Origin of the sequence: Rhizobium sp. Leaf453 (genome assembly GCF_001425605.1) — a bacterium.
In the GTDB taxonomy this organism is placed as follows: Bacteria; Pseudomonadota; Alphaproteobacteria; order Rhizobiales; family Rhizobiaceae; genus Pararhizobium.
On sequence record NZ_LMRG01000012.1, the window covers coordinates 395,506 to 453,176 of the forward strand.

The window sequence follows — 57,671 nt, forward strand, 5'->3', positions numbered from 1 at the left end:
ATCCATCCTCAKTCCGCGCTCAAGATGGCTTCCCCTCGGCAGTTCATCAGGGCTAAATCAAACTAGCCGACATGTCCGGTGAAACGGGGTGCACTTCAATACGACCATGTTTGCAAACTGCCAAAAAGGGCCGACGCTTTGGATATCCGTCAATTGGTTCATGCCGAAGCGGAGGTTTCCATAGGCAATTGGTTCACTCGGCCGGGGGACATCAATCGGCGCTGAACCTTTGGCAGAAGCGGTAACTGGATGGGCCATGTCTTGCCTGTTTTTCGGCGCAGGGCACGTCCGTTCGATGCGCAAGCAGGTCTAGAGATTTTCGCGCGTATAGATCTCGAAAGGGACGATCCGGGTGTGGCTGGTCTTGTCCCCCTTGGAGGCGGTAGTCCGCACCATTCCTGTGACCGTCTCCTCGGCAAGCTTCGCCAGCGGATGGGCGATAGACAGAGTTATCGTACCTTCGAGCAGAGCCGTCTTGACGTTGTCCATCAGTTCGTAGCCTACGACAACAAGGGTGCCGGCCCGGCCGGTGGTACGGAGAGCAGCGAGCACGCCGCTGATGCCGCCGCCGGCGACATAGAGGCCGGCAAGATCGGCATGTTCGGCAAGAAGCCGCTCCGTCATCTCCTGGGCGACAGCGGACGATTCGAAGGTCGATAGCGGCTCAAGCAGGACGAAGTCGCGGGCATGTTCCCGGAAATAGGAGCGGAAGCCGGTCTCGTTCATTTCTTGATTGCGATAACGCGGATTGCCCATCAACAGCCCGATCTTGCCGGGGGTCTTGCAGATATTGTCGAAGGCCCAGGCCGCCGTTCGCCCGACTTTCCAGTTGTCGAGGCCGATATAATGAATCTGGCCGGTTGCGGCGAGTTGCGAGATCAGCGCGAAGACGGGAATGCCGCGCGCCTGAATCTCCTCGAGAGCCTGGTTGACGACAGGATGCACCGCCGTGGTGATGCAGAGCGCATCGCATTCGTCGGCAAGGGCCAGCGCCCGTTCCGCTGTGTTCTGCGGCGACAGGTCCTCCAGGTGTTCGATTCTCAATGCCACCTCAAAGGCCGAGGAGTCTTCAGCAGCTTCTCTCAGGGCGCGCGCGACAAGCTGATAGAAGGGGCGGTGCGGCTGGAGGAGCAGGATGCCGAACCGGTATTTCGGCCGGGCCGCCGCATTGCGTGCCTCGATCGCGCCGAGGCCATAGAAGCAAATGTTTTCCGCCGCTGCCCGGACTTTCTCCCGCGTCTCGCCCCGCACATTCTCCGCTCCGGAGAGGACCCGGTTCGCGGTGGCGATCGATATTCCCGCCGATTTGGCAAGGTCTCGAATGGTCGGCCTCTTCATCACTACCTTCGTGATACGAAATGTATCATTTCATCGGTTCTGTGAGACGAATGATACGATAATCTCTTAAGTCAGAGATGCGCCTTGATTTGCTCGGCGTCAAGGCGGAATATTCGTTCCATAAGATTATGCGGTGGAACGGAAACGCTGTTCGACCGCTTCGGGAGGAATGCAATCGACATAGCTGGCTGTTGTACTTTGGGCGCTTGCCCGAAGACGGCCGAGCTTTGTCTGCATCCGAGCCTCGCTCTCCTCCTGACAAGATGAACAGCAGGACACGCGGTGTCCGGGAGGCACGACGATGGATGATCTCAAACATGGAACCCGCAACAAGCGCGGTGACTGGGCTCCGAACGGACGGATCGAGATTGCGCCCTTCTGGGCCTGGCCGCCGCGCCTGCCGGCGGTGTTGAAATGGTTGCCGGAATATATCTGGCCGTGGAATGCCTTTCACATGGCGACGGCGCTTCTCTACTGGTTCTATGTCGTGCCGGATGTCGAGGTGATGAAGACGCTGAGCTGGGGCTGGGCGCTCTGGCTCTACGCAGTGAACGCGTCGGCGATCTTCGTCTTCTACGGCTCGGTCGAGTTGTTCTTCTATGTCCGGCGCCGGCAGGGCAACCGCTTCAAGTACAACGCGAAATTCCCCGGCGAGCAGCCGTCGGATGTCTTCTGGTTCAAGAGCCAGAACATCGACAATTTTCTGCGCTCCTTCTTCCTGTCCATCCCGCTCTGGACGGTCGTTGAAGTCGGTTTCCTCTGGGTCTTCGCCAATGGCTGGGTGCCGTGGCTGAACTGGGCCGACAATGGCTGGTATCTGGCCTTCCTTGTTGCCGTCGCGCCCATGATCCACGAGATGCATTTCTTCATCATTCACCGGCTGATCCATTGGGGACCGCTCTATCGCTGGATCCATTCGGTCCACCACAATTCGGTCAATCCGTCGCCTTGGTCGTCGCTCTCCATGCATCCGGTCGAAGGCTTTCTCTATCATGCCGTAGCGCTCTGGCATCTGGTCATTCCGTCGAACCCGATAGTTGCAATGTTCCAGCTCCACATTGCCGGCTTCGGCGCGGTCAATGGCCATGTCGGTTTCGACAAGCTGGAGATCACCGAGGACACACCGCTCGATACCCACGCCTACGCCCATTACCTGCACCACAAGTATTTCGAGGTGAACTATGGCGGCGATGGCCTGATCCCGCTCGATAAGTGGTGCGGCACCTGGCACGACGGCACCAAGGACGGCGACGTCCAGATGCAGGCCCGCTTCACCCGCAAGAAGGAACGGATGAACGCCCGGGCAGCGCGCGCAAATACTTGAATTCACGGCATTCCAGCGGCGCTCACGAGGAGGGTGCGCCGTTGGGCAATGGGTCACGGCGACCCGCAATATCATGCTTTTTTGGACCCCGCCAACCGGCGGAAACTGGGGGAGGAAACCCGATGAAAATGCTGACCACCATGACCACGATCCTCGCGACGTCGGTCGCCGTCTGTCTGACTGCGAGCTTGGCGCTGGCCGCCGATATCGCCGTCGTTGGCGGCAAGACCGATGACGCCTTCTGGAGCAAGATCAAGAAGGGTGTCGATGACAGCCGCTTCGTCGTCGAGGCGAACGGCGGCAAGGTGACCTATCTCCAGCTTCAGACCTATGACAATCTCGGCCCTGATGCCGCTGGCCTGGTGCGTACCGCCATCAGCCAGGGCGTAACCGGCATCGTCGTTCCGGATTGGGTGCCGGAAGCCGAGGATGAGGCAATCAAGGCCGCCGTCAGCGCCGGCATCAAGGTCATGCTGATGAATGCCGGTTCGCTTGAAAAGGCGAAGGAACTCGGCGCGATCAACTATGTCGGTTCGGATGAGTATCTGGCCGGTGTCGCGGGCGGTGAATATTTCGGCAAGAGCGGCCAGAAGAACGTGCTCTGCGTCAACACCCTGCCGGGCAGCGCCAACCAGGAAGCCCGCTGCAAGGGCGTGATCGATGGCATCGGCAAGGCTGGTGGTGCCGGCAAGCAGCTACCGCTTCCGGCAACGAGTTTCGGAGATCCGACAGCGATTGCCGAAGCCGTCAAGGCGACGCTGACGCAGGATGGTACGATCGATGGCGTCATCACCATCGGTGCTGGCGATGCGGACGCTGCCGCAAGCGGTATCCAGCAGGCCGGCAAGGTCGAGACCGTCAAGCTCGGTTCCTTCGACTTCAACGAGGCGAGCCTCGATCGCATCAAGGGTGGAGCACAGCTCTTCGCCGTCGATCAGCAGCCCTATCTCCAGTCGCTGCTGTCCGTTTCCCTGCTCGCATCGCATATCGACTTCGGAACGGACCTGCCCGTGGCACCGGTCCTGACGGGACCGGGCATTGTCGATGCTTCCAACATCGACTCGACACTCTCCGGTGTCTCGAAGGGCGCTCGCTAAACCGCGCGCTCGCCGGCCGCTCTCCAACCCTCCAGGAGAGCGGCCATCGCCACAAACGGCACAGCCCGGGAAGGGGAACCATCATGAACTCGAAAACCGCAAGCCAACCGCTCACCATAGCCAAGACGCCGTCCGCACCGGATGCATCCGGCTTTTCCATCGGTGGATTGTTCCGCAGACCCGAAGCCGGGGCCTTTCTCGGCCTGTTCGGCGTCTTCGTCTTTTTCCTGGTCTTCGGAAGCATCGATTTCCTGAAGCCGGCGGGGGCTGCGAGCTGGCTGAATGTCGCGGCCAATCTCGGCATCATCGCCTTTCCGATCGGCCTCTTGATGATCGCTGGCGAACTCGACATCTCCATCGGCTCGATGATACCCGCCGGTTCGATGACGGTTGCTATCATCTCGGGTTACTATGGCTTGCCCATCTGGATCGGTATCGCGGCTTCACTCGGGCTCGGTGTGTTTGTCGGGCTGGTAAACGGGTTTCTCGTGGTTCGCACCAATGTGCCCTCGCTGATCGTCACGCTCGGCACGCTTTTCGCCGTTGCCGGCCTCGTGCTTGGCCTTTCGGTGCTATTGACCGGAACCACAAGCGTCGCGCTGAAAGCGCCGGAACTGGCCAAGTTCCTGTTCGGCCAGTTCGTCGGCAATACGTTTCAGGTCATCATCTTCTGGTGGCTGGCGCTGACGGCGCTCTACATCTTCGTCATCCATTATTCGCCCTATGGCAACTGGATCTTCGCCATGGGCGGTGACAAGGTCAGTGCCCGCAATGCCGGCATCCCGACAGCCCGGCTGACCATCTGTCTGTTCGTGCTTTCCTCGACCAGCGCCGCCTTCGTCGGCATGTGCCAGGCGATCCTGTTCAATTCCGCGCAGGTCTCGGCAGGCATGTCCTTCATCTTCAACTCGATCATCTCGGTGGTCGTGGGCGGCGTGCTGCTGACCGGTGGTTTCGGTTCGATCATCGGTATCTTCTTCGGCACGATCACCTTCGCCGTCGTCAATCAGGGCATCTACTTCACTACCTTCGACCGCAACTGGTCGAGCCTGATCATCGGCGTGATGCTGCTGCTTGCTGTCTTGATGAACAACACCTTCCGCACCATGGCGCTGTCCTATTCGCCGAAGAAGAAGTGAGGCCGATCATGTCGACACCCATTCTCAAGCTCAGAAACATCTGCAAGTCCTTCGGCCCGATCGATGTGCTGAATGACATCTCGCTCGATATTCGCCCCGGCGAAGTGCTCTGCCTGCTGGGCGATAACGGCGCCGGCAAGTCGACGCTGATCAAGACGCTGTCCGGCGTCTACACGCCAACCTCGGGCACGATGGAGATGGACGGCGCGCCTGTCGCCTTCACCGGCCCGCGTGACGCCAGCAATCGCGGCATCGCCACAGTCCACCAGTTCGGTGGCACGTTTCCACTGATGACGATCGGCCGCAGCTTCTTCGTCGGAGTCGAGCCGACCAAGGGTTGGGGGCCATTCAAGGTGTTCGACCGCAAGCGCGCGAACGAGATTGCCGTCAAGGCGATCCGCGACTTCGGCATTACCCGCATCGATGACGGCGACCGGCTGGTCGGCGGGCTCTCAGGCGGCGAGCGGCAGTCGCTTGCCATTGCTCGCGCAGTGCATTTCGGCGCCAAGGTGCTGATCCTCGACGAGCCGACGGCTGCGCTCGGCGTCAAGCAGGCGACGCATGTTCTCAGGATCGTCAACGAGGCCAAGCGCCGGGGGTTGGCAGTCGTCTTCATTACCCATCAGGTGATGCATGCCATGGCCGTCGGCGATCATTTCGCCGTGCTGATCCGGGGCGCGATCGCCGCAGATTTCCGCAAGGGCGAGAAGACCCGTGAGGAGATCACCGACCTGATGGCAGGCGGCGAGACCATGGCCGATCTCGAAGCCCAGATCGATGGCTATAGGCAGACGCATGACGGCCATCCGCCACAGCTTGCAAACGCGGCGGTTTAGGCCGGCGTTTCACACCGACAGAATGACAGAAGGAAGAGAGAATGGGTAACTGGACCCGCGCCTGTGCCACCGAGGATGTCGAACTCGACGAACTGATCCGTTTCGATCAGGGTGGCCGTACCTTTCTGGTGGTCAGAAGTCCCGAGGACGAATTTTTCTGCATCGATGGCATCTGCACCCATGAGCACGTGCATCTGGCAGACGGGCTCGTCATGGACGGCATGATTGAATGCCCGAAGCACAGTGCCCAGTTCGATTACAAGACCGGCGAAGCGACCCGCGCCCCGGCCTGCATCAATTTGAGGACCTTCCCTGTGAAGGTCGAGAACGGCAACGTATTCATAGAGATCTGATGACATGACCCAATTTGCACTGGCGGCCTGTGCCGAAATGATCTGGCGCGACAAGCCTATCGAATGGCGCGCTTCCCGCCTCAAGGAGATGGGCTTCGGCGTCGGCCTCTGGAACTGGCCGGAACATGATCTGGCCAAGCTGGAGGCAACGGGCGCAACCTTCACCATCATGAACGGCTATCTGACTGGCCGCCTGACCGATGACGAAGGTGCGGACGAACTGCTGCGCACGGCGCGTGAGACGGCGCAGGTGGGAAAACGCCTCGGCGTTCAGCGGCTCAACCTGCACGGCACGGGGCTGGGCGAGGGCGGGCTTCCGGTCCAGCCGATCGAAGTGGTCACCGGTGCGATGTGGCTGAAGGCGCGTGACACGCTTGCCCGCATCGCCGATATGGCCGACGAAGAAAACGTCATCTTCACGCTGGAAAACCTCAACCTGCCGGTCGATCACCCCGGCGTTCCCTTCGGCCGGGCCGAGGATACGCTGGCGCTGGTTTCCAGCATCGACCATCCACGGCTGCGGCTCAATCTCGACCTCTACCATGCGCAGATCGGTGAGGGAAACCTGATCGAACTGTGCCGGAAGTGCCTGCCGTGGATCGGCGAGATACAGGTGGCGGATGTACCCGGCCGTTTCGAGCCCGGAACCGGAGAAGTCAACTGGCACGGCATCGCCAAAGCACTGAAGGCGATGGGTTATACCGGCCCGGTCGGCATGGAGGCTTTTGCGTCCGGTGATCCGGAAACGGCACTCGAAGCCTTCCGCAACGCATTCACGGTGTAATCAGATGGTTCACAGGAACACCCGCCCGACCGTTGCCGATATCCGCGCCATGAAGGCGCGCGGCGAGAAGATTTCCATGCTCTACGTCACGACGCCGGAGGAAGCCGCCGCCGCCGATGCCGCCGGTATCCATATGCTGTCGATCGAGGGACGCTTCTTTTCGCCGGAAATGCGGGCGGCGGCCGGACGCTGCTTCGTCCAGGTGGGCCTCCCTTATGGCGGCTGGGGCAAATTCGAGGGCCGGCCGCTGGCGACGGCCGAGGATTATCTGCGTGCCGCCTATCATTTTTCCGCCATGGGAGGTGATTGCTTCTATTGCGCCGCTTCGCTCGATATCCAGAAGGTGCTCTGCGACAACCATGTTCCGATCGTGGCCCATGTCGGTCTCATTCCGTCCTATATCACCTGGACCGGGTTCCGCGCAGTGGGCAAGACAGCCGTCGAGGCAGCCGAGGTCTTCCGGCAGGTGAAGCAACTGGAGGCGATCGGCTGCTTCGGTGCCGAACTTGAGGTCGTGCCGGATCGCGTCGGCGAACTGATTTCGAAGAACACTTCGATGATCATGCTCGGCATGGGTGCCGGGCCGGGGGCGGATGCGCAATATCTGTTTGCCGAGGACGTTCTCGGCCATACCGACGGTCATCGGCCGCGCCATGCCAAGACCTACCGCAATTTTGCCGCCGAGTTCGACCGGCTGCAGAAGGAACGCATCGAGGCCTTCCGCGAATTCATCGCCGACGTGAACTCCGGCGCCTATCCGCAGCCCCAGCACAATGTCGCGATCGGCGACCAGGAATTCAACGCTCTCAAGGCCGAACTCGGTCTCTGACACAAAGGAAAATCCCATGCTCAAAGTTGGCCTTCTCGGCGCCGGCCGCATTGCCGGCGTCCACGCGACCGCCATTTCCAGTCATCCCGGCAGCACGCTTGTCGCGGTCTCCGATATCAACAGCGCAGCCGCCGAAAAGATCGCAGCCCAATATGGTGCCGAAGCGCGCGCGACCGATGCCATCCTCAATGACGGGTCGATCGATGCCGTCCTGATCGCCACCTCTACCGACACCCATTCCGACCTGATCGAGCGCGCGACGGCGGCCGGCAAGGCGGTGCTCTGCGAAAAGCCGGTTGATCTCAGCCTTGCCCGGGCGCAGGCCTGCCAGACGGCGGTTGCCGCGACCGGTCGCCCGGTCATGATCGGCTTCAACCGGCGCTTCGATCCGAATTTCTCGACGCTGAAGAAGGCGGTGGATGCCGGCGAGATCGGCAAGACGGAGTTACTGTCGATCACCTCCTTCGATCCGGCTCCGCCGCCGGTCGCCTATATCAAGGTGTCAGGCGGCCTGTTCCGGGACATGATGATCCACGATTTCGATATGGCGAATTTCATCATGGGCGCTGCGCCGGCAAACGTTACGGCCGTCGGTTCATCGATCGTCGATCCGGAGATCGGCGGGGCCGGCGATGTCGATACCGCCGTGGTAACACTCACCTATGCCGATGGCCGCATCGCCGTCATCAAGAACAGCCGTCGTGCCGTCTATGGCTATGATCAGCGGGTGGAATTGCTGGGCTCGGAAGGGCTTCTACAAGCGCAAAACATGCTGGAAAACACTGTGGTGAAGTCGACCACGCAGGGCGTCACCGGCGCCAAGCCGACCTATTTCTTCCTCGAACGCTACATGCCTGCCTATGTCGCCGAATGGGCTGCCTTTGTCGATGCGGTGAACGGTGACAAAGCGCTGCCGGTGACGTTGGATGACGGCGTCGCCGCCCTTGCCATGGCTGAAGCCGCCACACTTTCGGTCAAGACGGGCTCACCGGTTTCGCTCGCCTCCGTGCTGAGTTGAAACGAGGGAAGGCATAACTCAAAAGGGCGCGTCTCCATCATTGGGGACGCCAATGACGAATCACAGGCACCATCGGCGCTGACTGGTGGAAAGGTATCCCATGTCCAATTTCGCCCTGCGCGTTCACTGCGCATCCACCCGTGGCATCGTCGCCGCCATATCCTCGTTTCTGGCTGACGAGGACTGCAATATTACGGACAGTGCGCAGTTCGACGATACCCAGACCGGCCGTTTCTTCACGCGGATCAGCTTTCGATCGGAAGGCGAGCGAAGTCTTGAAGCACTAAGGGCAGGCTTTGCCTCTGTCGCGGCGCCTTTCGACATGGACTTCGAGTTCTTCGACGAGCGGGTGAAACGCAAGGTCGTGATCATGGTCTCCCGCTTTGGCCATTGTCTGAACGATCTGCTCTACCGCTGGAAGATCGGCGCGCTGCCGATCGATATCGTCGGGGTGATCTCCAACCATCTCGATTACCAGAAGGTCGTCGTCAACCACGATATCCCGTTTCACTGCATCCGCGTGACGAAGGAAAACAAGGCCGAGGCCGAGGCCGAGCAAATGCGCATCGTCGAGGAGACAGGGGCAGAACTGATCGTGCTTGCGCGCTATATGCAGGTGCTCTCGGATCGCATGTGTGCGGAAATGTCGGGCCGGATCATCAACATCCATCACTCTTTCCTGCCCTCCTTCAAGGGCGCAAATCCCTATAAGCAGGCGCTCGAGCGCGGCGTAAAACTCATCGGCGCCACCTCGCACTACGTTACGGCCGATCTCGACGAAGGCCCGATCATCGAGCAGGGCATCATTCGCGTTACGCATGCCCAGTCCAACGACGATTATGTCAGCCTCGGCCGCGACGTGGAAACCCAGGTGCTGGCCCGTGCCATCCACGCCCACATTCACGGCCGCGTCTTCCTGAACGGAAACAGGACGGTCGTCTTTCCACCGTCGCCGGGCAGCTTTGCATCGGAGCGAATGGGGTGAAGATATTCGTCGGCTAATGATCCAGGAGGTTCGGGACAATGGAATCGAGGCAGGAGGGGGAGCGGTCAATGTGGCGAGAGGGCGCTGCGGCACCCAGTATCGAGGCCTTGAAGGAAAAAATCCTCAGGCGGGAGCTTACCTTTCCCGGCGTGTTCGAGCACATCATGCGCATGCTCCTTCATCACCCTGACATCGTCGCCTTCGGAACGGCGAAATCCGTCGCGGCCTCATGCGACGTGTCGAACTCGACATTCCTCCGCCTCGTCCGCTATTGCGGATATGAGAATTTTCCGGAGATGCGCGTGGCGTTCAGGTGCTACATGCGCAGGATCGCCAAGCGAAGCACGGGCTGAACCTTGGCTGCGGCTGCGTTCACGCGAGCAACAGAACCAGGACCATGCCCCAGAGGGTCATCAATGTGCTACCGACAGCATAGGGTACGGTGTAACCGAGGGCGGGAATCTGGCTTTTCGCCTGTCCGTTGAGCATGCCGAGGGCTGCAGTCGTGGTTCTGGCGCCGGCGCAGCAACCGAGCAGAATGGCCGGATGGAAGCGGAAGATGTATCTGCCGACATACATGGCAAGGATCAACGGCACCGTTGTCACGACGATGCCCCACAGGAAGAGGCTTAAACCGAGCTGCTCCAGACCGGTGACGAAGCTTGGGCCGGACGATATCCCGACGACGGCTATGAAGACGTTGAGCCCAATGGAATTGATGAACCAGAGCGTTGGAGACGGAATATGGCCGAATGTTGGTCGTACCGACCGCAGCCAGCCAAAGAACAGTCCGGCAATTAGCGTTCCTCCTGACGTCGAGACCGTGAGCGGGACGTTTCCGACCTGGATTGCAAGGGAGCCGGCCAGCGCCCCGATCGCAATCGCTCCGCCGAGGAACGCCACATCGGCGACATCTGTCTTCGTATCGGCGCGGCCAAGGTCCTTGGCGACCATGGCCATTCCTTGCGTGCGTCCGACGATCGTCAGGATATCACCACGGTACAACTTCGTTTTCGGCAGGATCGGTATTTCGGTTGCGGTAGCGCCACGGACGATCTTGCGCAGGAAAACGCCACGGGCCGATGGGCGTGTGGCAATCTCTGCCAGCGTCTTGCCGTCGATTTCCTTGTTGGTGACGAAGACATCGATGCCATCTGTCGGTACGGCAAGCAGTTCCCGGTCATCAATTTCTTCCGTCAGACTTCCAAGGAGATCGACGAGGACTTCGCGACGCCCTGCAACGGCGACGACATCGCCAGCCGCGATCACGGTTTCGAATGTCACATCATTGACAACACCGGCCTGGCGAATGCGCTCGAGGAAAACCCGCTCGGTGGGCAACAGGCTTTCGGCCTGAAGCGCGGTCAGGCCGACAATCCTTGCGCCCTCCCTTACCCGATAGGCGCGCAGTTCAAAGTTGTGCCAGGCGGTTCCGTGGCCGCCCGGTGCCGTCTTGCCGCCCTGTTCCTCTTCATATCGCCTGCACTCTGCTTCCAGATCGATCCCGAGCATGGCGGGCCCAAGCAGGGCAAGGATGATGGCTGCGCCGATCGTTCCAAAGATGTATGTGACGGCATAGGCGACGGGCATTGCGTCCAGTATGGCCTGGCTCTCCTGTGGCGGCAGGCCGAGGCGGTTGATGGCGTCCGTTGCAAGCCCGAGAGAGGCGGAGATGGTTTGTGAGCCGGCATAGAGGCCCAAGGCGGAGCCGAGATCGAATCCCGAGATCCTTGCGCCTACATAGGCGGATACGAGGCAAAAGATGCACATCACAACGGCAAAAACCGCCTGCGGGATTCCGTCCTTTGCAATGCCCCGGACAAATTGCGGACCGACCCCATAACCAATGGAAAACAGGAACAGTAGGAAGAAAAACGGTTTGATCGGGGGAGAAATCGTGATGTCCAATTGCCCGATCAACACCGCGGTAATCAGGGTGGCGGTGACCGGACCGAGCCCGATGCCCCGGTAGCTGAACGAACCGAAATAATAGCCGAAACCCAGTGACATGAAGATCGCGATTTCCGGATAGGTGCGGAGCCGGTCGATGAACCAGTCGATCATGGAATGCCTCATCTCGTTCAAAGGAGGACTGGCCTCCATTCTGCGTACCGGCTGCATCGTACGACAAACATATCGCTTTGGTTGAGAAAAGCCGCAAGATCACGACAGAATAAAGCTCCGGAAGCATCTTTCAAGGTCGTCGCCATCGGACCGCGCCGAAGCCGGCCAAACAAGGCAGTGGACCATCCTGTTGATTCGTCCCCGGGGCCACGCTAGCGTCGACGCTCGAGGTGTTATCAAGCGATGCGCCGGCTGCGCACCGCTCTGCCGCCGGTATTTAGCTTCACGTTGGAAATGATCGCATGCGAAAACTACCGGCACTGTCGGCAATGAAGGTGTTCGAGGTTGTCGGCCAGACCCGGAGTTTTACGCGGGCAGCCGAAGTGCTGAACCTGACGCAGAGCGCTGTCAGCCGGCAGGTGCGGAATCTCGAAAAACAGCTGGGCGAAGATCTCCTGATCCGCCGCCATCACGATTTGGAACTGACACGCGCCGGCACGGAATTGATGGCGACCCTGCAGCAGGCTTTTCACACGATCGAGCAGACCGTGCGCTCCATCGCCGAAGCCAGCAATCGCAATCGGCTGCGCATCAACGTGCCGCCGACCTTCGCCAGGCGCTGGCTGATGCCGCGGCTGTCGCGGCTGCGCCAGGCATTGCCGGATATCGAAATCAGCTTGAGCACTGATCTCAAGGACAGTCTGGCCGAGCGCGGTCTGCTGGATTGCGCCATCCGGTTCGGCGATGGCGAATGGCCGATGCTGCAATCGCGCATCCTGATGACCGAGCGCCATATCGCCGTTTGCGCGCCGGAATTGCTTGAGGGCGCGACGCGCGGCGGCCGGATCGACTTTTCCGCCTTCACCTTCCTGCATGTTCTGGCTTCCGCCGATCAGCGCTACCTGACCTGGCAGCATTGGCTGGATGCTGCCGGACTTGGCGATATCGATTTCCGTGGCGGCATGGAATTCGACCTGCTCGACCTAGTCATCGAGGCCGCCCGCAACGGGCTTGGCGTGGCGGTGGTGGATCGCTTCATGGTCGGGCCGCAGCTGGAAAGCGGCGAACTTGTGCCCGTTCTCGACGTCAGCGTCGAGGGCCATGAATCCTACTGGCTGGTAACCCGGTCGGGTCAGCGGGAGCCTGCGAATGTGCGCGAATTTCATGCATGGCTGCTGAGTGAACTTGCGCTCGATCGCGCCACGGCGATCTGACAATCCTGTATTCGTTTTGACCAGCATTCGATTTCGGAATGCTTTGACCGAGAATAAGTCGCTTGCGAAAATGGCATGATCACCCCTCTACTCGCTGAACCAGCAGGTGGTTCGGGTGGATATCATGGCGCAGCATCGCAATTTCATCGGTGGCGGATTCGTCTATCCGTCGATCTCGACCGGGATCGACGTCCGCAATCCGGCAACGGGTGAGATATTTGCCACCGTTCCGGCCGCCAGCGATGCGGATGTGATCCTGGCCGTAGCGGCAGCGAAGAAAGCGCAAAAGAGCTGGGGGCGGCTGCCTGCGATAGAGCGCGGCGACGCGCTGCGGCGTCTGGCCAACGCACTGGAGCGGCATGCGCCCGCGATCGGCGAAGCACTCGCACAGGAATCCGGCAAAAGTCTTGCGGATGCGACGGCGGAAGCGATCTACGGTGTCGAACTGATGCGCTACCACGCCGAATGGGCGCGCCGGATCGACGGCGAGGTCATCGAAAGCGATACGCCGAACGAAACGCTGATGCTGAAGCGCGAGCCGATCGGCGTCGTCGCCTGCCTGATTCCCTTCAATTTCCCGATCTACACGCTGGTGCGCAAGATCGCGCCGGCCCTGATAACCGGCAATGCCGTGGTCGTGCGGCCAAGCAACACGACGCCGACCTCCGCCTTCGCCTTCGCGCAAGCCGTGCTGGAGGCGGATCTGCCGGCCGGGCTGATCAACATCATGACCATGTCGCATGAGACGGCGCGGACCATGTGCACGCAGCCTTCCGTCGGCATGATCACGCTGACCGGCAGCCTCAGTGCGGGGCAGACGGTTCTGGACTATTGCAAGGTCAATATCGCCAAGCCCTCGCTGGAACTGGGCGGCAAGACGCCCGTCATCGTCGAGCCGGATGCCGATCTCGATCTGGTGGCGCGCTCGATCATCGCGGCCAAGACGGCGCACTGCGGACAGGTCTGTACCTCGGCGGAGCGGCTCTATGTGCATGCCTCGGTGCATGATGCGCTTGTCGAGAAATTGCGCGCCGGCTTTGCCGCCCGCCGCTTCGGCGACCGTTCCGGCGATCCTGACCTGATGGGGCCGCTTGCCAATGCGGCGGCGCGCGATCGCATCCATGCCATGGTCGAACGCGCAAAGACCGAAGGCGCCACGGTCGAAGCAGGTGGCGTGGTTCCGGACGGAGCCGGCTACTTTTATCCGCCGACCCTGCTGTCCGGTTGCCGGCAGGACATGGAGATCGTCCGCGAGGAAGTATTCGGCCCGGTTCTCGCTGTCATTTCCTACGACACGTTCGAACAGGCGCTTTCGCTTGCCAGCGACCACCAGTTCGGCCTCGCCTCGGTGCTGTTCTCGGAAAACTATCGCAAGGTCATGCAGGCCGCGAGTGAGATCGAGGCGGGCGAACTCTACATCAATCGTTTTCCGGCCGATCCCTACCAGGGCTATCACGCCGGTTGGAAGAAATCCGGCCTCGGCGGCGATGACGGCAAGCATGGCATGCTGGAATTCACCCAGACCCGGCTGGTGATTCTGAAACATTGAGTTGGGCGTTTGTGATTGCCCCTCACCCTAGCCTTCTCCCCCGCTTGCGGGGAAAGGGGACGACAGGGCGGATGAGGGCCTTTAGAACAACAGCGTGCTCGGAAATCATAAAGTCAGTCAGAAATACCGGAGGAACAGCCCATGAAGATCGCCGCACTGAAAACCCATGTGGTTGCCGTTCCCCCGCCGCATGTCGGCGGCATGTATTGGATTTTCGTCGAGCTTGAGACGGCCTGCGGTATTTCCGGCGTCGGCGAGATCTATGCGACTTCCTTCCATCCCTCGGCCATGGTTCCGCTGATCGAGGATGTCTTTCAGCGTTATCTGCTTGATTATGACCCGCACCAGATCGAGCGCTTCTGGCGCGCGGCCTATTCGAGCGGCTTCACCCAGCGTCCGGATACGACGATGATGGGTATTGTCTCGGGTCTCGAAATCGCCTGCTGGGACATTATCGGCAAGGCGGCGGGCCGGCCGGTCTCCGATCTGCTCGGTGGCACGGTGAACGAAAAGCTGCGCGCCTACACCTATCTCTATCCGAAGAACGCTGCTGGCGAGTACGACTACAACGATCCAGATCTCGCGGCGGAAGAAGCCATCCGCGTGGTCGAGATGGGCTTTACCGCCGTCAAGTTCGATCCCGCCGGCCCCTACACCAATTATTCCGGACACCAGCTGTCTCTCGGTGTGCTTGATCGCTGTGAACTGTTCTGCGCCAGGATTCGCGAGGCGATCGGTAGCCGGGCCGATATCCTGTTCGGGACGCATGGCCAGATGGTGCCGTCCTCCGCGATCCGGCTGGCGAAGCGGCTGGAAAAATACGATCCGCTCTGGTTCGAGGAGCCGGTGCCGCCGGGACAGGAAGCGGCCATGGCCGAGGTGGCGCGTGGCACATCGATTCCCGTCTCGACCGGCGAACGGCTGACGACCAAATACGAGTTCCAGCGCGTACTGCAGCTCGGCGCCGCTTCGATCCTGCAGATGAATGTTGCCCGTGTCGGCGGTTTGCTGGAAGCCAAGAAGATCGCCGGCATGGCGGAAGCCTTCTACGCCCAGATCGCGCCGCATCTCTACAATGGTCCGGTCGGTGCCGCCGCGAGCATCCAGCTATCGGCCGCCACGCCGAATTTCCTCATCCACGAAGCGATCATGGATTTCGGAGGCTTCCATGCCGAGGTGCTGAAAACCAAGTTGCAGGTCGACGACGGCTATCTCATCCCCTCGCGCGAACCTGGTCTCGGCATCGAGCTGAACCACGACGTCATCGCGAGACATTCGCCCTATACCGGCGAGCGCCTGCATCTGCAGATGGCCGCCAGCCCCGCTGACGTCAAGGAGTTCATGCCCGCCAAGGGCTGAGTAGGGACCCTTCATGATCCACGATTTCGTCATCGTCGGCGCAGGTTCGGCCGGCTGCATCCTGGCAAGCCGGCTCAGCGAGAACGGCCGCTACAGCGTCCTGCTCCTCGAAGCGGGCGGGCGGGACAGTTCGGTCTGGTTCAAGATCCCGATCGGTTACGCCAAGAGCTATTACAATCCCAAGGTCAACTGGATGTACTCGACCGAGCCCGAGATGGAACTCGACGGCCGCCGCATCTATGTGCCGCGCGGCAAGGTCCAGGGCGGCTCCGGATCGATCAACGCCATGGTCTTCGTGCGCGGCGCCGCCGATGATTTCGATGACTGGGCCGCCGCCGGCAATCCGGGATGGGGAGCCGCCGACGTGCTGCCCTATTTCCGCAAGCTGGAAACCCATGAGAAAGGCGCATCGCACTGGCATGGCGACAAGGGCCCGATCCATGTGACGCCGATGCGCGGCATGACCCATCCGGTCACCGATGCCTACTTGAAGGGCTGCGAAGAACTGCAACTGCCCTCGACGCCGGATTTCAACGGCGCATCGATCGAAGGAGCAGGGGTCTATGACATCAACACCCGCAACGGCCGCCGCTCCCATTCCAGCGCCGAATATCTCCGCCCGGCGCTGAAGCGGGCAAACCTCGCCATCGAACGCCGCGCGGTGGCGGAAAAGCTGGTGTTTGCGGAAGATGGTCGTGTTACCGGTGTCGAGGCAGTGCAGGATGGGCAGCGCCGGACCTTCCTGGCGCGGCGCGAAGTAATCGTCGCCGCCGGTGCCGTCGATACGCCCAAACTGCTGCAGTTGTCCGGTCTTGGCGATGGCGAAGCCTTGGCCGCAAAGGGCATTGAAACCATGGTCAACTTGCCGGCCGTCGGCGAGAACCTGCAGGACCATCTGGCCGCCAGCTTCTATTATCGCGCCAACCAGCCGACCCTGAACGGCACGTTCGGCAGTCTTTTCGGCCAGGCGCGGCTGGGGCTGCAATATATGCTCACCCGCAAGGGACCGTTCGCCATGAGCGTCAATCAAGCCGGAGGCTTCTTCCGGGGCAGGCCGGATGAGGCGCGGCCTAACATCCAGCTCTATTTTAATCCGCTGTCCTATCGTATTCCGGTGAACAAGAGTGCGTCCATGGTGCCAGAACCTTATGCCGGCTTCCTGATCGCCTTCAATTCCTGCCGGCCAACCAGCCGTGGCCATATCCGGCTCGCCTCGCCCAATCCGTCCGATACCGCGCTGATCCAGCCGAACTATCTGTCCACGGATCGGGATATCGACGAGGTGATCCAGGGTAGCCGGCTGGTGCGCCGCATCTCCTCGGCGCCGTCGCTGGCATCCATCATTGAGGCCGAGGTTTCGCCTTCACCTGAGGCGGATAGCGACGAGGCCCTGCTCGCTTATTTCCGTGCCAATGCCGGCTCGATCTATCATCTCTGTGGCAGTTGCACGATGGGGCAGGATGCGCGAACTTCCGTGGTAGATAACCGGCTCAGGGTCCATGGTGTCGAGGGCCTGCGCATCGTCGATGCCTCGGTCTTTCCGAATGTCACGGCCGGCAATATCAATGCTCCGACGATGATGGTCGCGGAAAAGGGGGCGGCAATGATCCTTGAGGATGCGAATTGAAAGCCAGATGATCTTGGCCGGATAGACAACGGTTCTGACCGGCTGTCCGGCCTAACCGCAATAGGGGTTTGGACATGCGATACGGTTTTATCGGACTTGGGCATCTCGGCCAGCATCTGGCGGGCAGCCTCGTGCGCGAGGGATTTACCGTCATGGTCCATGATCGGGATCGTGGGCGCGCAGAACCTCTCATGGAACATGGCGCGACATTGGCGGACAGTGCGCGGGCGCTGGCAAGCGAGGTCGACGCCGTCATCACCTGCCTGCCGTCACCGGCGATTTCCGAGGCCGTTCTGACGGGGACGGACGGCATTCTGTCCGGGCTGAAGACCGGCGGCACATGGATCGAAATGAGCACGCTCGACCAGACCGATATCGAGCGTCTGGCCGCAATTGCCGCGCAAAAGGGTGTCCGCATGCTGGAAGCGCCGGTGACCGGTGGCGTTCACCGGGCGGCGGCGGGCGATATCACGGTGATCGCCGGTGGAGACCGCGACCTCTTCGAAACGCATCTGCCGGCGCTGCAGGCGATGGGCGGCCAGATCTTTCACGCCGGGCCGCTCGGCAAGGCGGCGGTGATCAAGGTCATCACCAACATGCTGGCCTTCATCCACCTGCTCGCCACCGGCGAAGCGCTGATGCTGGCGAAGAAGGGCGGCATCGACCTCACCGACGCCTTCAACATCATCAAGGCAAGCTCGGGAAACAGCTTCGTCCACGAGACCGAGGGCCAGGTGATCCTGAACGGCAGCTACAATATCAACTTCACCATGGATCTGGCCTGCAAGGATCTCGGTTTCGCACTCGGCTTCGGCAAGGCCTTCGGCGTGCCGCTCGATCTCGCCTCCCATACGCTGCAAACCTTCATTCGCGCCCGCTCCACCTATGGCGGCGACGCCTGGTCATCCAAGGTGGTGAAACTTCTGGAGGACGCCGTCGGCACGGATCTGCGCGCACCGGGATTTCCGGCGGAGCTTTGACCCGCCGGAAGCGTGCATGCGCTGAAACGAGGAATCCTATTCCGCAGCGATGATGTGGAATTCCTGCCGTTCGTCTGGTTTTCGGGCACTGCCCATCAGATAGATCAGACAGCTCGTGCGCAGTAGCGAGGCGAAATTGGAGACCGAGCCGTTGATATTAAGTGCTTCGTCATAGAGCGTCGACAGGAAGCGCGGCGTCGACATGCTCTGGCCGTGGGCGATCTCGTCGATCAGGTCCCAGAAGGCGGCCTCGATCTGGATACTGGTGGAATGGCCACCGATCCGCACGGACCTGTTCAGGGGGCGGTAGCGATCGGGGTCCTGGCCTGCGAAAACTTCACACATGGTATTCCTCCGACTTTTTTTATGTCCGCATTATGCGGCGCTGAAAAAGCGCGGTCAATTTCTCCTTTCGTTTGAAAATTCAAAGCGGAATTCCCGGATTCCGCCGTTCGCGGCAATAAATTTCCGATGCGGTAATGGGCTGCTACCCATTGCGTTCGGCTCGGGCTCACAGTCTCGGCACGATAGTTGTGATGTGTGAGACAGGGGTCGCCGTTGGCAAAGGCAATTCATTCGATGATCCGGGTTCTGGATGAGGCCCGTTCCGTGGAGTTCTACCGGCAGGCATTCGGGCTCGATATCGCCGAGCGGCTGGATTTCGAAACCTTCACGCTGGTCTATCTCAGCAATGCCGAAAGCGAGTTCGAGCTGGAGTTGACGATCAACAAGGGTCGTGAAGAGGCCTATGCACTCGGTGACGGTTACGGCCATCTCGCGCTGTCCGTCGGTGACCTCGAAAGTGAGCATGCGCGGCTGACAGGGGCTGGGCTCAACCCGGGCAAGATCGTCGATTTCAACCGCGACGGCGCGCTGCTCGCCCGGTTTTTCTTCATCACGGATCCGGACGGATACAAGATCGAGGTTCTGCAGCGGCACGGTCGATACAAGTGAACAAAGGCCGGTCGTCCGCCAGGGAGGGTGGGACGGCAGGCATCGAGTGACAACGGGAGGAGACGGAGATGGTAACAGTTTACGACAGGAAACCCGCAGGCACGGAGGCCGGGCTTTCCCGCCGCGATCTCCTGAAGCGTGGCGGTATCGGCGCCATGCTGGTGATCAGCGGGACGGCGGTGCTCAGCCCCAAACATGCCTGGGGGCTGGAGACGACCAATCTCAAGCCGGAAACCATGGCAACGCTGATCCAGCTCGCCCGCGATATCTATCCGCATGATCAGCTGGCCGACAAATATTACGCCATCGCCGTCAAGGGTCACGACGAGCAGGCCGGCAAGGATGCGGCCCACAAGACGCTGATCGAGGACGGTATCGCCGATCTCGACAAGCGCGCCGGTGCCGGCGGTTACCGTGGCCTCGGCTGGGAAGACGATCGCGTCGCCATCCTGCATGCCATCGAGACGACGCCTTTCTTTCAGGCGGTGCGCGGCGGTCTCGTCGTCAGCCTCTATAACCAGAAGGAGATCTGGCCGGTCTTCGGCTACGAGGGCGAGTCCTATTCCAAGGGCGGCTATATCGAGCGCGGTTTCAACGACATCGAATGGCTTTGAGGAGAAGCCGCCGGGCGTGCTGAACGCCTGACGTCGAGGGCATGGCGCCTCGGGCGCCTATCGGGAATTTCTGGGAGGGAATCATGGCAGCTCCATACGATCTCAACGACGACAGCGTGGTCGTCATCATCGGTTCCGGTGCGGGCGGCGGGACGCTCGGCAACGAACTGGCACAGAAGGGTGTCGATGTCGTCATTCTGGAAGCGGGTGCGCGCATCGAGCACGAAGACTTCATCAACGACGAATGGGACAGCTTCGCGCAACTGGCCTGGCTGGACAATCGCACCACCGGCGGTGGCTGGCGTGTTCACAAGGACTTTCCCAACCTGCCGGCCTGGATCGTCAAGGCTGTCGGCGGCACGACCACCCACTGGGCAGGCGCATCGCTCCGGTTCCAGGAACATGAATTCAAGGACCTGACCCATTACGGCAAGATCGAAGGCGCCAATCTGCTCGACTGGCCGATTACGCTCGTCGACCTCGAGCCCTATTACGCCAAGGCCGAGGACAAAATGGGCGTCACCCGCACCAATGGCATTGAAGGTCTGCCCGGCAACAACAATTTCAAGATCCTGAAAGCCGGCGCCGACAAGCTGGGCTACAAGGACTGTCACACCGGCAATATGGCGATCAATTCCGCCGACCGCGACGACCGGATGAGCTGTCAGCAGACAGGGTTCTGTTTCCAAGGCTGCAAATGGGGTGCGAAATGGTCGACGCTCTATACCGAAATCCCGAAGGGTGAGGCGACCGGCAAGCTGGAAGTGCGGCCGAACTCCCACGTCGTCAAGATCGAGCATGACAAGACCGGCAAGGTGACGGCTGTTGTGTATGCCGACAAGGACGGCAAGCTGCACAGTCAGAAAGCCCGTATCGTCGCCGTTGCTGGCAATTCGATCGAAAGCCCCCGCCTCCTGCTCAATTCCGCCTCGTCGATGTTCCCCGACGGGCTTGCCAATTCGTCCGGTCAGGTCGGCAAGAACTACATGCGCCACACCACGGGCTCGGTCTATGCGGTGTTCGAAAAGCCGGTGCATTTCTACCGCGGCACGACCATGGCCGGTATCATTCGGGATGAGGCGAAACACGATCCGTCGCGCGGCTTTGTCGGCGGCTATGAACTGGAAACGCTGGCGCTCGGGGTGCCGTTCATGGCGGCCTTCCTCGATCCCGGCGGCTGGGGCCGGTCCTTCACCTCGGCGATGGACCAATATGCCAATATGGCCGGCCTCTGGATCGTCGGGGAGGACATGCCGCAGGAGCAGAACCGTGTCGCCCTTCATGGGGAGCTGAAGGACAAGTACGGCATGCCGATTCCCGACGTCTCGTTCACCGACCATCCGAACGACATCGCCATGCGCAACCATGCCTACAAGCAGGGCATGGCGCTCTATGCGGCTGTCGGTGCCACCCGGTCCTTCCCGACGCCACCCTATCCCTCGACCCATAATCTCGGCACCAATCGCATGAGCGAGAAGGCGCAGGACGGCGTCGTCAACAAATGGGGCCAGACGCACGACATCAAGAACCTTTTCGTCTCCGACGGCAGCCAGTTCACCACGGGAGCGGCGGAAAATCCGACGCTGACAATCGTGACGCTGGCGATCCGGCAGGCCGAACACATTGCCGGCGAAATGGCCTCCGGCACGATCTGATCTTCCCACCGGCCGCCGCATCCGGCCGGCGACCGCCACGCGGGTTCCTCCCGCGCACCTTGATGGCCGGCCGGTCCGCCGGCCATCCCCTTTCATGACGATCCGGAGTGCCCATGCGATTTGCCATCACGTTTTCTGCCATGACCGTTCTGCTTGCATCGCCGGCCCTGGCGGATGGGGATGCGGTTGCCGGCAAGGCAGTGTTCGGCAAATGCATGGCCTGCCACACCGCAGATCAACCGAAGAACCGTGTCGGTCCCACCCTCATGGGCGTCGTCGGCAGGCCTGCGGCAGCGGTTGGCGATTACACGAAATACTCTCCCGGCATGAAGAAGGCCGGCATGGATGGCATGGTCTGGGATGAGAAAACGCTGGCCCATTATCTTGCTACCCCGAAGACGGCGGTGCCCGGCACGAAGATGATGTTTGCCGGGCTGAAATCCGAGACCGATATCGCTAATGTCATCGCCTATCTCAAGGCGCATCCGGCCCCATGACGGCAACAGGGCGCTTAGCCGCATCTCCTTCTGCACTTTGCATATTACAAGACAGGTGACAGGGAAGGATTGCAACAATATACAGTCAATATCCGCGATACGATATTGGCAAGGTATCATGAAAGACTGGCGTCCCGATCTCAGCCGCAGCAGCAGCCCGCGCTATATGGCGATTGCCGATCTGATCGAAATGGATTTACGCAACGGCGTGCTGGCTGTCGGTGACCGGCTGCCGCCGCAGCGCGAACTGGCCGGGCATCTGGGGGTGGATTTCACCACCGTCGCCCGTGGCTATGTCGAAGCGCAGAAGCGCGGGCTGGTGGAGTCCCATGTCGGGCGTGGGACCTTCGTCACGGGCGGACCCACGGGAGGCGTTGCGACAACATCCGATATTGCTGCTGATCCACGCCGGGAAGCAGCCATAGACCTGTCGATGAACCTGCCGCCAGAACCGCCCGACCCTGTCCTGATCGCGCGGATGCGAGACGGCATGGCGGCCGTTTCATCCAATCTTCTTTCGCTTCTGCGCTATCAGGGGTTCGGTGGCTCGCCGATGGATAAAGAGGCTGCCGCGATCTGGCTCGCCCGTCGAGGGATGGAGACACCGCACGAACGAATTTTTGTGACGCCCGGCGCTCATCCGGCACTTCTGGCCATATGCGGACTGCTGGTTAAGCCGGGCGAAACCATCCTCTCGGAAATCATCACCTATCCCGGCATTCGCTCGATCGCGGCGCAACTGGGCCTCACTCTGTCAGGCTTACCGATGGATGATGAAGGCATTCTGCCGGATGCTTTCGCCGATGCCTGCGAACGGCTGAAACCCAAGGCGCTCTATCTCAATCCCACCCTGCAGAACCCGCTGACTCTGACCATCTCCAAACAACGCCGCGAAGACATCTGTGCCGTGGCCCGGAAATACCGCGTGCCGATCATCGAGGATGATGCCTATGGCTTTATTCCGTTACAGGCGCCACCGCCATTTTCGGCCCTGGCTCCCGACCTGACCTGGCACATTGGCGGGCTGGCGAAATGCCTCGGTGCTGGCCTGCGTCTTGCCTATGTGGTTGCACCCGACAGCAAGTCGATCTGGCCGTTCGCCGGCGCGATGCGGGCCGCCAATGTGATGGCCTCCCCAGTGACCATGGCGCTCTCAACCCGCTGGATCGAGGATGGCACGGCCGATGCGATCCTGCGCTTCCTGCGCGATGAGGCATCGGCGCGGCAGGACATGGTCGCTGCTATCCTGCCTGCCGGCAGTTATCGCAGTGACCCGATCAGCTTCAACATCTGGCTGCCGCTGACCAACGGATGGACCCGATCGATCTTTGCCGCCCACATGCGCTCGGCCGGTATTGGTGTGGTCGCCAGTGACGCCTTTACGGTCGAAGGCGCTGCACCGGAAGCGGTGCGTGTTTGCCTTGGCGGCCCCATCGACCGGGAAAAGCTCCAAAGCGCGCTGGAGTTTATGGGGCATGCGCTCGAAGGCTCGCCGGAACGTTCTGCGTCCTTCTTCTAAAATAGATCAATTACTGATTTATCGTGTGTCGCTCTCGGGGACGAGGGACGCTCTGCGTCACAATGACATATAGGGTCAATTGAAGTAATGATGCTATATTGAATGCAGTCAATAATGAGATTGATTGTAGATCATAGGAGCATTCGTCATGCAAACGGAATGGCCGCCGATCCCGCCGACCACGACAGGCCTCAAGGGCCGCTGCCCACGTTGCGGCCAGGGCCATATTTTCAACGGCTTCCTGAAGCTCAGGCCCGAATGCGAAGTCTGTGGTCTGGATTATGGTTTTGCCGATCCCGCCGATGGCCCGGCCTTTTTCGTCATCTGCTTCGCTTGCGTTCCGAGCGTTCTGCTCGGTGTCTGGCTCGAGGTCCAGTTCAGCGCGCCCCTCTGGGTGCATTTGCTGGTGACCGGCCCCTTCATGCTGGCGACGTGTATTCCGCCGCTCCGGCCGCTGAAGGGCTGGCTGGTTGCCAGCCAGTATTTCTACAAGGCCGAAGAGGGCAAGCTGGCACGCCGGCCTGTAGCGGGCGACGGCGGCTAAGAGGGCTGGATGTGCTCCGACAGCTTGCCGTGAACATGGGATTTCGCGGCAAGAACAGCGATGGATAGTTCGTCGCCATAAGCCAGCCGCGCCGCAATGGCGCTGGCCAGCATGCAGCCGGTGCCGCGCATCGTGGCGGCGAGGCGGGGCGATGCAAAAGGATGATCCGGAAGATCAGGGCGGGCGAGGAGATCGATCGATTGCTCCCCCGCACCGTGACCGCCCTTGACCAGCACGGCTTGCGCTCCGGACTTGATCAGAATGCCGGCTTGAACAGTCACCTCGTCAGACGGACGTGATGCCAACCAGGAAAGCTCCGGCAGGTTCGGCGTTGCCAGCGTGCACCGGCGGAAAAGATCCAGCAGCCGGGGCTTGGCTTCAGCCGGCAGCAGGGCGGTGCCGGAGGTCGATACCAGAACGGGATCGAGCACGACGGGGATCTCCGGGTAATCCGCAAGTACACCGGCAACGGCTGCCACGGTATCCGCTGTTCCCAGCATGCCGATCTTGACGGCCGCGACCGTGTTTGCCGCAAGCGATGCCCGCATCTGTGCTGCAACGATATCCGGGCTGACGACCTCGACATGCTGAACGCTGCCGTGGGTCTGGACGGTGACGGCGGTGATCGCTACCGACGCCTTGACCCCGAAAGCAGCAAGCGTCTCGATATCGCGAACGATCCCGGCGCCGCCGGACGAATCCGAGCCGGCGACGACAAGGACATGCGGTTTCATCGCCATTGCGCCGTCTTCTCGATCCATTTCCGGGTGTGGGTTTCCGGATCGGCGTTCAGCGTAATGTCGGTAACGACAGCGGCGGAATTTGCCCTATGGGCGAAAACGCCGTCGATCCGGTCGATATTGATACCGCCAATGCCCACGAGCGGCAGATCGCCGATCCGGGCCTTCCAGTCGCGAAGCCGGTCGAGCCCCTGCGGCGCCCATTTCATCTTTTTCAATATTGTCGGCCAAACCGGCCCCAGGGCCACATAGTCCGGCGAAGCGGCAAGCGCGGTTTCGAGTTCCGTCTCGTCATGGGTCGAGAGTCCGAGTTTCAGCCCGGCGGCGCGGATGGCCGGGAGATCGGCAATGGCCAGATTCTCTTGGCCGAGATGGATAAAATCGCATCCCTCGTCGATCGCCAGCCGCCAGTGATCGTTGACGATCAACTGGCAGGCATGATCCGCGCAGATTGCCTTGGCGCGGCGGATTTCCGCACGCAGTTCCGCCTGCGTGCCGTCCTTCTTGCGCAACTGCACCAGCTTGACGCCCAGCGGCACCAGCCGCTCGATCCAGTCGGCGCTATCAACGATCAGGTAGAAGGGGTCGAGCTTCATGCGAACACCGCCTTGCCAATCACCGGCGTCGAGGGTACGGCCATGTCGCGCGGTTCCAGCATGCCTGCTTCATAAGCCATGTGGCCGGCATCGATGGCCTTTGCAAAGGCTTCGGCCATGGCTGCGGGGTCACTTGCGCCCGCCACCGCCGTGTTGAGCAGGACGGCATCGAAGCCGAGTTCCATCACCGTCGCTGCATGGGACGGCCGGCCAATGCCTGCGTCGACGATCAGTGGAATATCGGGAAAATGCCCACGCATGCTGCGCAAAGCTTGCAGGTTGACCGGCCCCATGGCCGAGCCGATCGGCGCGCACCAGGGCATCAGCACCTTGCAGCCCGCATCCAGAAGCCGCTCCGCGACGACGAGATCATCGGTCGTGTAGGGAAAGACCTCGAACCCGTCCTCGCTCAGGATTTTGGCCGCTTCGACCAAGGCAAAGACATCCGGCTGCAGCGTGTCTTGATTGCCGATGACCTCGAGCTTGATCCAGTTGGTAGCGAAAACCTCGCGTGCCATTTTCGCGGTCAGCACAGCCTCCTTCGCGGTGTGGCAGCCGGCGGTGTTGGGCAGGACCCTTACGTCGAGCGAGCGGATCAGCTCGAAGAAGGCGCCACCGGTCTTGCCGCCCGCCGTTTCGCGGCGGAGCGAGACCGTGACGATCTCGGTCTTCGACCGGCGGATGGCGTCGCCGAGGATAGAAGGCGAGGGATAACGCGACGTGCCGAGCAGAAGGCGGGATGTGACGGGTGTTCCATAGAGCGTCAGCACGGTCAGCCTCCCTGCATCGGCGAGAGGATTTCGATCCGGTCGCGGTCGGACAGGGTGAAGCCGGGACGCTCCTCGCGATGCACCAGTTCGCCATTCACGGCCGTCGCCAGCCAGTCGCCTTCGTAGTCAAGCGAGACCAGAAGGTCGGAAAGGACGGAAATGTCCGTCTGGTGGTCTTCGCCATTGATCGTCAGTTTCATTGGCTTGCTCCAATGTAGGAAGAATCGGGCTGTCTATGAACCGGTGGGGCAAAGGTGGTATGCCCTTCGGATTTTCCGGCGCGGGATGAGAGAAGGCGTTCCGCCGCCATTCGCGCGATTGCGGGCGCGAGCAGGAAGCCGTGGCGGTAGAAGCCATTCACACGCAACATGCCGTCTTGCTCGGAAAAGGCCGGAAGATTGTCCGGATAGGCGGGCCGCACGCCGGAGCCGGTCTCGATCACGCGCGCTTCGCCGAAGGCCGGATGCAGCGCATATGCGGCATTCAGCAGTTCCATCAGCGAGCGGGCGCTGACGGGGCCACTGTCATCGCTCTCGATCATTGTCGCACCGACCATGAAGCGGTTGTTCGTTCGCGGCACGATGTAGAGCGGGATGCGCGGATGCAGCAGCCGGACGGGACGGGAGAACTGCACATCCAGCGTTTCCAGCACCAGCATTTCGCCGCGCACGCCCCGCAGCCGGGGATCGTTGCCGATGGCTCGCGCCCCGGTACAATCGATGACGCGATCGAACCCCTTTTCGGGAAAATCGGGTGCGTCGAAACGAAAGCACACCCCCATGCCGACAAGCTTTTCATGCAGGGCATTGATGGCGCGACGCGGATCGAGATGCGCCTCGTGTGCGAAATACAGTGCCTTGCCGAAACGCCCGGCAAGCGAAGGCTCCAGGGCGTCGATTTCCTCTGCTTTCAGCCAGTCGAAACCGGAAGTTCGGCTGGCAAAGCGGACGAGGTCCGCCGTGTCGCGCGGCGGCGCCACGACCAGTGTTCCCTTGCGTTTCACATGGCCGGGGAGGACGGCGTCCCACCAGTCGGCGGCTGTCTGACCGAGTTGCAAAACCGCTCCCGGCGCATTTTCCCGTTCGCACCAGGGCGCCAGCATACCCCCGGCAAACCAGGAAGCGCCGCCGCCGGCCCGATTGGCTTTCTCCGTGACGACGACGTTGATGCTGCTCGAGGCCAGTTCGTGAGCGAGGGTGAGGCCGGCAACGCCGGCCCCCCGGATCAGCACGCGCATGGTCATTCTCCCGCAGGAATAACGGTCCCGTCCGGACCGAGCGGCATGTATAGATCACCACCCGCCTGAAATTTTGCGGCCATCGCCTCAAGCCCCTCTTTCTGCGCCTCCGCCCGGATATCGTGGGAAATCCGCATCGAGCAGAATTTCGGCCCGCACATCGAGCAGAAATGCGCGACCTTGTGGGCTTCCTTCGGCAGGGTTTCGTCGTGGAAGGACCGCGCCGTTTCCGGGTCGAGCGACAGGTTGAACTGATCCTCCCAGCGGAACTCGAAACGGGCGCGCGACAGGGCGTCGTCGCGCACCTGCGCCGCCGGATGGCCCTTGGCGAGGTCGGCGGCATGGGCGGCGATCTTATAGGTGATGACGCCGACCTTGACGTCGTTGCGATCGGGCAGGCCGAGATGTTCCTTCGGCGTGACATAGCAAAGCATGGCCGTGCCGAACCAGCCGATCATCGCGGCGCCGATGCCGGAGGTGATGTGATCGTAACCCGGGGCGATATCGGTGGTAAGCGGCCCGAGCGTGTAGAATGGAGCCTCGCCGCAGACTTCGAGCTGCTTGTCCATGTTTTCCTTGATCTTGTGCATCGGCACATGGCCGGGGCCTTCGATCATGACCTGGCAGTCCTTCGCCCAGGCGATCTGGGTCAGTTCGCCCAGCGTTTCCAGTTCGGCGAACTGCGCGGCATCATTGGCGTCAGCGATCGAGCCCGGACGCAGACCGTCACCCAGCGAGAAGGTGACGTCATAGGCCCGGGCGATATCGCAGATCTCGTCGAAATGCTCGTAGAGGAAACTCTCCTTGTGGTGATGCAGACACCACTTGGCCATGATCGAGCCGCCGCGCGAAACGATGCCGGTGACGCGGTTGACGGTGAGCGGGATATAGGCGAGCCGGACGCCGGCATGGATGGTGAAATAATCGACACCCTGTTCGGCCTGCTCGATCAGCGTATCGCGATAGACCGCCCAGGTCAGGTCCTCGGCAATGCCGTTGACCTTTTCCAGCGCCTGATAGAGCGGCACGGTGCCGATCGGAACCGGCGAATTGCGGATGATCCATTCGCGGATATTGTGGATGTTGCGGCCGGTCGAAAGATCCATGACCGTATCGGCGCCCCAGCGGGTTGCCCAGACCATCTTCTCGACTTCCTCGGCCATCGACGATGTGACGGCTGAATTGCCGATATTGGCATTGATCTTCACCAGGAAATTTCGCCCGATGATCATCGGTTCGGATTCCGGATGATTGATATTGGCAGGGATGACCGCCCGGCCGCGTGCGATCTCCTGTCGAACAAACTCGGCGGTGACGTGATCGGGAATGCTGGCGCCGAAGCTCTCGCCATCGCGGATCAGGGCGTCCTTCGCCGCCTTGCGGCCGAGGTTTTCGCGGATGGCAATGTATTCCATTTCCGGCGTGATGATGCCGGCGCGGGCATAGGCAAGCTGCGTCACTGCCTTGCCATTGCGGGCCTTCAGTGGGCGGTTGCGGATCGGAAATTCCGGCGTCAGCCGGTCGCCGGTGGCAAAACCGTTGTCCTCCGGCTTGACGTGCCGGCCCTCGTAATCCTCGACATCGCCGCGCGCGGTGAGCCACTGCGCACGATGGCGCGGCAGGCCCGATTCGATCGAAACGATATGCGTGGGATCGGTATAGGGGCCGGAGGGGTCGTAGACGGTAACCGGCGGTTCGCCCGATGTCGGATGCACCGAGATTTCGCGCATCGGCACCCGGATCTGCGGATGAAGCTCACCGGAGATATTGATCTTGCGGGAGGCGGGCAGCGGCCCGGTGGTAACGGTTGGGGTGAGAGGCTTGGCGGCAATAGTCATGGTTGAGGCTCCAAAGGTTGGAGACCCAGTCATCAGAGCCGGAATGATGAAAAGACGCCGACGCGGCTCCGCACGCGGAATCCGAGTCATCACAGCGCTTGCACCGTCCCTACGCCAGTATGAACTGGATCAGGTTCAACGGGTCACTGCGCTGCAAAAGCCAGCAGAATCTCAGCCCCTTGTCGGGACCCCCCTGGTGAATGCGCCAAGTTAGGCACAGATTTCCGGCAAGCGTCAAGGGTGGTTTTCGGGTGAAAGATTTTCGCCCTCGATCGGTGAACGATAATTTTGTCCATCATCGTCTGGTCGCAAAGGGCGCTCGCGACCATACAAAATGGCAACGCGGGCGCCGTATGTCCGGGTTTTGTGAGCCGGCTTATGATGCCGTTTTGCTGCGGATATAGGCCCGCCAACCGCCCATGTCCGTCACTTCGTGGGCGCCGGTGATCGCATGCGCCTCGCAGAGAAAACCGGACACGACCGTCCCGTCGTCGAGTTCCACCTTGCCGATGCCGAGCGGGGCGGGAATTTTCTGGAGGAACTGACCGAATGCGGCGGGCGGCAAGGCCCAGACCTCGACTTCAAGGCCTGCACCGGCAAAGCCGGGTTCGCGAATCAGGCCCGGTTTCGGCGGAACGGTATCGGGCAGGACGAAGAGGCGGTAATCTGCCGCTGTTCGGCACGTCTTGACCAGCACGCCCCCCGGTCCGGTCAGTTCGTGGTTGAGCGGCATGCCGGTCAGATGCGCGCCGACGACGACGATCGGAATGAGGCCGTCAGTCAATGGCGTGACCCGGCTTGCCTCGGGAAGTGCGGCGGATCGGTCCTTGCCCATGCCGGCGGCGAGAGCCCGGTGCATGGCGTCAGCGAAGGGAGCGAGCGCGTCGTCGGTGAAGGTCGGGCCGATCAGCGTTACTCCGGCGGGTAGGCCGTTTGCGCCGAAGCCGGCGGGAATGGCGATAGCGGCATGGTCGTAGAGATTGACGAAATTGGTGTAGCGACCGAAATGACCGTTCTTGACGATCGGATCGGCCAGCATCTCTTCCACCGTGTATGTGGTCGGCGATGTCGGCAGCATCAGGATGTCGAGCTTGTGCCATTCCGCCCTGGTCTTCTGGCGCAGAGCTTCCAGCCTGTACTTGCCCTCGAAGGCGGCGACGGCGTCATAGGCTTTCGCGCCCTCGATGATGGTCCGCACCGTCGGGTCGAAATCCTCTGCATTGCCGGCTATGAAATCCTTAACCGCTGCCATCCGCTCGGCGACCCAGGGGCCGTTGTAGAGCAGTTCGGCAGCCTGCCGGAAGGGGGCGTAATCGAAGGGCACGATGGTCACTCCCAGCGATTTCGCCCGCTCGATCGCGGCGTCGTAGAGCGCTTCGACATCAGCGTTTCCAAAGAACTCGCGCTCTGCGCCCTCCAGCACCCCGACCCGCAGGCCGGATGAGGGTAGGCGGGCCGGCGTTGCCTCGCGTGAAAAGGGATCGGCGGCATCGTAACCTTCCATGACCTTGCGAATGGCGACGCCATCGCCGACCGTGGCGGCAAAGACGGTGACGACGTCGATGCTGCGGCAGGCGGGAACGACGCCGACATTGGGCACCAGCCCGGGCGTGGGCTTGATGCCGACGAGATTGTTGAACGCAGCCGGAACCCGGCCGGAACCCGCTGTGTCCGTCCCGAGCGCGAAGGCGGCAAGCCCGGCCGCGACCGCGACGGCGGAGCCGGAACTCGATCCGCCGGAAACATAGTCCGGATTGAAGACGGAGCGCGGCGCGCCATAGGGCGAGCGCGTGCCGTTGAGGCCGGTCGCGAACTGGTCGAGATTGGTCTTGCCGATGACCAGCGCCCCGGCCGCCTTCAGCCGGGCAACGACGGTCGAATCTGCTGCCGGCTGATAGGCGAAGGCCGGGCAGGCGGCCGTGGTGGGCAGGCCGGCGGCATCGATATTGTCCTTGACCGCGAAGGGCACACCCCAGAGCGGCAGGCTGTTGGCATCCGGCGCACGCGCCATCAGGTCCCGTGCCGCCTGGCGCAGGTCTTCGTCCGGTGTCGGCGTTATGAAGATGGCCGGATCCTTGGAGGCGGCGCGGCGGCGGATCACTTCCTCGACTACATCGAGCGGCGTCAGGCCGGACTGATAGGCGGCGCGAAGGCTGGAAAGGTCGAGGATAGTCTGCAGCATGTCGTCAGTCTCCAGAATGATGGGCGAAATCAACGGTCTCCCGCTGATTCCGGACGGCTCCCGAAGGGAATCGCCATGATATCGATGGCGCAGCGGCCATCAGGCAGAATCCGAGCAAGGTGCGTGCCAAATGATAATCCATTGTTTTCACAATGAAATTACAGCAGCGTTTTGTAGTATTTGAAAAAGTGTATGCACTTGCTCATTCTTTGAGCGACAAGACGCCTTTTCCATCACCAGTGCAAGATCGTTGAGGCGTTATTTGAGACGGGATCGGATCGCCTGATAATAGGGCTGAAGCTGGGGAATATCGCCTTCGAGCGCGGCAAATGCTGGGTCGTCAGCCGACAGCGCGCCTGCATATTTGGTCTGCACAAGCGCGGCATGGCGCGCTAGCGCTTCGGCCGGCACGGGGCGCAGTACGGTAAACACGGGGGACAGCGTCGTGCGGCCTTTTACGGTGATGCTGTCCAGCTCGGCGATGGCGAAGTCCGCGCCGCTCATCTGTGCGGTCTGCTCGCCGATCAGTAGCGGCACGCCGTAATTCTTCGATTCGCCCTCGAGGCGTGAGGCGAGATTGACGGAATCGCCCAGCACCGAATAATCGAACCGGCGCGACGAGCCCATGTTGCCGACGACGCAATCGCCGGTATTGATGCCGATGCCGATGCGCAGGGTTTGCGGCTTGGTCGAGCGCGCTTCCGCCTCCGCGCGCAGTTCCGCATTCAGAACATCCATCGCCTCCAGCATCTTGAGCGCCGCGCCGACGGCATTGCTCGCGTGGTGGGGATCGTCGAGCGGCGCATTCCAGAAGGCCATCAGGCAGTCGCCGATATATTTGTCGATGGTGCCGCCGCTTTCGAGCACGATTTCCGACAGCGGCGTCAGCAGCCGGTTGATCAGCGTCGTCAATTGCTCTGGGTCGTCCTTCAGCGCTTCGGAAATGGTGGTGAACCCGCGCACGTCGCAGAACAGGATGGTCAGCGTCCGGCGCTCGCCACCCAGTTTCAGTTGCGACGGGTCATGGGCGAGCCGCTCCACCAACGCCGGCGAAAGGTAGCGCGAAAAGGCACGGGTGATATCGCGCCGGCTGCGGCGTTCGGCGGCATAATCGAGCGCCGCCTGTCCAGAGACGACGAACAGGAACGAGAGCGCCGGGCCGACGGGCGAGACGAAGACCTGGCCATACCGCAGCAGCGCATAACTCGCCGCCACGAACAGCAGCAAAGCGGGAAGGCCGAGCGCTGCCGTCTGCCAGCCGGTCGCCCGGAAAACCAGGGCCACCGCGAGCAGCGCGCCGAGAATGGTGGCCGCGATGACGGCAGGATGTCCGGCCCGGAGGATGAACAGGCCGTGGACGATATTGTCGAAGATGGTCGCCTGGATTTCGGCGCCGGCTACCAGATGCCCGGTATGCACGGTGAAGGCGGTGGCAAAGGCATCCGCCCCGCCGGCAGCCAAGGTGGGCGCATTCTGCAGGCTCAGGCCAACGATAACCACGCGATCCCGGAAAAAGCCGGGCGGCAGGAACTGGGCAGGATCGAGCGCCTGGTAATAGGAGACAGTCTGATAGGTGCGCGCCGGGCCGAGCATCTGGAGAAGCGCGGGTTCCGTCGGCAGCGGATGCGTCCGGCCCGCCGTCTCTGCTAGCTGCGCCGCAAAACCATCGGTATAAAGCGGCAGTTGCCGGAGCGTGCCATCGCCGCTCAGATGGACGGACGCTATCCCGGTGCGTGCGCCCTGCGCGATGAATTCGGGCAGCGGCTCGGTGCGCACGAACTGGTCGGCCTGTGGCGTCTTGATCAGCGTCTCGTCACCGGCGAGCACGACGTCAGGACCCAGCGCCGCCGCCAAGGCCGCATCATTCGCTGGGTCGGCCGCCGGTTCCGCAAAGATGACATCGAAGGCGATCGCCTTGGCGCCTGCAGCCCGCAACGCCTCGGTCAGCCGCGCATGCAAGGCGCGCGGCCAGGGCCACTGGCTGCCGATCTCCGCCATCGAAGGCTCGTCGATCGCCACCACGATAGGACTGTCGGCGGGCACCGGCGGAGGCGTGAGTGTCGAGAGATAGTCGAAGCTGCGCAGTTCGATCAGGGAGAAGGGGGCGGTGAGCGAGGCGAGGGAAAGGATAACGGTCACTGTGGCGGCAAGCAGCGCGAGGCGCATTTGCCGCGCGCGCGCCTTCTGCTGTGGCGATCTGCTGGCTTGTGGCTGCTTCTTTCTCACCGGTTGCATCAGAACCGCACCGACAGCGTGCCCTTGACTGTCGGTCCCCAGCCCTTGACGCCGGGCGCCAGCTCGAAATCCTCGTCCAGCAGATTGTAGGCTGAAAGTTCCAGCTCTGTCCGCTTGTCGAAGGGTTCCCAGACGAGGCCGGCATCGAGCGTCCAGTAGTCGTCCAGTGTCACGCCGTCGCCATTTCCCACACGCTCGCCAACATAGTTTCCCGCCAGCGTCATCTTGATGTCGGCGGTATTGACCCAGGTCAGAGCGATCTGGCCCGTTTGGTCCGGCACGAAAACAAGGGAATCGCCGTAGCCGAATGACATTGGATCGCGGTTTTCTGAATCGAGATGAGCGTATGTCGCCGACAGGCCGAAGCCGTGACCGAGCACAAGATTGGCTGTCAGGGCCGCGCGGTCGACCCTTACGTCTTCGAAATCGAGCGTGGCCGCGAGAATCGGTTGGGCCAGTGAAACGTTTTTTGCCTCCTGATGCTGATAATCAAACGCTGTAAAGAACCGATCAGACCATTGTGCATCCCAACGGAAAGCGAAGGTGTCGATATAACCGTCATCGGATAGACCGATTTGGTTGCTCTGCAGCCCGACAACGCCAACAGGCGCCAAGGTCGGAGAGGAGAAATTGTCGCCCTCACGCAAATATCCGAAGCGCAGCCAGTGATTGTCGACAGGACTCCAGGCGATGCCGACCCTTGGCTCAAGGCGGTCGGTACGGCCTGCTTCCGAGTCGAGAATCCGGCCAAACAATGCCGCTTCCAACGTTAGATCGGGTGCTGCTTCATAACGCAGATCGACATACGCGCGCCCCAGCGTGGTATTGTCGCTGTCGAATGTCTTCACCTCGCCAGATAGGTCAGGCCAGCCAACAACATCGACCGTCGCTGTTTTCAACAACTCGCTGTTGACGATGCCTCCTTCCACGCCGTAACGCCAGACAAGATCCTCTCCTCCGACCGTATGGCTGATCGCGGCGATGTAGCTTTTGGACAGTCCCTCCGCAGCATCTGTTATCTTTATGACCGTTGGCACGCCGCCGACGTTCTCAATGCCGGTGAGACTTTCGGATGTTCCCCCCTTGCGCTCTGAATAAAACAGTCCTGCGTTCAAGACGTTTTGATACCCGAGCGTGTGACTCCATGCGATGCCGCTTGAAAGTTCGGAGCCTTCGACGCCACTGTCGGCACCCGTGTAGAAGGGCACGTTGAGAAAGTCCTGCCAATCTTCCACTTCGGAATAGGTCGTGAAAGCCACGATTCTGTCGTCGGGCGTTGGCGACATCGTAATGTAACCGTTGCCGCCAATGATATTGATATCCCGATTGGAACTCGCGCCACCATTAAGAGTAATATCATTTCTCGGCCGGCTCCAACTGAAGTCGGCATTGATGCTGATGGGGAAGGGACTGTAGGTGAAGCCGCTGATTTCAGCACCGCCGGTATAAGTCGTTTCGCGTCCGCCCGTTAGGAAACCACCCGTCAGTTCCGTTTCGAAAAACGGCTCGTCGAGAAGGTTGGTCGTGCGCTCGCGACTGGCCAGCATGTGCGGTCCAAGCAATAGACCCTGAATGTAGGCGGAATAGCTGTCCTGGTTGCCGAGCGGAGACCAAGGGGCCAGCGCGGTGGAATAGGTGTTGAGGAACGGGCTGACGCTGCCGCGCACGGCCTGGTCGAAATAGCTGGTTGCGGTAAACGGGTCGAAGACCGCATCCCCGTAATATTGCCCCCAGGCATCCAGCCCCTGCAGCCGGAAGGCATCGTTCAGGGTGGAGCCGGCCGTCTGGTTGGCGCCGAGGGAGGCATAGTCGCCGCCGCGCGCCCGTGTCAGGCGCATGATCTCCTGGGCATTCTTGATCGCGGTGTCGGCATCATACTCGTCGATGGCGATTGCCGTTCGCACCACGGCGACGAGAGGATCGTAGGGGTCGAGTCGCTGGGCGTTGTCGAGCGCCTGCGCGGTCGGATCACGTTCCTTCTTCGCATAGTGGGCAGCCGCCAGCAGAAGCTGGGTGTTTGAGACGCCGGGGTTGGACGCCGAGGCTGCGAGCAGATCTTGCACGCCCTTCTCAAGGTCGCCCGTCTGCATGTGGTACCGCCCGCGCGCCAGGAGCACCATGTCGAAACTCGGATCGACTTGCATCGCAAGATCGATTTCGCGCTTGGCTTCCTCCATGCGCATTTCATCGAGATAGAGGATGGCCAGATTGGCGTGGGGAAGCGGGTCGAGCGGATCGAGTGCGATCGCCCGCTTATAGGCGTCTTCGGCCCGCCTGTTGTCGTCGCGGTCGGAATGGGCAAGGCCGAGCGTGTTCCAGATATTGCTGTCACCCGGCGCGACGGTGACGGCATGCAGGAGGTCATCCACCGCGCCCTTGCGATCGTAGGCAATCCCCATCTTGTAGGTGGCCCGCGCGTCAAGCGCATTCGGATTGTCGGGATCGAGCGCGAGCGCCCGGTCGATCGCATCCTTCGCCTCGGCCTCGTCGGCAAGCAGGATAGCAAGTTGCGCCCGCGCGGCAGGCAGCATGGCGTCGTCGGGATGCGACCGCTCAGCTTTCTTGACGATATCGAGTGCGGCGCGCACGTCCTCGCGGAAACCCGCGATCCATGCGGCACCGATTGCCGATGACACGCTGTCGACCGTTCGGGGCGGGGTTTCGACATGGTTTGGATCGGCAAGGGAGCGGGCGATATAGCCGCCGTAGCGCGCAATGTTGGCGCGGCGCGGATCGAGCTCGCCTTGAGCCTTGGCAAACAGTTTCGCCGCATCGGCGTAACGGTTTTCCGTGCCGGTGAGCATGGCCTCGATGAGCGTCGCGCGGGCCTGCTGGCGACGATCGAGCCCCTTGGCTCGTGCGGCCTCCATGGCCGCGCGGGTTTTCTGCCGGCCTTCGAGAGATACCGAGCTTTCGGCAAGCCCCAGCCATTCTTCCGCCGTTCGATTCTGGACTGGTTTGGCTTCTACCTGGTCTCGAAGCCGGCGTTGCTCCTGCGCCGTCAGACCTGTCGGCGGTATCCAGCGGAAGGAGTCGCGCAGCGAAAGGTTGAACAGCATCTGCTCGCGCTCTTTTGGCTTGGCGATGATGATCTTCGACGGCGCCTTGCCGATCGCCGCGACAGCACCTTCGCCCTGCGCCACCTCCACGCTGCCGAACTCGTTCTTGAGCTCGACCAGACCTTCCAGCACGATCAGCGAGGTCTTGCCGTCGGCGACGGTCATGGTCCAGTCGGTGCCGCGGATGGCGGCGGCAGCGGCAGGGGTGTCGATGGTCACGCCCTGGCCGCCACGCTCGGCGCGCGCCCAGATCGTGCCGGACTGGAGTTCGAGGCCGGTATCGCCCGTGCCGTCCATCTGCTTGACGAGCAGTGAGGTGTTGCGGCCGAGGCGAACCTGGGTGCGGTCGGAAAAGAGAACGGCAAGTTGGCCGGTCGCGTTGGTGCGCAGCACGTCGCCGCTCAAAAGATCCTGCTGCAGATCGACATAGCGCCAGCCGGAAATATCGACGAAGCGGACCTCCTCACCTGACTTGCGGGCGATGACCGATCCGGCGGCTGGAGACGAGCGCGGCAAGGGGTCTGCCCGGGCTGGAGCAACCAGAGACAACGCGGCCAATGTATACACAACCCCCACGGATGCGTATTTCATGCAGAAACCCCGATAAATGCACGCCCGATCACTGAATTTCAGCCGGCGAAAAGTCAAGCGGAACGACCCCGTCCGCGTTGCTTTGCGGCCGAGTGTATTAATAGGGAAACACAGAGATTCGATCGCCGCTGTTCCCGTCGATACAGAAGCCGCGCCGACAGCAGACTTCCACACGAATATAAGAAATCCATCATAGATAAGCTCATCGCTTGTGACGGATGAGCGAGTTCTCTGCGGATGAGGTGCGATCACCCGTCGGCACCCTTCGATGCCCAAAATCCCTATAGGATTTTTATATCTCTCCTCTTTCCCCCGTCTCGAACCTTGATGCGGTTCGGCGGCAGAATGTGTGTGGAATTCAGGCTCCGCATTCCGCTCCGGCGGCGTGCGGTGGCCTGTTTCGCGTCACCTCCCGCCGATGGCGGGCAGCAACAGAAATTTCACAAAGGAACTCGAACCCATGCTGGACATCGTCTTGATCGGGATCGGCATTTTGTTCTTCGCGCTTTCGTTCGCCTACACGAAAGCCTGCGATCGCCTTTAGCGAAGGATCGGAAAGATGCTGATCGACTACATGCTCGGAGGCGCGGTCACCGTGTTCCTCCTCGTCTATCTGACCTACGCCCTCGTTCGCCCCGAGCGCTTTTGATCGCGGGGTTGGAAAGTTATAACCATGACACTCAACGGATGGATTCAGATCCTCATTTTCTGCGGGATCGTCATTCTGCTGGTCAAGCCGCTCGGCGGCTATATGACCCGCGTCTTCACGGGCGAGCGCACTCTGCTGTCGCCCCTCTTTGGCCCGCTGGAGCGTGGGCTCTATCGCATTGCCGGGACCGGTGAAAAGGAAGAGCAGCACTGGACGAGCTATGTGTTTGCCATGCTCCTGTTCAATCTTGCAGGCGTCCTTGTCCTTTACCTGCTGCAGAGGTTCCAGGGTGTGTTGCCCTATAACCCGGCAAGCATGGGCGCTGTCGGCCCCGAACTGGCCTTCAACACCGCCACCAGCTTCGTGACCAACACCAATTGGCAGAACTATGGCGGCGAAAGCACGATGTCCTATCTCGTGCAGATGGCGGGCCTGACGGTGCAGAACTTTGCCTCAGCCGCCACCGGCATGGCGATCGCAATTGCGCTGATCCGTGGCTTTGCTCGCGCTTCCGGCAAGTCGATCGGCAATTTCTGGGTCGATATGACCCGCGCCACGCTCTACATCCTGCTTCCGCTTTGCCTCGTGCTTACCCTTGTTTTCGTCGCCCTCGGCGTGCCCCAGACCCTTGGGAACTATGTCACGGCAACGACCATCGAGGGCGCTCAGCAGGTGATCGCGCTCGGTCCGGTTGCTTCGCAGCTGGCCATCAAGATGCTCGGTACCAACGGCGGCGGCTTCTTCAACGTCAATTCAGCCCATCCGTTCGAAAATCCGGATGCGATCTCCAACCTCATCCAGATGGTGGCGATCTTTGCCATCGGCGCCGGCTTCACCAATGTCTTCGGCCGGATGGTCGGCAACCAGCGCCAGGGCTGGGCGATCTTCGCGACCATGGGTGTGCTGTTCGTCGCCGGCGTGATCTTCACCTATTGGGCGGAAGCCGCGGGCAACCCGCTGGTCCACGCCATGGGCATCGAAGGCGGCAATATGGAAGGCAAGGAAGTCCGTTTCGGCATCGTCCTTTCCTCGCTGTTTGCCGTGATCACCACAGCGGCCTCCTGCGGCGCGGTCAATGCCATGCATGGCTCGTTCACCGCACTTGGCGGGCTCATTCCGATGATCAACATGGAACTGGGCGAGGTCATCGTCGGCGGCGTCGGCGCCGGATTCTACGGCATCCTGATGTTCGTCATCCTGACGGTCTTCGTCGCCGGCCTGATGGTCGGCCGCACGCCGGAATATCTCGGCAAGAAGATCGAGGCGAAGGAAGTGAAGATGGCCGTTCTCGCCATTCTCATCCTGCCGGTCGCCATGCTCGGCTTCACCGCCATCGCCGTCATCCTGCCGACGGGCGTCGCCTCGATCGGCAATGCAGGCCCGCACGGCTTCTCGGAAATCCTCTATGCCTATACCTCGGCCGCCGCCAACAACGGCTCGGCCTTCGGTGGACTGACCGGCAATACGTCCTGGTACAACATCACCCTGGGTATCGCCATGTTGATGGGCCGCTTCCTGGTGATCATCCCGGCGCTCGCCATCGCCGGATCGCTGGTAATGAAGAAGACGGTCCCCGCCTCTGCCGGTACCTTCCCGACGCACGGTCCGCTGTTCGTCGGCTTGCTCTGCGGTGTCATCCTCATCGTCGGTGGCCTCACCTTCTTCCCGGCGCTGGCGCTTGGTCCGATCGTCGAGCATCTGGCGATGATATCAGGCCAAACATTCTAGGTGTCGTCATGAACCGGCTGTTTCGACAGAAATTCGGAAAGCTCCTCAACCCTCGCGGCTCTCCGCCGCGGGGAGTTTTACCCCAGGCCAGCAGCATCGTCATTTCCCTGATGGCCGTGTTCCTCGTGATCGGCGGCCTCGCCCATGTCTTCACCGCATTGTTCAACGGCTGAGACGCGCTCCGTCTGGCCGTCACAAAACAAAAGAAACTGGAGTTCTCCATGAGCCAGTCCAAATCTGCAAATCTTCTGGACTCTCGCATCCTGCTTCCCGCCATCGGCTCGGCCTTCACCAAGCTCGACCCGCGCACGCTCGCCCGCAATCCGGTGATGTTCGTCGTCGCCGTCGTCTCGTCGCTGACCGCGATCCTGTTTCTGCGCGATCTCGTCACCGGTGGCGAAGGCCTCGGCTTTTCGCTGCAGCTGAATATCTGGCTGTGGTTCACGGTGCTTTTTGCCAATTTTGCCGAAGCCGTAGCGGAAGGCCGCGGCAAGGCGCAGGCGGAATCGCTGCGCAAGACCCGCACCGAAACGCAGGCCAAGCTGCTCACCGGCCCGGACCTGAAAAACTTCAAGATGGTCTCGGGCACCAGCCTCAAGGTGGATGATATCGTGCTGGTCGAGGCCGGCGAGATCATTCCCTCCGACGGCGAGGTGATCGAAGGTGTTGCTTCGGTCAACGAGGCCGCGATTACCGGTGAATCGGCGCCCGTCATCCGCGAATCCGGCGGCGACCGCTCGGCCGTCACGGGCGGCACGCAGGTCCTTTCGGACTGGATCCGGGTGCGCATCAGTGCCGCTGCCGGCTCCACCTTCATCGACCGGATGATTTCGCTGGTCGAAGGCGCCGAACGCCAGAAGACGCCGAACGAGATCGCGCTGAACATCCTGCTTGCCGGTATGACGCTGATCTTCGTGCTGGCCGTGGCGACCGTTCCGAGCTTTGCCACCTATGCCGGCGGCTCGATCCCGGTCATCGTTCTCGTCGCCCTGTTCGTGACGCTGATCCCGACGACGATCGGCGCGCTTCTGTCGGCGATCGGTATTGCCGGCATGGACCGCCTCGTTCGGTTCAACGTGCTCGCCATGTCCGGCCGCGCCGTCGAGGCGGCCGGCGATATCGATACGCTGCTCCTCGACAAGACCGGCACGATCACGCTCGGCAATCGCCAGGCGACCGAGCTTCGCCCTGTTTCCGGTGTCTCGCAGCAAGAACTGGCCGATGCCGCGCAATTGGCCTCGCTTGCCGACGAGACGCCGGAAGGCCGCTCGATCGTCGTGCTTGCCAAGGAAAAATACGGCATTCGTGCCCGCGACATGGCAGAGTTGCATGCCACCTTCGTGCCCTTCACGGCGCAGAGCCGCATGAGCGGTGTCGATCTGGACGGGTCGTCCATCCGCAAGGGCGCTGTCGAAGCGGTCCTGAATTACGTCAACAGTCAGAGCGCCTCGGCGCGTCAGGAAACTGTGCGGGAAATCCAGGCGATTGCCGACGAAATCGCCAAGTCCGGCGGCACGCCGCTCGCCGTTGTCCGCGATAACAGGCTGATGGGCGTCGTCCACCTCAAGGATATCGTCAAGGGCGGCATTCGCGAACGCTTCGCCGAACTGCGCCGCATGGGCATCCGCACGGTGATGATCACCGGCGACAACCCGATGACGGCAGCCGCCATCGCAGCCGAAGCCGGAGTGGACGATTTCCTCGCCCAGGCAACGCCGGAAAACAAGCTGTCGCTGATCCGCGAGGAGCAGGCCAAGGGCAAGCTCGTCGCCATGTGCGGCGACGGCACCAATGATGCGCCGGCGCTGGCGCAGGCCGATGTTGGCGTCGCGATGAACACCGGCACGGTTGCCGCCCGCGAGGCCGGCAACATGGTCGATCTCGACAGTGATCCGACGAAGCTGATCGAGATCGTCGAGATCGGCAAGCAATTGCTGATGACCCGTGGCGCGCTGACGACATTCTCGATCGCCAACGACATCGCCAAGTATTTCGCCATCATCCCGGCGATGTTCCTGGCCTTCTACCCGCAGCTTTCGGCGCTCAACATCATGGGGCTCGCCTCGCCGCAAAGCGCCATCCTGTCGGCGATCATCTTCAACGCGCTGGTCATCGTCGCGCTGATCCCGCTATCGCTGAAGGGCGTCACCTATCGCGCCGTCGGCGCCGGTGCGCTGCTGTCGCGCAATCTTTTGATCTACGGCCTTGGCGGCGTGATCGTGCCCTTCATCGGCATCAAAGCCATCGATCTGGCCATCTCCGCCCTCGGTCTCGTTTAAGGAGTTTTGGATATGTTGAAACAAGTTAGACCCGCACTGGTCATGATAGCCGCCATCACGCTGATCACTGGCCTTGCTTATCCGCTGGGTATGACCGGCATTGCCCAGGCCCTGTTCCCGCATCAGGCCAATGGCAGCCTTGTCGAGAAGGACGGCACCGTCGTCGGCTCCTCCCTGATTGGCCAGGTCTTTGCCGGAGACAGCTATTTCCACGGCCGCCCCTCGGCTGCTGGCGACGGCTATAATGCCGCCGCCTCCAGCGGCTCCAATCTGGGGCCAACCAATCCGAAGTTGCTGGATCGTATCAAGGCCGAGGCCGAAGCCCTGAAGGCGGAAAATCCGAGTGCCGCCGTGCCGATGGAATTGGTGACGACGTCGGGAAGCGGTCTCGATCCGCATATCTCGCCGGATGCGGCCTATTTCCAGGTGCCGCGTGTCGCCAAGGCCCGGGGCATGGACGAGGCCAAGGTGCGCGCGCTGGTCGATCAGGCGATCCAGCCTCGCGAACTTGGTATTCTCGGCGAACCCGTCGTCAATGTCTTGGCGCTCAACATTGCGCTTGATAAAGCTGTCTGACGCCGATCGCGCCCGTGACGGAAAGTGGCATCGACCGCTTTCCGTCGATGACGGAGGAAGACTGAAAGATCAATGCGAGACGACAACCGTGATCCGGATACAAGACCGTCCCCTAACGCCCTGCTGCAGCGGGCCGAGCGGGAAACGCGCGGCCGCCTGAAGATTTTCCTTGGCGCCGCGCCCGGCGTCGGCAAGACTTATGAAATGCTCACCGCCGCCCATGCCCGAAAGGCAGAGGGCGTCGACGTCATTGTGGGGGTCGTCGAAACCCATGGCCGCCGCGAGACCGAAGCATTGGCCGCCGGTCTCGAGGTCATGCCGCGCGCCTTTATCGACTACAAGGGCAGACAGCTTGACGAGATGGACCTGGACGCAATCCTGGCACGCCGTCCCAGCCTCGTGCTCGTTGACGAACTCGCCCATACCAATGCCCCCGGCAGCCGTCATCCGAAACGCTATCTCGATGTGCAGGAACTTTTATCGCGCGGTATCGACGTCTATACGACGCTCAACATCCAGCATGTCGAAAGCCTGAACGATGTCGTGGCGCAGATCACCCGGATCCGCGTGCGCGAAACGGTGCCGGACTCGATCATCGACCGGGCTGACGATATCGAGATCATCGACCTGACACCGGACGACCTGATCAAACGTCTGAATGAAGGCAAGGTCTACGTTCGAAAAACCGCGCATCGGGCGCTGGAGAACTATTTTTCCCCGGGTAATCTGACGGCGCTGCGCGAACTGGCGCTTAGGCGGACGGCGCAGCGAGTCGATGCGCAATTGCTGACCCACATGCAGGCGCATGCGATTTCCGGGCCTTGGGCGGCCGGGGACCGCGTGCTCGTCTGCGTCGATGAGGACGCCCGCAGCGCCTCGCTGGTGCGCCATGCCGTTCGTCTTGCCGACCGGTTGCGCGCCCCGCTCGTTGCGCTGCATGTGGAGACGGCCCGATCGGTGCATCTGTCGGAGGCCGCGCGCGACAGGATTGCCGCGACGCTTCGGTTGGCGGAGCATCTCGGTGGCGAGGCCCTGAGCCTGCCCGGTTCCGATGTCGCGGAAGAGGTCATGCGGCATGCGGCCTCCGCCAATGTGACGCATATTGTCGTCGGTAGCCCGAGAAAACCTCAATGGCGCGAGTGGCTGCAGGGCTCGGTGACCGCGAACCTGATCCGCTCTGCCGGCGCGATCAGCGTTGATGTGATCGCCGGCGACGACCGCGACGCGTCTGCCGTGGCAACGGGCGTGAAGACAGCCCCCGTGTCCGTGCCGTTCAGCTTTCAGCCCTATGTGCTATCGACGCTTTACGTCGGGTGTGCGCTTGTCGTCGGCTTTCTGCTCGATCAGTCGCTGGACGTGCGCAATATCGCGCTCGTCTTCCTGATGGCGGTGCTGACCTCAGCGGTAACGGAAGGCTTGAAGCCGGCGCTCTTCGCCAGTGTCGTCAGCGCTGTATGTTTGAATTTCTTTTTTCTGCAGCCGCTCTATACGCTCGATATAAGCGATCCCGACAGCGTCGTTGCCTTTATCCTGTTTTTCGTCGTGGCCGTTATCGCCAGCAACCTGACGGCCAGCGTGCAACGGCAGGCGGCCGCCGCCCGCCGGCGAACCCGAACGACGGAAGACCTCTATCTGTTCAGCAAGAAGCTTGCGGGCACCGGGACGCTGGACGACGTGCTCTGGGCAACGGCCTTTCAGCTGGCGTCGATGTTGAAGCTTCGGGTGGTCCTGCTCTTGCCGGAGGATGGAGCAATCGCGGTCAAGGCCGGCTATCCGCCGGATGATACGCTTGATGACGCGGATATCGCGGCAGCTCGCTGGGCCTGGGAGCACAATCGCGCCGCCGGCCGGGGCGCCGATACGCTTCCCGGTGCCAAACGTCTCTATGTGCCCTTGCGCACCGGCCGCGCCGCCATCGGCGTCATCGGTTTGGACGGGGACCGGCAGGGACCACTGCTGACACCGGAACAGCAACGCCTGCTGGACGCGCTCGCCGACCAGGCAGCGCTCGCCATCGAGCGAGTGCAGCTGGTTGCCGATATCGATGCGGCGCGCCTGGCGGAGGAGGCGGGGCGGCTGCGCTCGGCGCTTTTGACATCGATCTCGCATGACCTGAAGACACCGCTTGCCGCCATCATGGGGGCCGCCGGAACACTGCGCGACTATCATTCCGCCCTGCCGGAAGAGGATCGCTCCGAACTTTTGACGACGGTGACGGACGAGTCCGAGCGGCTGAACCGCTTCATCGCCAATCTGCTCGACATGACGCGGATCGAGGCAGGCGCGATGGAGCCGAAGACAGGCTTCCACTATATCGGGGATATCGTCGGCAGTACGCTGAGGCGCGCCCGCAAGATCATGATCCATCACCATGTCGATGTGCGCGTGCCGAGCGACCTGCCGATGGTTAAGGTCGATCCCGTGCTGTTCGAGCAGGTGCTGTTCAATCTTCTCGACAATGCCGCGAAATACGCGCCGGAGGGATCGACCGTCAATCTGCAGGCGGACGTGGATGGCGCGACCGTATTGATCCGGCTTTTTGACGAGGGGCCGGGCATTCCGGCAGCCGATCTCGAGCGGGTCTTCGATACGTTCTACCGTGTGCGCAAGGGCGACCATGTGCGGGCCGGAACCGGGCTCGGCCTGTCGATCTGCCGCGGTTTCATCGAAGCCATGGGCGGAACCATATCGGCCGATAATCGCAAGGATCGTTCCGGCGCGATCTTCACCATCAGCCTGCCACTCCTGCCGGACGCGCCCAACTTGAAGGACATGACATGAGCCAGTCGGCCGTCAAGATTCTCGTCGTCGATGACGAACCGCCGATCCGGCGGCTGCTCCGCGTCGGGCTGGCGACGCAGGATTATGCCGTCATTGAGGCAGGGAACGGCAAGGCCGCGCGGGCCATGGTCACAGACGACCCACCGGACCTCATCCTGCTCGATCTCGGGCTGCCGGATATCCCGGGGCACGACCTCTTGCAGGGCTGGCGGGCGGAGGGGCTGACGGTCCCGATCGTCATCCTGTCGAGCCGCACCGACGAAGCCGGCATCGTCAAGGCGCTGGAGTTGGGCGCAGACGACTATGTGGCGAAACCGTTCGGGATGAACGAACTGGTCGCCCGCATCCGCGTTGCGCTGCGCCACCGGCTGCAGCAACAGGGCGAAAAGCCGGTGTTCCACACCGGCGGGCTTTCCGTCGATCTGGTCAAACGTATCGTCCGGGTCGATGAGCGCGAGGTGAAACTATCGCCCAAGGAATACGATATCCTGCGCATTCTCGTGCAATATGCCGGCAAGGTGCTGACGCATCAGTTCCTGTTGAAGCAGGTCTGGGGCCATGCAGACGACGTGCAGTACCTGCGCGTCTATGTCCGTCAGCTGCGCCAGAAGATCGAGGCGATACCCGATCAGCCGCAATACATCACCACGGAAACCGGTGTCGGATATCGCTTGCGCGAGGCGGATATCTAGCTGGTTACAGAAGGGTGTCGATGCTGATCTCGCTGAGCCTTTCACGCGCCTTGATGGCGTTCAGCCTGACCTCGGGGTTTTCCTCGATTGCGCGCCCATACCAGTATTTTGCGGCGTGAAGATCGCCTAGCGTCTCGTAGCAAGCGCCAAGCCGCTCCCCAAGGTACCCGCCATCCAGGGACTGGTCGCCGTCCGCCATGAACAGGTAAATCTTGATGGCATCCGCGATGTTTCCGGTCGCGATCAGATCCTTGGCACGGCGTTCCAGGTGATTGAAATTGTACACGCTGCTCTCTCCGACGGAACCGATCCCATCAGATTGCACATTTGCTTTTCAGGCGCCATTGCGCGTCAGCCAGTTGCGCAGCGCGGTGATGCCCTCCGGCACGTGCAGGCGGCCGAAGCCGACGCGCAGGCAGTCTTGCGGGACGGGGGTCAGGTCGGACCGATAGACACTGGAGGGCAGGAAGAAGACGCCGGCTTCCTCGACCAGTCTTCGGGTAAACGCCTCGACACCATCGGCACCCTTGTAGCGGATGAAGGCGACGCAGCCGCCATCGGGCTCACGCCAGTCGAACAGATGCGGGAATTCGGCGAAGAACGCATTCAACTGGCCGATATTGTCGCGCACGATGGCGCGGGTGCGGGAGAGGATCCGGTCACGGTTCTTCAGCGCGATCCGCGCAAGCACCTCGGACGGCGCCGAATTGCAGATCGACAGGAAGTGCTTGTAGCGCTCGCAGCGCACGAGAAAATCGCGATCCTTGCAGGCGAGCCAGCCGATGCGCAGGCCCGGCAGGCCATAGGCTTTCGACATGACGTTGAGCGAAATGCCGCGCTCGTAGACATCCACCGCCTGCGGCAGCCGGAGCGTCTCGTCCTTTTCAATCAGACGGTAGACCTCGTCGCTGAACAGCCAGATGCCATGCTTGCGGCAAAGCGCGACAAGGGCGTTGAAAGTATCCTGCGAAATGATCTTGCCGGTCGGATTGTTGGGAAAGTTGATCGAGATCAGCTTGGTGTTCGGACGGATCGCGGCCTCGATCTGGCCGATATCGAGGTTCCAGTGATTGTCGATCTCCAGTGCAACGCCGGTAACCTCGCAAATGCTGAGCGGGATGGTTTCGGCGGCCTGATAATTCGGCGTAACGACGATGGCGTGATCATCTGCCGTCAGCAGCACCTTCATGGCGATATAGATCGCCTCTTCGGCGCCGGCGAAGCACAGCAGGTTTTCCGGCGTGACCCTGTCATAGGTTGCGGCGATCTCTTGCCGGAGCGCGGGCGCGCCAAAGGTTTCGGTGTAGCCGAGGCTCAGGTTTTCAAAATCTGCGCGTTCAGCCTCGCTGGCCATGTCGAGAAGAGCCGGCAGGCGCAGGCTTTCCGCATCGGAGCCGGTCATGTTGTATTTGGCGACGAATTCCCACTTGGACATATAGGCTTCAAGGGCGAAATCCCGCATCGGGCGCATGGAAACCGTCATCTGTCGTCTCCTTCGGAGTCCTGTTTTTGTCGTATAGTGCCGAGGCGATTGTAGATCGTCGCGCGCGAAAGCTTGAGGATTTCGGCCACATAGGGAACGGCCTTGCGAATCGCGAAGACGCCGCGCGCATCGAGCATGCCGATGAGGCCGTCCATGTCGGCTCCCGTCAGGCCTGCGAGCGTCGTCCGGCGGGTGGCGAGGAAATCACCGATCACCGCATTGACCGCTTCTCGCCAGTCGTCGGCCATCAGGGCGGATGTCTTCGGGGTCGTCTCCGCAAAATCCATCATGGATTTCAACTGGTCGAAGAGACCGGCAAAGGCCTGGATATCGTGATTGATGCAGAGAAGGCCGATCGGCTTGCCGCTATCGTCGCGCAGCACGGCCGTGATCGCCTTCAGCTTGCGCCCGTCCCAGTTGGATTTGGGATAAGGGCCGATGACATTGTCCTCCAGCGAGGCGGTGAGACCGTCCTCGTTGAGCGAACTGTCGCCCGGCCGCCGTTTGGAAAAGGCGGTCGAGAGATGGAAGATCAGGCCGGTTTCGAGATCATGCAGGACAGCTTCCACATGCGGTGAAAACAGCGTGGCGATCGCATCGCAAACGGGAATGAACGGGGTCAATGGATGAGGCATGCCGCCTTATCCATTGAATTAGACATTTTGTCAATATGGACGTATTGAATAACTTAGCGCGATGTTGCGGCACCCAGCTACTGGCTGAAGGCCGGGTCGCGGTGCGACAGTTTCTTGTGGAGATGCACCATCATCCCGGCCGCAAAGAGCGGTGTCAGCAGGTTGAGCAGGGGGACGGCAAGGAAGGCGGCGAGGACGAGGCCAGCAAGAAAGACGGTGCCGGCATGTTTTGCCCGGAACAGCCGCGCTTCGGCCGGCGGGCGATGGCGCATGGCGGCGAATTCGAAGAATTCGCGGCCGAGAAGATAGCCATTGACCAGGAAGAAGGCGATCAGGTTGATGCCGGGAATGAGCAGCAGGAACAGCGCGATAATATTACCGACGATGATGACGCCGAGGAATTTCAGCGTTCCGGAAATCGCCTCGCCAAGCGGCAAGGGGCGTCCCGCTGCGTCTTGCGGATAATCGCGCCGCTCGACCACCTCGGCGACATCATCGAGGAAGAAGCCAGCGATCAGCGCGGTGACGGGGGCGAGTAGCAAGGCCAGCACCAGGGCGAGGCCAAGGCTTGCAAAAATGCCGATGACGAAGGTCAGCCAGCCCTCCCAGCCCGCCGTTCCGGGAATAAGCTGGTCGATCCATGGCAGAGTGAAATAGATGAAGGTTTCGCGCAGCGCCAGCCAGAGTCCGACCAGCACCAAGATTGTCAGTCCCAGAACCTTCCAGAACACGGAGCGCGTTTCCGGCGCAAAGAGATTGGCAAAGGCAAGCCGCGCGGCATCGAATATCATTCCGGTCTCCATGCTGGCGGCATGTTTGCCGCTGCCTTGGCATGTAGGCAGGCCATGGCGGACGAGCAAGGTCGATGAGTGCCCTGTATGCTTGGAAAATCATATGCGCAGCCGTTGCAAGATGCTGCCATGGCGGCGGCCGCGCCGATATGCTACCGGCAAGACAAAATGGCATGGAGATACGGAACGATGGCTGAAGTGGACGGAAACATGTCGGTTGCGGGCCTGTCGGTCCTGTTGCAATCCAGCGCACTCGATCCAGTCGAGCTGGCTCAGACCGTGCTCGACAAGATAGCCGGCTACAAGGATCAGTCGATCTTCACCGAGGTGCTCGGTGAGCGTGCCCTGTATGAAGCGAGAGCCGCTTCGAACCGTATCCGCTCCGGCCGCTCGCTGGGTCTGCTGGACGGCATTCCCATCGCCTGGAAGGACCTGTTTGACACGCAGGGTTCCGTGACGAAGGCTGGCTCCGTGGTCCTGTCGGATCAGGCTCCCGCGAAGCAGGATGCGCCGGTGGTCAAGGTGCTGGCAAATGCCGGCATGGTCAGTGTCGGGCGCACCAATCTCAGCGAGTTCGCCTTTTCGGGCCTCGGCATCAACCCGCATTACGGGACGCCGCATAATCCGATGTCAAAGGATGAACCGCGTATTCCCGGTGGCTCCTCGTCGGGATCGGCCGTCGCGGTTGCGGCTGGATTGGTGCCGGTTGCGATGGGGACTGACACTGGCGGGTCGATCCGTATTCCCGTCGCCTTCAACGGCATCGTCGGCTACAAGGCGACGCGTGGCCGTTATGCGATGGATGGCATCTTTCCGCTGGCAAGCAGCCTTGATTCGCTCGGCCCGCTCTGCCGCACCGTACAGGACGCGATCTGGGTCGATGCCGCGATGCGCGGCCGTACCGCTCCGGAAATCGCCCGCGCGGACGTTCGTGGCATCAAGCTCGTGGTTGCCGAAACGATCGTCTTCGAAGATGCCGAAGCCGGCGTCGTTGAAGCATTCGAGCAGGCGATCAGGCGGCTGCAGGCAGCCGGCGTCACCGTTGAGCGCCGCGCCTTTCCGGTTTTCGCCGAGGTCTTCGAACTCATGGCCCGGCACGGGGCGCTTGTGACGGCGGAAGCATTTGCCCTGCACAAGGAACGCCTCTTCGGCGATGCCGCAGCGCGCATGGACCAGCGGGTTGTTGCTCGTGCCCGGCTCGGTGAAAAGATCGCCATGACCGATTACATCGCGATTCTGGAAGCTCGTCGTCGCCTGATCGGGCAGTTCAAGGAAAGCCTGAACCCCGGCGAACTGATCGTGCATCCAACTCTGCCACATGTGGCGCCGGCGATTGCGCCGCTCGTTGCCGATGACGATTTGTTCTTCAAGATCAACGGCAAGACCCTGCGCAACACGCTGATCGGCAATTTCCTCGACGGCTGCGGTGTTTCCATTCCCTGCGGCACCGGTGATGCCGGCATGCCGGTCGGGCTGCTGCTCTCTGGCCAGACCGGTGAAGACGAGCGGCTGCTTTCTGCGGCACTGAGCCTCGAATCCCTTGTTCGGGGTGAGGCATGATCGTCTGTTTCGATATTGGTGGCTCGGCGATCAAGGGGGCGGTTGCTTATTCGGCCGAACGTATCGAGCCGATGGAACGGCGGGTCACGCCGCTCGATGATTTCGATGCCTTTGTCGAGGCGCTTCGCGCTGTTATCGCGGAGGCCGGCGGCAAGCCGGATTGCATCGCCATCTCCATCACCGGCGTCGTCGATCCCGAGACGCAGGCGATCAAATGCGCCAATATTCCCTGCATCGACGGCCGAAAGCTGGCGGCGGAGCTGACGGAACGGCTGAATCTGCCGGTGTTGATTGCCAATGACGCGGATTGTTTCGCCCTGGCGGAGGCTGGCGCCGGTGCCGGGCGGGGATATCGGATCGTGCTCGGTGCCATCATCGGCACGGGTGTCGGCGGTGGTCTCGTGGTCGATGGCCGGCTCATCAATGCGGAAGGCGGGTTCGCCGGCGAGTGGGGCCATGGCCCGGCCGTCGCAACCATGGCCGGAACGCCGCCCGTCGCCATTCCACTCTTCGATTGCGGCTGCGGCCAGCGCGGCTGCGTCGATACGATCGGCGGTGCGCGCGGCATGGAGCGGCTGCACCAGACACTGCACGGCAAAGCTTTGCCGAGCCTTGAGATTACCCGGCTCTGGCAGGAAGGTGACGCCGAGGCGGCCCGCACCATCGACGTGCTGGTCGATCTCGTCAGTTCTCCACTGGCGCTGACCATCAACATTACCGGTGCAACCATCGTGCCGGTCGGCGGCGGGCTGTCGAACGTGACGCCGCTGATCTCAGCGATCGACAAGGCTGTCCGTTCCCGCATCCTGCGCAAGTTCGACCGGCCGCTCGTCGTGCCCGGCGAATGCCATGTCGAGCCCGGTCTTATCGGTGCGGCGATCCTCGGCCTTGGCGGAGAGCGCACATGACGAAAGTCCTGCTGGAAGTCTGCGTCGAGGACGCGGCGGGATTGGCCGCTGCCGTTGCCGGCGGCGCCGACCGGATCGAACTGTGTTCGGCACTCTCCGTCGGCGGGCTGACGCCATCCGCCGGCCTCATGGCTCTGGCGGCAAAGGCCGATATTCCCGTCTATGCGATGATCCGTCCGCGCGCCGGCGACTTCGTCTTCGGGCCGGATGAACTTGCAATCATGCGGGACGATATCGACGCGGCGCGCGCGGCCGGGCTTGCCGGGGTGGTGCTGGGCGCCAACCGCGCGGACGGTCGTCTCGACATTGGGATCCTCGAACAGCTGTCGCGCCATGCAGCCGGGCTAGGCAAGACGCTGCATCGGGCCTTCGATCTGGTGCCGGATTTTGCAGAAGCGGTAGAAACCGCTGTCGATCTCGGGTTCGAGCGAATCCTGACCTCCGGCGGTGCCAGAACCGCGCCTGATGGCATTGATACCTTGTCGGAAATCATCGGGATTGCCGAGGGTCGTATTTCGATAATGCCGGGTTCCGGAGTGACGGTCGATAGCGTCAGTGATCTTCTGGAGCGGCTGACGATCAGCGAGGTCCATTCGTCCTGCTCGCGCAGTGAGCCGGCGAAGGATGACAGGCTCGTGTCGCTCGGCTTTGTGCCGCCGAGCGCGAGGATGACCGATGAAGGGCTGGTTCGAGCCTTGAAAGCGCGGCTCGGCTCCGCGCGATAGGTCAGGCCTGAAAGACGCGCTGTCCGCCGATCCAGGTCGAGACCATGTCCAGATTGTCCGTCAGCAGCACGAAATCCGCACCTAGCCCCGGCATCAGCCGGCCCTTGCGGGTGGAAATACCGGCGGCGTCGGCGGGATAGGCGGATGCCATTCGGATGGCTTCATCGAGCGGCAGGTCCAGCTTCTCATGGGCGAAGCGTACCGAGGACAGCATGTCGATATCGGCGCCGGCCAGCGTGCCATCGGCCAGCGTCAGGCGGCCGTCCTTGCGGAAGATTTCCCGGCCATTGAGCAGGAAACCCGTCTGGTCGGATCCGATCGTCGACATGGCGTCGGTGACGATGAAGATGCGGCCGGGACCGTTCTTGGCGCGCAGTGCCAGCCGCATCGAAACCGGATCGACATGGAAGCCGTCGACGATCAGCCCGGCATGCAGGCTGCCGATATCGAGCGCCGCCCCGACCACACCCGGTTCGCGATGGCCGAGCGGGCTCATGGCGTTAAACAGATGCGTAACCGTGCGTGCGCCGGCTTCAGCATAGGCCGCAACCGTCGCATAGCCGGCATCGGTATGGCCGATGCTGACGATCAGCCCTGCCTCCGCAATTGCCCTGACCTGATCGACCGTGGTGTTTTCCGGCGCAACGGTGACCATCATGGCATCGAATTGGTCGGCGCAGCCCAGCATCGCCTCAAGGTCAGCCTGGTCCATCGGCCGGATCAGCGCCGGATCATGGGCGCCCTTGCGGGCAACCGAGAGATGCGGGCCTTCGATATGCAGGCCGAGGAAACCGGGTACGCCCTCGGCCTTTGCCTGAAGGCCAGCTTCGATCGTCTTGCGGCGGATCTCGAACGTATCGGTGATCAGCGTCGGCAGCAGCGCTGTGGTGCCGAATTTGGCATGCGCGGCGCAGATGGTGCGGATGGCCTCGACGTCCTGATGGTCGTTCAGCATCACGCCACCGCCGCCGTTGACCTGCAGGTCGATGAAGCCAGGAACCAGCAGATGTCCCTTGACGTCGATCAACGTGGTTTCAGGCGGCAGGTCTTTTTCCGGCAAAATACCGGTGACCGTGCCGCCATCCAGCAGCAATGCCTGATCGTCATACCAGAACTGGCTGTCGAAGATGCGGGCGCCGGTGATTGCTGTGCGTGTACTCATCGTGTTTCCGTGACCTTCTTGAGGGCGACGGGCGCGTCGGGATTGAGGCCGCGCGACCGCGACCAGGATTCGACGAAGCCATAGAACGGCAGGATCAGCGTAAGTGCGTCGGTGATCGGATGCCCGGTCTCGACGAAAGGCAGGATCTTGGCCGATTTTGCTTCCGACGAGGTCACGAAGGCGAGTGCGCCCTTGGCGCTCAGGCCATCGAGTATGCCGGTGACGGAGGCCTGTGCGGCATCGCGGGCGGCGAGGCCGATGACGGGGAAGCGCTTTTCGACCAGGGCGACCGGGCCATGCAGCACTTCGGCGGCCGAATAGGCTTCCGCATGCATGCCGGAAGTCTCCTTGAACTTCAGCGCCGCTTCACTGGCGATGGCGAGCGCCGGGCCACGGCCGAGCACGAAGAGGGATTCGGCATCGCCGAGTTCGTCTGCCAGCATCTGCCAGTCGAGTTTCACCGCCTTGGCAAACTGTGCCGGCAGGTCCGCGACGGCGCGCTGCAGGGCTGCGTCGCCCGTCCATTCCCCGAGAACGGCAAGGCCGGCGACGATCGAGTTGACGTAGGATTTGGTGGCGGCGACGGCGATTTCCGGGCCGGCCTGAATGTCGAGCGGATGGGTGCTGGCCTCGGCGATCGGCGAGGGCAGGGTGTTGGTGAGCGCAATCGTCACGGCCCCGGCCTTGGTCGCGGCTTCCGCCATGGCGACGATATCAGGGCTTTTGCCGGACTGCGAAACCGCGATCGAGGCAGCCCCCTGCAGGTGCATCTTCGCGCCGTAGATCGAGGCCAGCGACGGGCCGAGCGAGGCGACCGGGCGGCCGGTGGTCAGTTCGATCGCATATTTCAGGAACAGCGCCGCATGGTCGGACGAGCCGCGCGCGATGGTCACGAAGAAGGCCGGGTCCTTTTCGCGCAGGGCCGCGCCGGTTGCCTTTACGGCCTCGCGTGACTGTTCGAGAAGGCGGGCTGCCGCTTCCGGGATTTCGTCGATTTCGCGGCGCATATTCGTCTGCATGGTCGTGTCTTTCTTCTTTGGGCGCTGTTCAGGAATCCGACAGGGTCAGTTCCGCGACAAAGTCATAGGCATCGCCCCGGTAGAGCGAGCGGGTGAATTCCACCACCCGCCCGGAGGCGAGGTAGGAAATGCGTTCGATGGAAAGGCTGGCCGCCCCTGCCTTCACCCCGAGCATCGCCGCATCGGGATCCTTGAGGCTGCAGGCGGAAATCCGCTGGACGGCGCGCACCGGCCGGGATTTGGTCTTGTCGAGTTCGGCATAGAGCGACGAGCCGATGCGAATGGGGTCGGGCAGGAATTCGGCCGATATGCTTGCTCGCTCGATGGCAAGCGGCATGTCGTCGGCGATACGCAGGCGACCGAGGCGGGCGACAAGCGTGTCGGCCTGCAAACCCAACACCATCATTTCATCCGGTGAGGGATGGAAGAGGCCGCGCTCGATCCATTGCGCCGTGGTGGTGAGGCCTCGGCGCTGCATGTCTTCGGTGAAGGAGGTCAGCCGCGACAGCGATTGCTGCACCTTGTGGACGGGCTTGACGACAAAGGTGCCCGATCCATGCCGGCGCACCAACAGTCCGTCCTTGACAAGATCATCGACGGCCTTGCGCACCGTCACGCGGCTGATGCTGGCATAATCGGCCAGATCCCGCTCTGGCGGCAGGGCGTCGCCGTGATTGAGCTTGCCCGAGTGGATCGCCTCTTCCAGCGATTGCCGGAGTTTCAGATAAAGCGGCCCGGATCCACCGGCCTGCAAGCCTTCCAGCGGCAGGATAGCTTCGAGATGCTGGGTCATGCCTCACCTCCCGAATGCGCGCCGAATCGCTTTGCGGCGAGCGCAACCGAGCCGGTCAGGGCGTCGGCAGCACTGTCAACGAACAGCGGCTGATGCCGCTCCGCCAGCCAGGGGCGATAAAGGGGCGCAAGGCCGCCCAGCAGGCAGAGCTTACGGCTGCCCCGCGCCACGACGGCATCGAGCGCCTCGTCGATCGTCTGCGCTGATGCTTTCAATAGCGCGATGGCAACCGGATCGTTGCGGCCGGCATAGTCGAAAACCTTGGGCGCATGACGGCCGAAATCGCCGGGTTGCGCGGCGCGGGCAAACTCGACCACTTCTCGTGGATCGGAATTGAATTCCACCATCACGGCATCGGTCAGCGGCGAGGAGGGGTGGATGCGGTCGAAGGCGAGCACGCTTTCCTGCAGAAGGGCATGGCCCAGACGGGCGCCGCTGCCGAGATCGCCGATCTGGAAGCCCCAGCCGCCGATATAGCTGATCTCGTCGTCGCGCCGGGAGATATAGATCGAGCCGGTTCCAAGGATCGCCACAGCGCCATCGCTATCGCCGAGCGCCCCCTGGAGCGCTATCAGCCCGTCGGATTCGATATCGGCTTTCGCGAAGGGAAGGCGCTCTTTCACATAATGGACGGCAACGCCGACATTGCTGCCAGCTACGCCGACGAGTGCCGCAGCCGAGCTGATCTGCGACGGTTCAAGCCCCGCTTCCTCGAATGCGGCCTTTGATGCGCCGATGATATGGATCAGCGCATTGTCAGGATCGCTCAGGATATTGGCCGCGCCGCTCTTGCCGCGTCCGAGGATCCGTCCCGTCGCGTCCGCAACTGCTGCGCGGCAGCTCGTGCCGCCGCCGTCGATTCCCAGAATGTAATGTGGCATGAATACCTCCGGAAAAAATGATACCAAAAAAATACCATTAACCAAGGGGCATTTGGTCTTTAATTGGAATTATCGTTTAAGTATATGATATAAATTGATTATTTTAGAAAATAGAATTTTTCTTTATTCGGAAGTTAATTTTTCCTAGACAATTGGTATTTTTTTGGCATTAATTTGCGGCGAGGGAGATTGAGCGAATGCCGTCAGCGAAGACCGAAGAGCGCCACGACAAGGCAATGGGACTGGATGTGATGCATCCAGCGCTCGCGCTTCGTCTGCTCGCATCGGGTCAGCAGGCCGCCTCGAAGGCGGTGGATGCGGCAATCGAACCCCTGTCCGCTGCTGCCGCAATCGCCGCCGATGCACTCGCCGGCGGAGGGCGCCTGGCCTATGCCGGAGCCGGTAGCTCCGGCCTGATGGCCATGGCAGACGCTCTGGAATTGCCGGGCACCTATGGTATCGCGCTCGACAAGGTCGTGGTTCTGCTGGCCGGTGGTGCCGCAAGCCTGACCGATCTCGCGGGCGGCTATGAGGACGATATGGAACTGGCGCGCAAGGATGTGCGCGACGCCGGTATCGGCAAGGGTGATTGTCTGATCGCGGTCTCCGCCAGCGGTTCGACGCCCTATGCGCTTGCGGCCGCCGACGAGGCGCGTGAGCGCGGTGCAAGGGTCATCGCGATGGCCAACAATCCCGGCGCGGTCCTTTTCCAGAATGCCGAAGTCTCGATCCTCTTGCAGACGCCGCCCGAGGTCATCTCCGGATCGACCCGCATGGGCGCCGCGACCGCCCAGAAGATCGCCTTCAACATGTTTTCGACGCTGGTCGGCATTCATTTGGGCCATGTCCATGACGGGCATATGGTCAACCTGAAGGCCGACAATGCGAAACTGCGCGGCCGCGCCGTCCGCATCGTCTCGGATATTGCCGGGATCGGTGCCGCCGAGGCTGGTCGTTATCTCAACACGTCATCGGGTTCGGTCAAGATCGCCATTCTTCTTGCTGCTGGGGCAAAAGATGTGGCCGCGGCGGAAGCCGCGCTCACCGAAGCCGGTCAAAACTTGCGTCGCGCCCTGTCTCTGGTCGCGCCGCATTGATGTCCAAGGGTTCCAAAACCGCGCCAGACCGGCGCATATAAAAGGGAGAACGTAATGACCCGCACTACCTTGAAAGGCTTGCTGCTTGCATCCAGCATCCTCGGCTCCGCCGGGCTGGCGCATGCGGAGGACGTCACGCTGACGATCGAAAGCTGGCGCAACGACGACTTGACCATCTGGCAGGAAAAACTGATCCCGGCCTTCGAAGCGAAGAACCCGGGTATCAAGGTCGTCTTCGCCCCGACCGCGCCGACCGAGTACAACGCAGCGCTCAATGCCAAGCTTGATGCCGGCTCTGCAGGCGATCTCGTTACCTGCCGTCCGTTCGACGCTTCGCTCGAACTCTACAACAAGAAGCATCTGGCCGACCTGACCGGTCTTGCCG

The 57,671-nt window shown here is 61.7% G+C and carries 53 protein-coding genes and 1 riboswitch (1 of these 54 running past the window's edge); of the genes, 33 read left to right on the forward strand and 20 right to left on the reverse strand.

The annotated features are described in order from the left end of the window. Positions 1–309 precede the first annotated feature (309 nt). On the reverse strand, positions 310–1,338 hold the full coding sequence (locus ASG68_RS15390; protein WP_062581843.1) for a LacI family DNA-binding transcriptional regulator: 1,029 nt from the start codon (positions 1,336–1,338) through the stop codon (positions 310–312). A 301-nt stretch (positions 1,339–1,639) separates the two neighbouring features. Between ASG68_RS15390 and ASG68_RS15395 the strand changes: the two genes are divergently transcribed. From ASG68_RS15395 to ASG68_RS15440, 10 genes are all read left to right on the forward strand, one after another. Then, entirely contained in the window at positions 1,640–2,662 is a 1,023-nt protein-coding gene (locus tag ASG68_RS15395) for a sterol desaturase family protein (protein WP_062581845.1), read from the forward strand. A gap of 122 nt (positions 2,663–2,784) precedes the next feature. Further along, complete coding sequence (locus ASG68_RS15400) at positions 2,785–3,759, forward strand: substrate-binding domain-containing protein (RefSeq protein WP_062603593.1); 975 nt, start codon at positions 2,785–2,787, stop codon at positions 3,757–3,759. Between the two features lie 158 nt (positions 3,760–3,917). Further along, entirely contained in the window at positions 3,918–4,898 is a 981-nt protein-coding gene (locus ASG68_RS15405; RefSeq protein WP_062582398.1) for an ABC transporter permease, read from the forward strand. Positions 4,899–4,906: 8 nt separating this feature from the next. After that, positions 4,907–5,734, forward strand: coding sequence for an ATP-binding cassette domain-containing protein (locus ASG68_RS15410; RefSeq protein WP_062582400.1), 828 nt, complete (start codon positions 4,907–4,909; stop codon positions 5,732–5,734). A 41-nt stretch (positions 5,735–5,775) separates the two neighbouring features. Next, complete coding sequence (locus tag ASG68_RS15415; RefSeq protein ID WP_062581846.1) at positions 5,776–6,087, forward strand: MocE family 2Fe-2S type ferredoxin; 312 nt, start codon at positions 5,776–5,778, stop codon at positions 6,085–6,087. Between the two features lie 4 nt (positions 6,088–6,091). After that, the gene (locus ASG68_RS15420; RefSeq protein WP_062581847.1) at positions 6,092–6,871 is read left to right on the forward strand and encodes a TIM barrel protein; all 780 of its coding nucleotides are present in this window, start codon (positions 6,092–6,094) and stop codon (positions 6,869–6,871) included. 4 nt (positions 6,872–6,875) lie between these two features. Next, positions 6,876–7,700, forward strand: a complete 825-nt coding sequence (locus ASG68_RS15425; RefSeq protein ID WP_062581849.1) for a 3-methyl-2-oxobutanoate hydroxymethyltransferase — start codon at positions 6,876–6,878, stop codon at positions 7,698–7,700. Between the two features lie 16 nt (positions 7,701–7,716). Then, positions 7,717–8,718: an inositol 2-dehydrogenase gene (gene iolG / locus ASG68_RS15430; RefSeq protein WP_062603592.1), complete on the forward strand. Its 1,002-nt coding sequence runs from the start codon at positions 7,717–7,719 to the stop codon at positions 8,716–8,718. A gap of 100 nt (positions 8,719–8,818) precedes the next feature. Next, entirely contained in the window at positions 8,819–9,703 is an 885-nt protein-coding gene (gene purU / locus ASG68_RS15435; protein ID WP_062581853.1) for a formyltetrahydrofolate deformylase, read from the forward strand. Between the two features lie 38 nt (positions 9,704–9,741). Further along, positions 9,742–10,056 carry a MurR/RpiR family transcriptional regulator gene (locus tag ASG68_RS15440; protein WP_062581856.1) on the forward strand — a complete coding sequence of 105 codons (315 nt, stop codon included), beginning with the start codon at positions 9,742–9,744 and terminating at the stop codon, positions 10,054–10,056. 19 nt (positions 10,057–10,075) lie between these two features. Here ASG68_RS15440 and aspT read toward each other — a convergent pair whose 3' ends face one another. Next, complete coding sequence (gene aspT / locus ASG68_RS15445; protein ID WP_062581858.1) at positions 10,076–11,767, reverse strand: aspartate-alanine antiporter; 1,692 nt, start codon at positions 11,765–11,767, stop codon at positions 10,076–10,078. 302 nt (positions 11,768–12,069) lie between these two features. On the opposite strand from aspT, the gene ASG68_RS15450 reads away from it, so the two are divergent. The 5 genes from ASG68_RS15450 to ASG68_RS15470 all read left to right on the forward strand — a co-directional run bounded on the left by ASG68_RS15450 (position 12,070) and on the right by ASG68_RS15470 (position 18,496). Beyond that, on the forward strand, positions 12,070–12,981 hold the full coding sequence (locus ASG68_RS15450; protein WP_062581860.1) for a LysR substrate-binding domain-containing protein: 912 nt from the start codon (positions 12,070–12,072) through the stop codon (positions 12,979–12,981). 124 nt (positions 12,982–13,105) lie between these two features. After that, positions 13,106–14,530: an aldehyde dehydrogenase gene (gene aldA / locus ASG68_RS15455; protein ID WP_062581862.1), complete on the forward strand. Its 1,425-nt coding sequence runs from the start codon at positions 13,106–13,108 to the stop codon at positions 14,528–14,530. Positions 14,531–14,671: 141 nt separating this feature from the next. Further along, complete coding sequence (locus ASG68_RS15460; RefSeq protein WP_062581863.1) at positions 14,672–15,889, forward strand: mandelate racemase/muconate lactonizing enzyme family protein; 1,218 nt, start codon at positions 14,672–14,674, stop codon at positions 15,887–15,889. A 13-nt stretch (positions 15,890–15,902) separates the two neighbouring features. Then, entirely contained in the window at positions 15,903–17,516 is a 1,614-nt protein-coding gene (locus ASG68_RS15465) for a GMC family oxidoreductase (RefSeq protein WP_062581866.1), read from the forward strand. A gap of 68 nt (positions 17,517–17,584) precedes the next feature. Next, positions 17,585–18,496, forward strand: coding sequence for an NAD(P)-dependent oxidoreductase (locus ASG68_RS15470; RefSeq protein WP_156373912.1), 912 nt, complete (start codon positions 17,585–17,587; stop codon positions 18,494–18,496). A 36-nt stretch (positions 18,497–18,532) separates the two neighbouring features. Here the strand turns inward: ASG68_RS15470 and ASG68_RS15475 are convergent, their stop codons facing one another. Then, on the reverse strand, positions 18,533–18,841 hold the full coding sequence (locus ASG68_RS15475; protein WP_062581872.1) for a ribbon-helix-helix domain-containing protein: 309 nt from the start codon (positions 18,839–18,841) through the stop codon (positions 18,533–18,535). Positions 18,842–19,054: 213 nt separating this feature from the next. Here ASG68_RS15475 and ASG68_RS15480 point away from each other — a divergent pair, with 213 nt between their 5' ends. From ASG68_RS15480 to ASG68_RS15505, 6 genes are all read left to right on the forward strand, one after another. Next, a complete protein-coding gene (locus ASG68_RS15480) occupies positions 19,055–19,450 on the forward strand; it encodes a VOC family protein (RefSeq protein WP_062581874.1) in 396 nt (131 codons plus the stop codon). A gap of 68 nt (positions 19,451–19,518) precedes the next feature. Continuing rightward, positions 19,519–20,064 carry a Twin-arginine translocation pathway signal gene (locus tag ASG68_RS15485; RefSeq protein WP_062581876.1) on the forward strand — a complete coding sequence of 182 codons (546 nt, stop codon included), beginning with the start codon at positions 19,519–19,521 and terminating at the stop codon, positions 20,062–20,064. An 83-nt stretch (positions 20,065–20,147) separates the two neighbouring features. Then, the gene (locus tag ASG68_RS15490; RefSeq protein WP_062581878.1) at positions 20,148–21,719 is read left to right on the forward strand and encodes a GMC family oxidoreductase; all 1,572 of its coding nucleotides are present in this window, start codon (positions 20,148–20,150) and stop codon (positions 21,717–21,719) included. 113 nt (positions 21,720–21,832) lie between these two features. After that, a complete protein-coding gene (locus ASG68_RS15495; protein ID WP_062581879.1) occupies positions 21,833–22,216 on the forward strand; it encodes a c-type cytochrome in 384 nt (127 codons plus the stop codon). A 118-nt stretch (positions 22,217–22,334) separates the two neighbouring features. Beyond that, positions 22,335–23,735 (forward strand): PLP-dependent aminotransferase family protein, encoded by a 1,401-nt coding sequence (locus tag ASG68_RS15500; RefSeq protein WP_062603587.1) that lies wholly within the window; start codon positions 22,335–22,337, stop codon positions 23,733–23,735. A gap of 148 nt (positions 23,736–23,883) precedes the next feature. After that, positions 23,884–24,279, forward strand: coding sequence for a DUF983 domain-containing protein (locus ASG68_RS15505; protein WP_062581883.1), 396 nt, complete (start codon positions 23,884–23,886; stop codon positions 24,277–24,279). Here ASG68_RS15505 and ASG68_RS15510 read toward each other — a convergent pair. The 9 genes from ASG68_RS15510 to ASG68_RS15550 form a co-directional block, all read right to left on the reverse strand. Further along, positions 24,276–25,019 carry a hydroxymethylpyrimidine/phosphomethylpyrimidine kinase gene (locus ASG68_RS15510; protein WP_082478500.1) on the reverse strand — a complete coding sequence of 248 codons (744 nt, stop codon included), beginning with the start codon at positions 25,017–25,019 and terminating at the stop codon, positions 24,276–24,278. The genes ASG68_RS15505 and ASG68_RS15510 overlap by 4 nt on opposite strands. After that, the gene (locus tag ASG68_RS15515; RefSeq protein WP_062581886.1) at positions 25,010–25,615 is read right to left on the reverse strand and encodes a thiamine phosphate synthase; all 606 of its coding nucleotides are present in this window, start codon (positions 25,613–25,615) and stop codon (positions 25,010–25,012) included. The genes ASG68_RS15510 and ASG68_RS15515 overlap by 10 nt, the downstream gene beginning before the upstream one ends. Beyond that, positions 25,612–26,385, reverse strand: a complete 774-nt coding sequence (locus tag ASG68_RS15520) for a thiazole synthase (protein ID WP_062581888.1) — start codon at positions 26,383–26,385, stop codon at positions 25,612–25,614. Before ASG68_RS15520 ends, ASG68_RS15515 begins: the two co-directional genes overlap by 4 nt. Positions 26,386–26,387: 2 nt before the next feature. Beyond that, entirely contained in the window at positions 26,388–26,585 is a 198-nt protein-coding gene (gene thiS / locus ASG68_RS15525; protein ID WP_062581890.1) for a sulfur carrier protein ThiS, read from the reverse strand. After that, positions 26,582–27,622, reverse strand: a complete 1,041-nt coding sequence (gene thiO, locus ASG68_RS15530) for a glycine oxidase ThiO (RefSeq protein WP_062581892.1) — start codon at positions 27,620–27,622, stop codon at positions 26,582–26,584. Before thiO ends, thiS begins: the two co-directional genes overlap by 4 nt. A 2-nt stretch (positions 27,623–27,624) precedes the next feature. Beyond that, a complete protein-coding gene (gene thiC / locus ASG68_RS15535; protein WP_062581894.1) occupies positions 27,625–29,460 on the reverse strand; it encodes a phosphomethylpyrimidine synthase ThiC in 1,836 nt (611 codons plus the stop codon). A gap of 88 nt (positions 29,461–29,548) precedes the next feature. Then, positions 29,549–29,665, reverse strand: a riboswitch (TPP riboswitch). A 171-nt stretch (positions 29,666–29,836) separates the two neighbouring features. Beyond that, a complete protein-coding gene (gene atzF, locus ASG68_RS15540; protein WP_062582402.1) occupies positions 29,837–31,642 on the reverse strand; it encodes an allophanate hydrolase in 1,806 nt (601 codons plus the stop codon). Positions 31,643–31,900: 258 nt separating this feature from the next. Further along, positions 31,901–33,808 carry a CHASE2 domain-containing protein gene (locus ASG68_RS15545; protein WP_274534221.1) on the reverse strand — a complete coding sequence of 636 codons (1,908 nt, stop codon included), beginning with the start codon at positions 33,806–33,808 and terminating at the stop codon, positions 31,901–31,903. 68 nt (positions 33,809–33,876) lie between these two features. After that, positions 33,877–37,527, reverse strand: coding sequence for a FecR domain-containing protein (locus ASG68_RS15550; protein ID WP_062609890.1), 3,651 nt, complete (start codon positions 37,525–37,527; stop codon positions 33,877–33,879). A 559-nt stretch (positions 37,528–38,086) separates the two neighbouring features. Here ASG68_RS15550 and ASG68_RS15555 point away from each other — a divergent pair. The 7 genes from ASG68_RS15555 (at position 38,087) to ASG68_RS15580 (ending at position 46,232) form a co-directional block, all read left to right on the forward strand. Then, positions 38,087–38,176 (forward strand): K(+)-transporting ATPase subunit F, encoded by a 90-nt coding sequence (locus ASG68_RS15555; RefSeq protein WP_062581901.1) that lies wholly within the window; start codon positions 38,087–38,089, stop codon positions 38,174–38,176. Positions 38,177–38,200: 24 nt separating this feature from the next. Then, on the forward strand, positions 38,201–39,904 hold the full coding sequence (kdpA, locus tag ASG68_RS15560) for a potassium-transporting ATPase subunit KdpA (RefSeq protein WP_062581903.1): 1,704 nt from the start codon (positions 38,201–38,203) through the stop codon (positions 39,902–39,904). 8 nt (positions 39,905–39,912) lie between these two features. Then, entirely contained in the window at positions 39,913–40,077 is a 165-nt protein-coding gene (locus ASG68_RS31445; RefSeq protein WP_156373911.1) for a hypothetical protein, read from the forward strand. A 48-nt stretch (positions 40,078–40,125) separates the two neighbouring features. Next, positions 40,126–42,183, forward strand: coding sequence for a potassium-transporting ATPase subunit KdpB (gene kdpB, locus ASG68_RS15565; RefSeq protein WP_062581905.1), 2,058 nt, complete (start codon positions 40,126–40,128; stop codon positions 42,181–42,183). Positions 42,184–42,195: 12 nt separating this feature from the next. Continuing rightward, positions 42,196–42,759, forward strand: coding sequence for a potassium-transporting ATPase subunit KdpC (gene kdpC, locus ASG68_RS15570; RefSeq protein WP_062581907.1), 564 nt, complete (start codon positions 42,196–42,198; stop codon positions 42,757–42,759). Positions 42,760–42,831: 72 nt separating this feature from the next. After that, positions 42,832–45,540, forward strand: coding sequence for a sensor histidine kinase (locus tag ASG68_RS15575; RefSeq protein WP_062581909.1), 2,709 nt, complete (start codon positions 42,832–42,834; stop codon positions 45,538–45,540). After that, complete coding sequence (locus ASG68_RS15580; protein WP_062581910.1) at positions 45,537–46,232, forward strand: response regulator transcription factor; 696 nt, start codon at positions 45,537–45,539, stop codon at positions 46,230–46,232. The genes ASG68_RS15575 and ASG68_RS15580 overlap by 4 nt, the downstream gene beginning before the upstream one ends. 4 nt (positions 46,233–46,236) lie before the next feature. On the opposite strand, the gene ASG68_RS15585 is transcribed toward ASG68_RS15580, so the two are convergent. From ASG68_RS15585 to ASG68_RS15600, 4 genes are all read right to left on the reverse strand, one after another. Further along, positions 46,237–46,518, reverse strand: coding sequence for a hypothetical protein (locus ASG68_RS15585; RefSeq protein ID WP_244484244.1), 282 nt, complete (start codon positions 46,516–46,518; stop codon positions 46,237–46,239). A 48-nt stretch (positions 46,519–46,566) separates the two neighbouring features. Continuing rightward, positions 46,567–47,703, reverse strand: coding sequence for an aminotransferase class I/II-fold pyridoxal phosphate-dependent enzyme (locus ASG68_RS15590; protein WP_062582403.1), 1,137 nt, complete (start codon positions 47,701–47,703; stop codon positions 46,567–46,569). Between the two features lie 8 nt (positions 47,704–47,711). Continuing rightward, positions 47,712–48,350, reverse strand: a complete 639-nt coding sequence (locus tag ASG68_RS15595) for a transcriptional regulator (RefSeq protein WP_062603583.1) — start codon at positions 48,348–48,350, stop codon at positions 47,712–47,714. A 77-nt stretch (positions 48,351–48,427) separates the two neighbouring features. Next, the gene (locus tag ASG68_RS15600; protein WP_062581916.1) at positions 48,428–49,141 is read right to left on the reverse strand and encodes a sulfate transporter family protein; all 714 of its coding nucleotides are present in this window, start codon (positions 49,139–49,141) and stop codon (positions 48,428–48,430) included. Between the two features lie 198 nt (positions 49,142–49,339). On the opposite strand from ASG68_RS15600, the gene ASG68_RS15605 reads away from it, so the two are divergent. The 3 genes from ASG68_RS15605 to ASG68_RS15615 are packed head-to-tail and all read left to right on the forward strand — an operon-like array spanning position 49,340 to position 52,334. Further along, complete coding sequence (locus ASG68_RS15605) at positions 49,340–50,701, forward strand: amidase (RefSeq protein ID WP_413814022.1); 1,362 nt, start codon at positions 49,340–49,342, stop codon at positions 50,699–50,701. Continuing rightward, a complete protein-coding gene (locus ASG68_RS15610; RefSeq protein ID WP_062609894.1) occupies positions 50,698–51,609 on the forward strand; it encodes an ROK family protein in 912 nt (303 codons plus the stop codon). The genes ASG68_RS15605 and ASG68_RS15610 overlap by 4 nt, the downstream gene beginning before the upstream one ends. Continuing rightward, positions 51,606–52,334 carry a copper homeostasis protein CutC gene (locus tag ASG68_RS15615; RefSeq protein ID WP_062581922.1) on the forward strand — a complete coding sequence of 243 codons (729 nt, stop codon included), beginning with the start codon at positions 51,606–51,608 and terminating at the stop codon, positions 52,332–52,334. The genes ASG68_RS15610 and ASG68_RS15615 overlap by 4 nt, the downstream gene beginning before the upstream one ends. A gap of 1 nt (position 52,335) precedes the next feature. On the opposite strand, the gene nagA is transcribed toward ASG68_RS15615, so the two are convergent. Genes nagA through ASG68_RS15635 form a run of 4 tightly spaced genes read right to left on the reverse strand, consistent with a single transcriptional unit; the run spans position 52,336 to position 56,189 of the window. Beyond that, positions 52,336–53,496, reverse strand: a complete 1,161-nt coding sequence (gene nagA, locus ASG68_RS15620) for an N-acetylglucosamine-6-phosphate deacetylase (RefSeq protein ID WP_062581924.1) — start codon at positions 53,494–53,496, stop codon at positions 52,336–52,338. Continuing rightward, entirely contained in the window at positions 53,493–54,515 is a 1,023-nt protein-coding gene (locus tag ASG68_RS15625) for an SIS domain-containing protein (protein WP_062581926.1), read from the reverse strand. Before ASG68_RS15625 ends, nagA begins: the two co-directional genes overlap by 4 nt. Positions 54,516–54,543: 28 nt before the next feature. Further along, positions 54,544–55,308, reverse strand: a complete 765-nt coding sequence (locus ASG68_RS15630) for a GntR family transcriptional regulator (RefSeq protein ID WP_062581928.1) — start codon at positions 55,306–55,308, stop codon at positions 54,544–54,546. Next, complete coding sequence (locus ASG68_RS15635; protein ID WP_062581930.1) at positions 55,305–56,189, reverse strand: N-acetylglucosamine kinase; 885 nt, start codon at positions 56,187–56,189, stop codon at positions 55,305–55,307. Before ASG68_RS15635 ends, ASG68_RS15630 begins: the two co-directional genes overlap by 4 nt. A 197-nt stretch (positions 56,190–56,386) precedes the next feature. On the opposite strand from ASG68_RS15635, the gene ASG68_RS15640 reads away from it, so the two are divergent. Then, complete coding sequence (locus tag ASG68_RS15640; protein ID WP_062581931.1) at positions 56,387–57,286, forward strand: N-acetylmuramic acid 6-phosphate etherase; 900 nt, start codon at positions 56,387–56,389, stop codon at positions 57,284–57,286. Between the two features lie 54 nt (positions 57,287–57,340). Then, positions 57,341–57,671, forward strand: the beginning of a protein-coding gene (locus ASG68_RS15645) for an ABC transporter substrate-binding protein (protein WP_062581933.1). It continues 929 nt past the right edge of the window; only the first 331 of its 1,260 coding nucleotides appear in the window; the start codon lies at positions 57,341–57,343; its stop codon lies beyond the right edge, outside the window.

Bases quoted from the DNA above. Each gene is read 5' to 3' on its own strand.
- ASG68_RS15390 (WP_062581843.1), bottom strand. From the start codon at position 1,338: ATGAAGAGGCCGACCATTCGAGACCTTGCCAAATCGGCGGGAATATCG.
- ASG68_RS15395 (WP_062581845.1), top strand. From the start codon at position 1,640: ATGGATGATCTCAAACATGGAACCCGCAACAAGCGCGGTGACTGGGCT.
- ASG68_RS15400 (WP_062603593.1), top strand. From the start codon at position 2,785: ATGAAAATGCTGACCACCATGACCACGATCCTCGCGACGTCGGTCGCC.
- ASG68_RS15410 (WP_062582400.1), top strand. From the start codon at position 4,907: ATGTCGACACCCATTCTCAAGCTCAGAAACATCTGCAAGTCCTTCGGC.
- ASG68_RS15415 (WP_062581846.1), top strand. From the start codon at position 5,776: ATGGGTAACTGGACCCGCGCCTGTGCCACCGAGGATGTCGAACTCGAC.
- ASG68_RS15420 (WP_062581847.1), top strand. From the start codon at position 6,092: ATGACCCAATTTGCACTGGCGGCCTGTGCCGAAATGATCTGGCGCGAC.
- ASG68_RS15425 (WP_062581849.1), top strand. From the start codon at position 6,876: ATGGTTCACAGGAACACCCGCCCGACCGTTGCCGATATCCGCGCCATG.
- iolG (WP_062603592.1), top strand. From the start codon at position 7,717: ATGCTCAAAGTTGGCCTTCTCGGCGCCGGCCGCATTGCCGGCGTCCAC.
- purU (WP_062581853.1), top strand. From the start codon at position 8,819: ATGTCCAATTTCGCCCTGCGCGTTCACTGCGCATCCACCCGTGGCATC.
- ASG68_RS15440 (WP_062581856.1), top strand. From the start codon at position 9,742: ATGGAATCGAGGCAGGAGGGGGAGCGGTCAATGTGGCGAGAGGGCGCT.
- aspT (WP_062581858.1), bottom strand. From the start codon at position 11,767: ATGATCGACTGGTTCATCGACCGGCTCCGCACCTATCCGGAAATCGCG.
- ASG68_RS15450 (WP_062581860.1), top strand. From the start codon at position 12,070: ATGCGAAAACTACCGGCACTGTCGGCAATGAAGGTGTTCGAGGTTGTC.
- aldA (WP_062581862.1), top strand. From the start codon at position 13,106: ATGGCGCAGCATCGCAATTTCATCGGTGGCGGATTCGTCTATCCGTCG.
- ASG68_RS15460 (WP_062581863.1), top strand. From the start codon at position 14,672: ATGAAGATCGCCGCACTGAAAACCCATGTGGTTGCCGTTCCCCCGCCG.
- ASG68_RS15465 (WP_062581866.1), top strand. From the start codon at position 15,903: ATGATCCACGATTTCGTCATCGTCGGCGCAGGTTCGGCCGGCTGCATC.
- ASG68_RS15475 (WP_062581872.1), bottom strand. From the start codon at position 18,841: ATGTGTGAAGTTTTCGCAGGCCAGGACCCCGATCGCTACCGCCCCCTG.
- ASG68_RS15485 (WP_062581876.1), top strand. From the start codon at position 19,519: ATGGTAACAGTTTACGACAGGAAACCCGCAGGCACGGAGGCCGGGCTT.
- ASG68_RS15490 (WP_062581878.1), top strand. From the start codon at position 20,148: ATGGCAGCTCCATACGATCTCAACGACGACAGCGTGGTCGTCATCATC.
- ASG68_RS15495 (WP_062581879.1), top strand. From the start codon at position 21,833: ATGCGATTTGCCATCACGTTTTCTGCCATGACCGTTCTGCTTGCATCG.
- ASG68_RS15500 (WP_062603587.1), top strand. From the start codon at position 22,335: ATGAAAGACTGGCGTCCCGATCTCAGCCGCAGCAGCAGCCCGCGCTAT.
- ASG68_RS15505 (WP_062581883.1), top strand. From the start codon at position 23,884: ATGCAAACGGAATGGCCGCCGATCCCGCCGACCACGACAGGCCTCAAG.
- ASG68_RS15510 (WP_082478500.1), bottom strand. From the start codon at position 25,019: ATGGCGATGAAACCGCATGTCCTTGTCGTCGCCGGCTCGGATTCGTCC.
- ASG68_RS15515 (WP_062581886.1), bottom strand. From the start codon at position 25,615: ATGAAGCTCGACCCCTTCTACCTGATCGTTGATAGCGCCGACTGGATC.
- thiS (WP_062581890.1), bottom strand. From the start codon at position 26,585: ATGAAACTGACGATCAATGGCGAAGACCACCAGACGGACATTTCCGTC.
- thiO (WP_062581892.1), bottom strand. From the start codon at position 27,622: ATGCGCGTGCTGATCCGGGGGGCCGGCGTTGCCGGCCTCACCCTCGCT.
- thiC (WP_062581894.1), bottom strand. From the start codon at position 29,460: ATGACTATTGCCGCCAAGCCTCTCACCCCAACCGTTACCACCGGGCCG.
- atzF (WP_062582402.1), bottom strand. From the start codon at position 31,642: ATGCTGCAGACTATCCTCGACCTTTCCAGCCTTCGCGCCGCCTATCAG.
- ASG68_RS15545 (WP_274534221.1), bottom strand. From the start codon at position 33,808: ATGCGCCTCGCGCTGCTTGCCGCCACAGTGACCGTTATCCTTTCCCTC.
- ASG68_RS15550 (WP_062609890.1), bottom strand. From the start codon at position 37,527: ATGAAATACGCATCCGTGGGGGTTGTGTATACATTGGCCGCGTTGTCT.
- ASG68_RS15555 (WP_062581901.1), top strand. From the start codon at position 38,087: ATGCTGATCGACTACATGCTCGGAGGCGCGGTCACCGTGTTCCTCCTC.
- kdpA (WP_062581903.1), top strand. From the start codon at position 38,201: ATGACACTCAACGGATGGATTCAGATCCTCATTTTCTGCGGGATCGTC.
- ASG68_RS31445 (WP_156373911.1), top strand. From the start codon at position 39,913: ATGAACCGGCTGTTTCGACAGAAATTCGGAAAGCTCCTCAACCCTCGC.
- kdpB (WP_062581905.1), top strand. From the start codon at position 40,126: ATGAGCCAGTCCAAATCTGCAAATCTTCTGGACTCTCGCATCCTGCTT.
- kdpC (WP_062581907.1), top strand. From the start codon at position 42,196: ATGTTGAAACAAGTTAGACCCGCACTGGTCATGATAGCCGCCATCACG.
- ASG68_RS15575 (WP_062581909.1), top strand. From the start codon at position 42,832: ATGCGAGACGACAACCGTGATCCGGATACAAGACCGTCCCCTAACGCC.
- ASG68_RS15580 (WP_062581910.1), top strand. From the start codon at position 45,537: ATGAGCCAGTCGGCCGTCAAGATTCTCGTCGTCGATGACGAACCGCCG.
- ASG68_RS15590 (WP_062582403.1), bottom strand. From the start codon at position 47,703: ATGCGCCCGATGCGGGATTTCGCCCTTGAAGCCTATATGTCCAAGTGG.
- ASG68_RS15595 (WP_062603583.1), bottom strand. From the start codon at position 48,350: ATGCCTCATCCATTGACCCCGTTCATTCCCGTTTGCGATGCGATCGCC.
- ASG68_RS15600 (WP_062581916.1), bottom strand. From the start codon at position 49,141: ATGATATTCGATGCCGCGCGGCTTGCCTTTGCCAATCTCTTTGCGCCG.
- ASG68_RS15610 (WP_062609894.1), top strand. From the start codon at position 50,698: ATGATCGTCTGTTTCGATATTGGTGGCTCGGCGATCAAGGGGGCGGTT.
- ASG68_RS15615 (WP_062581922.1), top strand. From the start codon at position 51,606: ATGACGAAAGTCCTGCTGGAAGTCTGCGTCGAGGACGCGGCGGGATTG.
- nagA (WP_062581924.1), bottom strand. From the start codon at position 53,496: ATGAGTACACGCACAGCAATCACCGGCGCCCGCATCTTCGACAGCCAG.
- ASG68_RS15625 (WP_062581926.1), bottom strand. From the start codon at position 54,515: ATGCAGACGAATATGCGCCGCGAAATCGACGAAATCCCGGAAGCGGCA.
- ASG68_RS15630 (WP_062581928.1), bottom strand. From the start codon at position 55,308: ATGACCCAGCATCTCGAAGCTATCCTGCCGCTGGAAGGCTTGCAGGCC.
- ASG68_RS15635 (WP_062581930.1), bottom strand. From the start codon at position 56,189: ATGCCACATTACATTCTGGGAATCGACGGCGGCGGCACGAGCTGCCGC.
- ASG68_RS15640 (WP_062581931.1), top strand. From the start codon at position 56,387: ATGCCGTCAGCGAAGACCGAAGAGCGCCACGACAAGGCAATGGGACTG.